At 73.3% G+C, this 55,925-nt stretch carries 54 protein-coding genes (2 of these 54 running past the window's edge); 24 read left to right on the forward strand and 30 right to left on the reverse strand.

All coding sequences use genetic code 11. The features are described 5' to 3' along the window. The 5 genes from CCO04_RS08870 to CCO04_RS08890 all read right to left on the reverse strand — a co-directional run. Positions 1–125 carry the beginning of an MBL fold metallo-hydrolase gene (locus CCO04_RS08870; RefSeq protein ID WP_308281163.1) on the reverse strand. Its footprint begins 700 nt before the window's first position, so 125 of the gene's 825 nt are visible here — the first part of the coding sequence; its start codon is at positions 123–125; the stop codon falls past the left edge of the window. Beyond that, the gene (locus CCO04_RS08875; RefSeq protein WP_252372853.1) at positions 122–985 is read right to left on the reverse strand and encodes an NUDIX domain-containing protein; all 864 of its coding nucleotides are present in this window, start codon (positions 983–985) and stop codon (positions 122–124) included. The genes CCO04_RS08870 and CCO04_RS08875 overlap by 4 nt, the downstream gene beginning before the upstream one ends. 116 nt (positions 986–1,101) lie before the next feature. Next, entirely contained in the window at positions 1,102–1,569 is a 468-nt protein-coding gene (locus tag CCO04_RS08880) for a RidA family protein (RefSeq protein WP_215813716.1), read from the reverse strand. A 1-nt stretch (position 1,570) separates the two neighbouring features. Then, entirely contained in the window at positions 1,571–1,726 is a 156-nt protein-coding gene (locus CCO04_RS08885) for a DUF4177 domain-containing protein (protein WP_215813717.1), read from the reverse strand. A 29-nt stretch (positions 1,727–1,755) separates the two neighbouring features. After that, positions 1,756–1,908: a hypothetical protein gene (locus CCO04_RS08890; RefSeq protein WP_215813718.1), complete on the reverse strand. Its 153-nt coding sequence runs from the start codon at positions 1,906–1,908 to the stop codon at positions 1,756–1,758. A gap of 111 nt (positions 1,909–2,019) precedes the next feature. Here CCO04_RS08890 and CCO04_RS28440 point away from each other — a divergent pair, with 111 nt between their 5' ends. From CCO04_RS28440 to CCO04_RS08925, 7 genes are all read left to right on the forward strand, one after another. Next, positions 2,020–3,180 carry a sensor histidine kinase gene (locus tag CCO04_RS28440; RefSeq protein ID WP_215813719.1) on the forward strand — a complete coding sequence of 387 codons (1,161 nt, stop codon included), beginning with the start codon at positions 2,020–2,022 and terminating at the stop codon, positions 3,178–3,180. Further along, entirely contained in the window at positions 3,177–3,866 is a 690-nt protein-coding gene (locus tag CCO04_RS08900) for a response regulator transcription factor (protein WP_215813720.1), read from the forward strand. Before CCO04_RS28440 ends, CCO04_RS08900 begins: the two co-directional genes overlap by 4 nt. Next, entirely contained in the window at positions 3,863–4,618 is a 756-nt protein-coding gene (locus CCO04_RS29710; protein ID WP_215813721.1) for an inositol monophosphatase family protein, read from the forward strand. The genes CCO04_RS08900 and CCO04_RS29710 overlap by 4 nt, the downstream gene beginning before the upstream one ends. A gap of 82 nt (positions 4,619–4,700) precedes the next feature. Continuing rightward, positions 4,701–5,396, forward strand: coding sequence for an ABC transporter ATP-binding protein (locus CCO04_RS08910; RefSeq protein WP_215813722.1), 696 nt, complete (start codon positions 4,701–4,703; stop codon positions 5,394–5,396). After that, positions 5,396–7,834 carry an ABC transporter permease gene (locus CCO04_RS08915; RefSeq protein ID WP_215813723.1) on the forward strand — a complete coding sequence of 813 codons (2,439 nt, stop codon included), beginning with the start codon at positions 5,396–5,398 and terminating at the stop codon, positions 7,832–7,834. Before CCO04_RS08910 ends, CCO04_RS08915 begins: the two co-directional genes overlap by 1 nt. A gap of 40 nt (positions 7,835–7,874) precedes the next feature. Beyond that, positions 7,875–8,873 carry an ArsA-related P-loop ATPase gene (locus CCO04_RS08920; RefSeq protein WP_308281164.1) on the forward strand — a complete coding sequence of 333 codons (999 nt, stop codon included), beginning with the start codon at positions 7,875–7,877 and terminating at the stop codon, positions 8,871–8,873. Between the two features lie 2 nt (positions 8,874–8,875). Next, positions 8,876–10,072 (forward strand): ArsA family ATPase, encoded by a 1,197-nt coding sequence (locus CCO04_RS08925; protein ID WP_215813724.1) that lies wholly within the window; start codon positions 8,876–8,878, stop codon positions 10,070–10,072. On the opposite strand, the gene CCO04_RS08930 is transcribed toward CCO04_RS08925, so the two are convergent. After that, positions 10,051–10,332, reverse strand: coding sequence for a WhiB family transcriptional regulator (locus CCO04_RS08930; RefSeq protein WP_038683329.1), 282 nt, complete (start codon positions 10,330–10,332; stop codon positions 10,051–10,053). The two genes, CCO04_RS08925 and CCO04_RS08930, sit on opposite strands and share 22 nt — an antisense overlap. Before the next feature lie 207 nt (positions 10,333–10,539). Here CCO04_RS08930 and CCO04_RS08935 point away from each other — a divergent pair, with 207 nt between their 5' ends. Genes CCO04_RS08935 through CCO04_RS08950 form a run of 4 tightly spaced genes read left to right on the forward strand, consistent with a single transcriptional unit; the run spans position 10,540 to position 14,103 of the window. Continuing rightward, the gene (locus tag CCO04_RS08935) at positions 10,540–12,864 is read left to right on the forward strand and encodes a transglycosylase domain-containing protein (protein ID WP_215813725.1); all 2,325 of its coding nucleotides are present in this window, start codon (positions 10,540–10,542) and stop codon (positions 12,862–12,864) included. A gap of 47 nt (positions 12,865–12,911) precedes the next feature. Then, entirely contained in the window at positions 12,912–13,283 is a 372-nt protein-coding gene (locus CCO04_RS08940) for a MerR family transcriptional regulator (RefSeq protein WP_215813726.1), read from the forward strand. After that, positions 13,280–13,618, forward strand: a complete 339-nt coding sequence (trxA, locus tag CCO04_RS08945; protein ID WP_305799866.1) for a thioredoxin — start codon at positions 13,280–13,282, stop codon at positions 13,616–13,618. The genes CCO04_RS08940 and trxA overlap by 4 nt, the downstream gene beginning before the upstream one ends. 38 nt (positions 13,619–13,656) lie before the next feature. Continuing rightward, complete coding sequence (locus tag CCO04_RS08950) at positions 13,657–14,103, forward strand: nitroreductase family deazaflavin-dependent oxidoreductase (protein WP_215813727.1); 447 nt, start codon at positions 13,657–13,659, stop codon at positions 14,101–14,103. 15 nt (positions 14,104–14,118) lie between these two features. Here the strand turns inward: CCO04_RS08950 and CCO04_RS08955 are convergent, their stop codons facing one another. From CCO04_RS08955 to CCO04_RS08995, 9 genes are all read right to left on the reverse strand, one after another. Continuing rightward, entirely contained in the window at positions 14,119–14,724 is a 606-nt protein-coding gene (locus tag CCO04_RS08955; protein WP_215813728.1) for an amino acid-binding protein, read from the reverse strand. Between the two features lie 76 nt (positions 14,725–14,800). Beyond that, positions 14,801–16,597: an exodeoxyribonuclease V subunit alpha gene (gene recD, locus CCO04_RS08960; RefSeq protein WP_215813729.1), complete on the reverse strand. Its 1,797-nt coding sequence runs from the start codon at positions 16,595–16,597 to the stop codon at positions 14,801–14,803. Beyond that, positions 16,594–19,974 (reverse strand): UvrD-helicase domain-containing protein, encoded by a 3,381-nt coding sequence (locus CCO04_RS08965; RefSeq protein WP_308281165.1) that lies wholly within the window; start codon positions 19,972–19,974, stop codon positions 16,594–16,596. The genes recD and CCO04_RS08965 overlap by 4 nt, the downstream gene beginning before the upstream one ends. Next, a complete protein-coding gene (gene recC / locus CCO04_RS08970; RefSeq protein WP_215813730.1) occupies positions 19,971–23,363 on the reverse strand; it encodes an exodeoxyribonuclease V subunit gamma in 3,393 nt (1,130 codons plus the stop codon). Before recC ends, CCO04_RS08965 begins: the two co-directional genes overlap by 4 nt. A gap of 10 nt (positions 23,364–23,373) precedes the next feature. Then, entirely contained in the window at positions 23,374–24,591 is a 1,218-nt protein-coding gene (locus CCO04_RS08975) for a TetR/AcrR family transcriptional regulator (protein WP_215813731.1), read from the reverse strand. Then, complete coding sequence (locus tag CCO04_RS08980) at positions 24,584–25,528, reverse strand: patatin-like phospholipase family protein (protein ID WP_308281166.1); 945 nt, start codon at positions 25,526–25,528, stop codon at positions 24,584–24,586. Before CCO04_RS08980 ends, CCO04_RS08975 begins: the two co-directional genes overlap by 8 nt. Beyond that, the gene (locus CCO04_RS08985) at positions 25,525–26,106 is read right to left on the reverse strand and encodes a sugar O-acetyltransferase (protein ID WP_215813732.1); all 582 of its coding nucleotides are present in this window, start codon (positions 26,104–26,106) and stop codon (positions 25,525–25,527) included. The genes CCO04_RS08980 and CCO04_RS08985 overlap by 4 nt, the downstream gene beginning before the upstream one ends. A gap of 3 nt (positions 26,107–26,109) precedes the next feature. After that, positions 26,110–26,601 (reverse strand): PGPGW domain-containing protein, encoded by a 492-nt coding sequence (locus tag CCO04_RS08990; RefSeq protein ID WP_215813733.1) that lies wholly within the window; start codon positions 26,599–26,601, stop codon positions 26,110–26,112. Continuing rightward, positions 26,598–27,095: a nuclear transport factor 2 family protein gene (locus CCO04_RS08995; protein WP_215813734.1), complete on the reverse strand. Its 498-nt coding sequence runs from the start codon at positions 27,093–27,095 to the stop codon at positions 26,598–26,600. Before CCO04_RS08995 ends, CCO04_RS08990 begins: the two co-directional genes overlap by 4 nt. 48 nt (positions 27,096–27,143) lie before the next feature. Between CCO04_RS08995 and CCO04_RS09000 the strand changes: the two genes are divergently transcribed. Further along, positions 27,144–28,727, forward strand: a complete 1,584-nt coding sequence (locus CCO04_RS09000) for an adenylate/guanylate cyclase domain-containing protein (RefSeq protein ID WP_215813735.1) — start codon at positions 27,144–27,146, stop codon at positions 28,725–28,727. On the opposite strand, the gene CCO04_RS09005 is transcribed toward CCO04_RS09000, so the two are convergent. Together CCO04_RS09005 and CCO04_RS09010 are read right to left on the reverse strand one after the other, a co-directional pair. After that, positions 28,703–29,290: a TetR/AcrR family transcriptional regulator gene (locus CCO04_RS09005; protein ID WP_215813736.1), complete on the reverse strand. Its 588-nt coding sequence runs from the start codon at positions 29,288–29,290 to the stop codon at positions 28,703–28,705. The genes CCO04_RS09000 and CCO04_RS09005 overlap by 25 nt on opposite strands. Before the next feature lie 2 nt (positions 29,291–29,292). Then, positions 29,293–32,289 (reverse strand): MMPL family transporter, encoded by a 2,997-nt coding sequence (locus CCO04_RS09010; RefSeq protein WP_215813737.1) that lies wholly within the window; start codon positions 32,287–32,289, stop codon positions 29,293–29,295. A gap of 98 nt (positions 32,290–32,387) precedes the next feature. On the opposite strand from CCO04_RS09010, the gene CCO04_RS09015 reads away from it, so the two are divergent. Then, the gene (locus CCO04_RS09015) at positions 32,388–34,109 is read left to right on the forward strand and encodes an FAD-binding dehydrogenase (protein WP_308281167.1); all 1,722 of its coding nucleotides are present in this window, start codon (positions 32,388–32,390) and stop codon (positions 34,107–34,109) included. Between the two features lie 129 nt (positions 34,110–34,238). Continuing rightward, positions 34,239–34,625 carry a hypothetical protein gene (locus CCO04_RS09020; protein ID WP_215813739.1) on the forward strand — a complete coding sequence of 129 codons (387 nt, stop codon included), beginning with the start codon at positions 34,239–34,241 and terminating at the stop codon, positions 34,623–34,625. Between the two features lie 16 nt (positions 34,626–34,641). Here CCO04_RS09020 and CCO04_RS09025 read toward each other — a convergent pair whose 3' ends face one another. After that, on the reverse strand, positions 34,642–35,787 hold the full coding sequence (locus tag CCO04_RS09025; RefSeq protein ID WP_215813740.1) for a zinc-binding dehydrogenase: 1,146 nt from the start codon (positions 35,785–35,787) through the stop codon (positions 34,642–34,644). 7 nt (positions 35,788–35,794) lie between these two features. Beyond that, positions 35,795–36,457, reverse strand: a complete 663-nt coding sequence (locus CCO04_RS09030; protein ID WP_215813741.1) for a 1-acyl-sn-glycerol-3-phosphate acyltransferase — start codon at positions 36,455–36,457, stop codon at positions 35,795–35,797. Positions 36,458–36,539: 82 nt separating this feature from the next. Here CCO04_RS09030 and CCO04_RS09035 point away from each other — a divergent pair, with 82 nt between their 5' ends. Beyond that, positions 36,540–37,079 (forward strand): TetR/AcrR family transcriptional regulator, encoded by a 540-nt coding sequence (locus CCO04_RS09035; protein WP_215813742.1) that lies wholly within the window; start codon positions 36,540–36,542, stop codon positions 37,077–37,079. A 37-nt stretch (positions 37,080–37,116) separates the two neighbouring features. Here the strand turns inward: CCO04_RS09035 and CCO04_RS09040 are convergent, their stop codons facing one another. Then, a complete protein-coding gene (locus CCO04_RS09040) occupies positions 37,117–38,937 on the reverse strand; it encodes a phosphoenolpyruvate carboxykinase (GTP) (RefSeq protein WP_215813743.1) in 1,821 nt (606 codons plus the stop codon). Positions 38,938–39,390: 453 nt separating this feature from the next. Between CCO04_RS09040 and CCO04_RS09045 the strand changes: the two genes are divergently transcribed. Continuing rightward, on the forward strand, positions 39,391–39,969 hold the full coding sequence (locus CCO04_RS09045; protein ID WP_215813744.1) for a TMEM165/GDT1 family protein: 579 nt from the start codon (positions 39,391–39,393) through the stop codon (positions 39,967–39,969). A gap of 10 nt (positions 39,970–39,979) precedes the next feature. Continuing rightward, on the forward strand, positions 39,980–40,729 hold the full coding sequence (locus CCO04_RS09050; protein ID WP_215813745.1) for a hypothetical protein: 750 nt from the start codon (positions 39,980–39,982) through the stop codon (positions 40,727–40,729). A gap of 160 nt (positions 40,730–40,889) precedes the next feature. On the opposite strand, the gene CCO04_RS09055 is transcribed toward CCO04_RS09050, so the two are convergent. Then, positions 40,890–41,393, reverse strand: coding sequence for an Lrp/AsnC family transcriptional regulator (locus CCO04_RS09055; protein ID WP_215813746.1), 504 nt, complete (start codon positions 41,391–41,393; stop codon positions 40,890–40,892). A gap of 118 nt (positions 41,394–41,511) precedes the next feature. Between CCO04_RS09055 and hppD the strand changes: the two genes are divergently transcribed. Together hppD and CCO04_RS09065 are read left to right on the forward strand one after the other, a co-directional pair. Then, entirely contained in the window at positions 41,512–42,717 is a 1,206-nt protein-coding gene (hppD, locus tag CCO04_RS09060) for a 4-hydroxyphenylpyruvate dioxygenase (protein WP_215813747.1), read from the forward strand. Next, entirely contained in the window at positions 42,717–43,964 is a 1,248-nt protein-coding gene (locus CCO04_RS09065) for a Glu/Leu/Phe/Val dehydrogenase dimerization domain-containing protein (RefSeq protein WP_215813748.1), read from the forward strand. The genes hppD and CCO04_RS09065 overlap by 1 nt, the downstream gene beginning before the upstream one ends. A gap of 6 nt (positions 43,965–43,970) precedes the next feature. Here CCO04_RS09065 and CCO04_RS09070 read toward each other — a convergent pair whose 3' ends face one another. Together CCO04_RS09070 and CCO04_RS09075 are read right to left on the reverse strand one after the other, a co-directional pair. Next, positions 43,971–45,368, reverse strand: coding sequence for an MFS transporter (locus CCO04_RS09070; protein ID WP_215813749.1), 1,398 nt, complete (start codon positions 45,366–45,368; stop codon positions 43,971–43,973). Next, on the reverse strand, positions 45,365–46,177 hold the full coding sequence (locus CCO04_RS09075; protein ID WP_215813750.1) for a MaoC/PaaZ C-terminal domain-containing protein: 813 nt from the start codon (positions 46,175–46,177) through the stop codon (positions 45,365–45,367). Before CCO04_RS09075 ends, CCO04_RS09070 begins: the two co-directional genes overlap by 4 nt. 54 nt (positions 46,178–46,231) lie before the next feature. Here CCO04_RS09075 and CCO04_RS09080 point away from each other — a divergent pair, with 54 nt between their 5' ends. Further along, positions 46,232–47,107 (forward strand): enoyl-CoA hydratase, encoded by an 876-nt coding sequence (locus CCO04_RS09080; RefSeq protein ID WP_215813751.1) that lies wholly within the window; start codon positions 46,232–46,234, stop codon positions 47,105–47,107. Between the two features lie 106 nt (positions 47,108–47,213). Here the strand turns inward: CCO04_RS09080 and CCO04_RS29715 are convergent, their stop codons facing one another. The 3 genes from CCO04_RS29715 to CCO04_RS09095 are packed head-to-tail and all read right to left on the reverse strand — an operon-like array spanning position 47,214 to position 49,151. Then, positions 47,214–47,774, reverse strand: a complete 561-nt coding sequence (locus CCO04_RS29715; RefSeq protein WP_215813752.1) for a hotdog domain-containing protein — start codon at positions 47,772–47,774, stop codon at positions 47,214–47,216. Beyond that, entirely contained in the window at positions 47,771–48,394 is a 624-nt protein-coding gene (locus CCO04_RS09090; RefSeq protein WP_215813753.1) for a gamma carbonic anhydrase family protein, read from the reverse strand. The genes CCO04_RS29715 and CCO04_RS09090 overlap by 4 nt, the downstream gene beginning before the upstream one ends. Positions 48,395–48,401: 7 nt before the next feature. Next, entirely contained in the window at positions 48,402–49,151 is a 750-nt protein-coding gene (locus tag CCO04_RS09095; protein ID WP_215813754.1) for an SDR family NAD(P)-dependent oxidoreductase, read from the reverse strand. Between the two features lie 54 nt (positions 49,152–49,205). On the opposite strand from CCO04_RS09095, the gene CCO04_RS09100 reads away from it, so the two are divergent. Continuing rightward, the gene (locus CCO04_RS09100; RefSeq protein WP_215813755.1) at positions 49,206–49,649 is read left to right on the forward strand and encodes a VOC family protein; all 444 of its coding nucleotides are present in this window, start codon (positions 49,206–49,208) and stop codon (positions 49,647–49,649) included. Here the strand turns inward: CCO04_RS09100 and CCO04_RS09105 are convergent. Together CCO04_RS09105 and CCO04_RS09110 are read right to left on the reverse strand one after the other, a co-directional pair. Continuing rightward, positions 49,640–50,530, reverse strand: coding sequence for an aldo/keto reductase (locus CCO04_RS09105; RefSeq protein ID WP_308281168.1), 891 nt, complete (start codon positions 50,528–50,530; stop codon positions 49,640–49,642). The two genes, CCO04_RS09100 and CCO04_RS09105, sit on opposite strands and share 10 nt — an antisense overlap. Then, positions 50,527–51,240 (reverse strand): SDR family NAD(P)-dependent oxidoreductase, encoded by a 714-nt coding sequence (locus CCO04_RS09110; RefSeq protein WP_215813756.1) that lies wholly within the window; start codon positions 51,238–51,240, stop codon positions 50,527–50,529. The genes CCO04_RS09105 and CCO04_RS09110 overlap by 4 nt, the downstream gene beginning before the upstream one ends. Positions 51,241–51,399: 159 nt before the next feature. On the opposite strand from CCO04_RS09110, the gene CCO04_RS09115 reads away from it, so the two are divergent. Then, entirely contained in the window at positions 51,400–52,221 is an 822-nt protein-coding gene (locus tag CCO04_RS09115) for a CoA-transferase (RefSeq protein WP_308281169.1), read from the forward strand. Continuing rightward, the gene (locus tag CCO04_RS09120) at positions 52,218–52,982 is read left to right on the forward strand and encodes a CoA-transferase subunit beta (RefSeq protein ID WP_215813757.1); all 765 of its coding nucleotides are present in this window, start codon (positions 52,218–52,220) and stop codon (positions 52,980–52,982) included. Before CCO04_RS09115 ends, CCO04_RS09120 begins: the two co-directional genes overlap by 4 nt. A gap of 26 nt (positions 52,983–53,008) precedes the next feature. Here CCO04_RS09120 and CCO04_RS09125 read toward each other — a convergent pair whose 3' ends face one another. Next, positions 53,009–53,644, reverse strand: a complete 636-nt coding sequence (locus CCO04_RS09125; RefSeq protein ID WP_215813758.1) for a TetR/AcrR family transcriptional regulator — start codon at positions 53,642–53,644, stop codon at positions 53,009–53,011. A 119-nt stretch (positions 53,645–53,763) separates the two neighbouring features. Between CCO04_RS09125 and CCO04_RS09130 the strand changes: the two genes are divergently transcribed. Further along, positions 53,764–55,344, forward strand: coding sequence for a FadD3 family acyl-CoA ligase (locus CCO04_RS09130; protein WP_215813759.1), 1,581 nt, complete (start codon positions 53,764–53,766; stop codon positions 55,342–55,344). 380 nt (positions 55,345–55,724) lie between these two features. Here the strand turns inward: CCO04_RS09130 and CCO04_RS09135 are convergent, their stop codons facing one another. Then, on the reverse strand, positions 55,725–55,925 hold the final stretch of the coding sequence (locus CCO04_RS09135) for an acetyl-CoA C-acetyltransferase (RefSeq protein WP_215813760.1). The gene runs 1,017 nt beyond the window's last position; the window shows 201 of its 1,218 coding nt (coding positions 1,018–1,218); its start codon lies beyond the right edge, outside the window; it ends in the stop codon at positions 55,725–55,727.

The raw sequence follows: 55,925 nt of genomic DNA on the forward strand, positions 1-55,925 counted from the left end.
CGGTCCGAGCCGGGCTCGCGCAGGATCCAGGTGTTGGTGCCGTCGAGCGTCATGATCCCGGGGTTGGGCGCGAGGACGCAGCGCCCGCGGTCGCCGTACGGGCCGCCGGACCAGGGCTCGCTCACGAGCCCGACCGCCGCTGGGCCACGAGCGGGCGCAGCCCGTCGGGCATCGAGAGGGTGAAGCCCTCGCCGAGCGGCTCGACGGACGGCGTGAACATCTCGACCGAGCGACCGGTGCTGGCCGCCAGGACCGCCTCGGGAGTGGCGTGGGTGCCGACCTCGAGACAGGTCAGGTACGTCGGCGGCAGCATCGCCAGCTCACCCCGGTCCGCCTGGTCGGCAGCGTCGGCGGCCGGGATCCAGACCACCTCGGAGGACTCGCTGGAGACGTCGCGCGTCACCTGCCCCTCGGGCAGCCGGGCCACGAAGAACCACGTCCGGTAGCGCTTCGGCTCGAAGACCGGCGTCAGCCAACCGCTCCAGATGCCCAGCAGGTCGGTCCGCAGCACGAGCCCGCGCTGGTCGAGGAAGTCGGTCATCGACAGCTCCCGCGACTCCAGCGCGACCCGGTCGGCCTCCCAGTCGTCGCCGGTCGTGTCGGCGACCACGCTGTCGGCCGAGGTGCCGGCGAGCAGCACGCCGGACTCCTCGAACGTCTCGCGCACCGCCGCACAGATCAGCGCCCGGGCGACGTCCTCACTGGTGCCGAGCCGCGCCGCCCACTCCGCCGGCGTGGGCCCGGCCCAGGCGACCGTGTGGTCGTAGTCGCGCGGGTCGACGCCGCCACCGGGGAACACGCACATGCCCCCGGCGAACGCCATCGTCGTGTGCCGGCGCAGCAGGTAGATCTCGGGCCGGCCGTCGGCCCCGGCCCGCTGCAGCACGACCGTCGCGGCATCACGCGGGACGGCCGGCTCGCGCCGGCCGTCGGCGTACTCCGCGGCGAGGTCGGCGAGGTGAGCGGGCAGCGGGACCGGCGGCAACGGGATCCGTCCCCTCGGTCCGCGCGCGTCTCCGGCGGCACCGCCGGATCCCCGCAGACCGCTGTCGGCTCGCGGTTCCCGACCGGCGGCACCGCCTCCCGCCGCGCTGCCGGACATCAGGCAGCGCCGACGATCTCGGCGATCACCTCGACCTCGACGGGCGCGTCGAGCGGCAGCACCGGTACGCCGACCGCGGAGCGCGCGTGCACACCCGCGTCGCCGAACACCTCGCCGAGCAGCTCCGAGGCGCCGTTGGCGACCCCCGGCTGACCGGTGAAGTCGGGCGTGGACGCGACGAACGCGACCACCTTGACGATGCGCACGGTGCTCAGGTCACCAGCGATCGAGCGGATCGCCGCGATCGCGTTGAGCGCGCACTGCCGCGCACAGGCGTAGGCGTCCTCGGCGCTCACCTCGGCACCGACCTTGCCGGTCGCCATCAGGGCACCGTCGCGCATCGGCAGCTGGCCGGCCGTGTAGACGTGGTCACCGCTGCGCACGGCCGGCACGTAGACCGCCACCGGCGGCACGACGTCGGGGACGCTCAGGCCGAGCGCGGCGAGGCGCTCCTCGGGGGTCGGCACCTCAGGCCTCGGCCGGACGCTTGAAGTAGGCGATGTCGTTGCCGCCCTGGCCGGGGATGAGCGTGACGAGCTCCCACCCGTCCTGGCCGAAGTTGTTGAGGATCTGCGCCGCGACATGGTTGAGGACGGGCGCCACCTGGTACTCCCACTTGGTCATGGGGCCGACACTACTCAGCCCCGCGGACCTCAGCCGTAGCGGTTCACGACCCAGAGCAGCTCGCGGTAGGTGTCGTCCTCCTCCGGAGGCGGCGGGTCGACGTCCTGGGCGGTGCGCAGGCTCGTCGGGTCGATCGGCGGGGGCAGGTGGCGATAGCGCTCGGGCCCGGTCTGCTCGGCCATGGCGACTCCTTCCGGTACGCCGATCGTAGGCCGCCCCGGGGGGACACGGAAGGACGCAGGATCCACCCGTGGTCTGACGTCCGTCCCGGCCCCGCCGTCTACGGTGGCCCGGTGACCCGAGCCGACCGACAGCCGTGGCGGCTGGGCCCGCGCGGCGAGCGGTGGTTCGACCTCGGGCTGGTCGTCTTCCTGCTGCTGCCGGCGGTGCCCTACGTCTTCTTCGTCGACGTGGTCGACGGCCTGCTGATGATCGTCCAGATCACGCCGCTGCTGTGGCGCCGCCGGCACTCGGTCGCGGTGTTCACCGCGGTCGCGCTCGGCTGCGCCGCGCAGGCGGTGCTCACGGACACCCCGTTGTGGAGCCAGTTCGCGTTCCCCGTGGCGACCTACTCCGTCGCCCGGTACGCCGGCCCCCGGTGGGCGCTCGCCGCGCTCGGCACCGGCGTGGTCGGGGCCGCGATCGCGGCCGTGGACTGGCTGCGCGGGTTCGGCAACGAGATGACCACGCCCGAGAACGTGACGGCCTACTTCATCACCATCGCGCTCTTCGTCGTCGTGGCCTGGACGCTGGGCACCCTCGGCCGCACCCGCCAGGCGTACGTCGACGCGCTTGTCGAGCGCGGCGAGCGGCTCCAGCGCGAGGCCGCCCAGCAGGCGGCACTGGCCGCGATCGAGGAGCGGCACCGGATCGCCCGCGAGATGCACGACGTGGTGGCGCACGGGCTGACCACCATCGTGGTCCAGGCCGACGGAGCACGCGCCGCGGCGGCGCACGACCCGTCGGTGACCGGTCCGGCGCTGGGCACGATCGCGGCGACCGGGCGCGAGGCGATCGCCGAGCTGCGCCGGATGCTCGGCATCCTGCGCGCCGAGGGGGCGCCGACGACGCCGCAGCCGCGGCTCACCGACCTGACCGATCTCGTCGCCGAGGCGCAGGCGGCGGGGACGTCGGTCAGCGCCCAGCTCCCCGGGGCGGACACCCCGGTCTCCGACGGCGTCGCGCTGACGGCGTACCGGATCGTGCATGAGGCGCTCAGCAACGTCCGCAAGCACGCCGGTCCCGGGGCCGCGGCGACGGTCGGCGTCCGGGTCGATCGCGGCGCGCTCGAGATCACCGTCACCGACGACGGCCGCGGCGCCGCGGCCACCAACGACGGCCGGGGGCTCGGCCTGACCGGCATGCGAGAGCGGGTCGCGGCCCACGACGGCACGCTCGAAGCGGGCCCCGCGCCCGACGGCGGGTTCGCCCTGTGCGCGAGGATCCCCTTGTGAGTCCAGGGACCCAGGGAGAGCCGATCCGCGTGTTCCTCGTCGACGACCAGGAGCTGGTGCGCGCCGGGTTCCGGATGCTCATCGACAGCCAGCCCGACCTGTCCGTCGTCGGCGAGGCCGGCGACGGCGGCGAGGCGCTCGAGCGCCTGGCGGTGACCCGCTGCGACGTCGTCCTGATGGACGTGCGGATGCCGCGCCTCGACGGCGTCGAGGCCACCCGCCGCCTCACCGAGCAGGCCGATCCCCCGCAGGTGATCGTGCTGACCACGTTCGACCTCGACGAGTACGCCTTCGCCGCCATCCGCGCAGGCGCGGCCGCCTTCCTGCTCAAGGACGCGACTCCCGAGAACCTGCTCGGCGCGATCCGCACGGTCCACGCCGGCGACTCCGTCGTCGCGCCCAGCACCACCCGCCGGCTGCTGGAGCACTTCGCCGCCGCGCTGCCGGCGACCGCGGGCTCCCCCGACGGCACGGACGCCGACCGCCTCGCCGCGCTGACCGAGCGCGAGCGCGAGACGCTCGTCCTGGTGGGCCGCGGCTTCTCCAACGCCGAGATCGCCGCGGACTTCGTCGTCTCCGAGGCGACCGTCAAGACCCACATCGGCCGGCTGCTGGCCAAGACCGGCTCGCGCGACCGGGTCCAGCTGGTGGTGCTCGCCTACGAGACCGGCCTGGTCCGGCCGTGAGCGACGACGCCTGGGTCGCCCGTGCGGCCGCGGAGGCGGGCGCCGCCGTCGTCCGCGCCCGGTACGGCGGCACGCTGGTCCGCCACACCAAGGACGGCCTCGACTTCGCCACCGACGCCGACCTCGCCGCCGAGCGGGCGATCCTCGACGTCCTCGCCCGCGAGCGTCCCGGCGACCTGGTGGTCGGCGAGGAGCTCGGCGCCACCGGCGACCGCGACGCGTCCCGGCGCTGGCTGGTCGATCCCCTTTGCGGGACGCTCAACTTCGCCGCCGCCACTCCCCTGGTCGCCGTCAACGTCGCGCTCCAGGTCGACGGCCGGACCACCGCCGCCGCGGTCGTCGACCCCATCGCCCGGCAGACCTGGTCGACCGACGACCCGCCCACCCCGTCGTCCGCCTCGGGGCTGGTCGACATCAACGCCGACGGCCCCCTCGACGGCCCGTTCGCCGGCGCCCAGGTCATCGCGGATCCCGCGTTCCGCCGGGCTTTCGGGCCCCGGGTGCTGTCGACGACGCTGGCGCTGGCGTGGGTGTCCGACGGCCGGCGCGCGGGCTACGTGACCGACGGGGCGCCGGGCGCGCTGCACGACAGCGTCCACTTCGCGGCGGGGATCGCCGTCTGCCGCGCGGCGGGCTGCGTCGTCACCGACCTGCACGGTGGCGCCGTCGAGACCGGGCGCGGCCTCCTCGCCGCCGCCGACGAGCCCACCCACACCGCGCTCCTCGCCCTGCTCCGTCCGCACCTGGGCTGACGCCGCCGTCCACCCCACGTCGGACACCGGATCAACCCGCGGCCTGACGCTTCGGGGCGCCCGCTCGACCAGGCTCGGTGCCATGACCGAACTCGCCGCCAGCACCCGCGGCCTCACCAAGTCCTACGGCCACGGCGACACCCTGGTCCACGCGCTCCGCGGCGTCGACCTCGACCTGCCGGCCGGCCGCTTCACCGCGATCATGGGGCCCTCCGGCTCCGGCAAGTCCACGCTGATGCACTGCCTGGCCGGGCTCGACCAGCCGACCTCGGGCAGCGTCACGGTGGCCGGCCGCGAGCTGGCCGGCCTGGACGACGACGGGCTCACCCGGTTCCGCCGCGACCACCTCGGCTTCGTCTTCCAGGCGTTCAACCTGCTGCCGATGCTGACCGCCGAGCAGAACATCTGGCTGCCCACCGAGCTCGCCGGCCGCGACCGTCGCGACCCCGAGCTGGCGGCGCGCTTCGCGCAGGTCGTCGACACGCTCGGCATCAGCGCGCGGCTCACCCACCGCCCTGCGGAGATGTCCGGCGGCCAGCAGCAGCGGGTCGCGATCGCCCGCGCGCTCGTGAACGCGCCCGCGATCGTGTTCGCCGACGAGCCCACCGGCAACCTCGACAGCACCACGTCGGCCGAGGTGCTGGCGTTCCTGCGCCGTTCGGTGCGCGAGCTGGGCCAGACCGTCGTCATGGTCACCCACGAGAACGAGGCCGCGCGCTACGCCGACGACGTCGTCGTGCTCACCGACGGCCAGATCGCCAGCCGGGTCGCGGCCTGATGCGTACCGTCCTGCTCGCCTCCCTCCGCACCCACACCCGCCGGTACGGCGCCGCGCTCCTCGCGATCGTCGTCGGCGTGGTGTTCATCGTGGTCACGGCGGCGCTCTCGTCATCGGTGCGCAGCGGCCTGAGCGCCGGCATCGGCGAGCCGTACGAGGGCGCCGACGCCGTCGTCGACGACCCCTCGCCCGAGGACGCGGCCCGGCTCATCGAGGCCGCCCCCACGACCGGCGCCGACGCCTGGCTGATCGGCTGGACCACCCAGCAGGTCGCCCGCGACGGCAAGGTCGTCGACAGCAGCGCCGACGTCGGCCAGGTGCCGGACCGTCCCGAGCTGCGCTGGCAGAAGCTCGTCGACGGCACCTTCCCCAGCGCGCCGGGCGAGGCCGTCGTCGACGCCAACGCCGCCAAGGTGGACAAGATCGCCGTCGGCGACCACCTGCGCGTCGGCACCGGCGCCGGCGCGCTCGACGTCACGGTCACCGGGCTCGTCGACTCGCCGTCGACGTACTCGGTGGCGTCGGTCTACCTGCTCTGGAGCGACCTCGCCCGCTGGACCGACCGGATGTACGTCACCAGCCTGGCCTGGAGCGGGTCCGGCGACCTCGCCGCCGCGACGAGCGCCATCGAGGACGTCGTACCGGACGCGGACACGGTGTCGGTCGGCGCCTACGTCCAGAAGCTCCAGAAGGACGTCAACAACGGCGTCGACGTGATCGCCATCGTGGTGCTGCTGTTCGCCGCGATCGCACTGCTGGTCGCGGTGCTCGTCATCAACAACACGTTCGCGATCCTGTTCGCCCAGCGGGCCCGGGACTTCGCGCTGCTGCGCTGCGTCGGCGCGACCCGGCGCCAGCTCGTCCGCTCGGTACGCCTGGAGTCGCTCGCGCTCGGCGTGCTCGCCGCGGTGGTCGGCGTCCTCGGCGGGCTCGGGCTCGGCCACGGGCTCGTCGCCTTCGTGCGCCACCAGTGGCCCAGCGCCCGGCTCGGCCCGGCCGACGTCGACCCGCGCTGGCTGGTCGCCGCGGCGGCCGTCGGTCTCGGCGTCACGCTGGTCGCGGCCTGGCTGCCGACCCGCCGTGTCGTGCGGGTCAGCCCGCTCGCCGCGCTGCGCCCCGACGACAGCACCCGCGTGACGACCCGGGCCGGGCGGGTGCGCGTCGCGCTGGGCCTGGCCGTCGTCCTGCTCGGCGCCGCCGGTCTCGCCGTGGCGATCGCCGCCTCCAGCCCGCCCGTGCTCGTCGTCGGCGGCGCCGCGACGTTCGTCGGCGTGCTGCTGCTCGGACCGGTCCTCGTCCCCGGCCTGATCCGCACCGCGGGCCGGCTCGGGCACGGGATCCTCGGTCCGGTCGGCCGGCTCGCCGCAGGCAACGCGGTCCGCAACCCCCGTCGTACGGCGGCGACCGCGGCCTCGCTGCTCATCGGCGTCACCCTCACCACCGCGGTCCTGACCGGCATGGCGAGCTCGCGCTCCGCGCTCACCGCCGAGATGGACGACCAGTACCCCGTCGACCTCGCCGTCACCGGCGCCACCGCCCTCCCGCCGGACGTCGTCACCCGGCTCGGCGAGATCGACGGCGTGGACGGCGCGGTGAGCGTGCCCGGCACTCCCGCCGAGATCGCCGGTCTGGGCAAGGTCCCCGTCGTCGCGGAGCCCGCCGGCGCGGGCACCGGCGTCCGCCCGGTGCTGCACGGCGACCTGCCGTCGGTCGGCACCCGCCAGGTCGTCGTCCCGTGGGACCTGCTCGGCGACGGCGTCGAGGAGGGCGACCGGGTCGCGGTCACCGTCGGCGAGCGCAGCGTGCGGCTGCGGGTGGTCGGCGGCGAGGGCTGGGGCGATGCCGCCCTGGTCAGCATCCCGACCCTGCACCGGCTCGCGCCCGACGCCGCCACCCAGGCGGTCTGGCTCCGCGCCGCGAACGGCGCCGACCCGCAGGACCTGGCCGGCTCGGTCGAGGCGATCGGCTCCCCGGTCGACGCGAGCCTGCAGAACGGTCTCGCCCGGCGCTCGTACGTCGACGTCCAGCTCGACGTCGTCACCGGCGGCGTCGTCGGCCTGCTCGGCATCGCCGTGGTGATCGCGCTCGTCGGCATCGCCAACACGCTGGGCCTCTCGGTCCTCGAGCGCGGCCGCGAGCACGCCCTGCTGCGGGCGCTGGGCCTGACCCGGCGCCAGGTACGCCGGATGCTCGCCGCCGAGGCGGTCCTGCTCGCCGTGGTCGCGACCCTCGTGGGCACCACGCTCGGCGTGCTCTTCGCCTGGGCCGGCGTACGGGCGCTCGTGGAGCCGGCGGTCGACGGAGCGCACGTCGTCCTGCCCTGGGGGCAGCTCGCCCTGGTCATCGCGACCTCGGCGCTGGCCGGTCTCCTCGCCGCGGTCGTCCCCTCGCGGCGGGCGGCCAAGGTCACCCCCGCGGCGGGTCTCGCTCTGGAGTAGCACCCCCGGTTCCCCCAGTTGCTCGCTAGGCTCTGCCCTCGTGAGCGACTGGGGGAAGGTCCGCCTGCACGTGGTCACCGGCAAGGGTGGCACCGGCAAGTCCACCGTCGCGTCCGCGCTCGCCCTCGCGCTGGCCACCCGCGGCAAGAACGTCCTGCTCTGCGAGGTCGAGGGCCGCCAGGGCATCGCCCGGATGTTCGACGTCGACCCGCTGCCGTACCAGGAGCGCCGGCTCACCACCGGACTCCCCGACGCCGACGGCGGCCGGGGCGTCGTCCACGCGCTGCACATCGACGCCGAGGCCGCGCTGCTCGAGTACCTCTCGATGTACTACCGGCTCGGCCGGGCCGGCAAGGCCCTCGACCGCTTCGGCGTCATCGAGTTCGCGACCACCATCGCGCCCGGCGTCCGCGACGTCCTGCTCACCGGCAAGGTCTACGAGGCGGTGCAGCGCAACAGCCGCAACAAGGGCGCCATCGAGTACGACGCCGTCGTGCTCGACGCCCCGCCCACCGGCCGGATCACCCAGTTCCTCAACGTCAGCAACGAGCTGGCCGGGCTGGCCAAGGTCGGCCCCATCAAGTCCCAGTCGGACACGATGATGACGCTCTTCCGCTCCCCCCGCACGGCCGTGCACCTGGTCACCGTGCTCGAGGAGATGCCGGTCCAGGAGACCGCCGACGGCATCGCCGAGCTGCGCGCCGCGCGGCTGCCCGTCGGCGGCGTCGTCGTCAACCAGGTGCGCCCGCGCGACCTCACCGACGAGCAGCTCGCCGCCGCGCGCACCGGCGCCCTCGACCGCGCCCGGATCGAGCAGGACCTCGTCGACGGCGGGGTCGAGGTCGGCCCCGGCCTGGTCGACGGGCTGCTCGGCGAGGCCGCCGACCATGCCGAGCGCCGGGCGCTCGAGGACTCCCAGCGCGACCTGGTCGCCGGGCTGGACGTGCCGTCGTACGAGCTGCCGCGGTTCGCGGGCGGCATCGACCTCGGTGGGCTCTACGAGCTCGCCGGACTCCTCCGAGAGCAGGGGATGGCGTAGCGATGGCGGCACGAAGCTCGACCCAGCACCCGTCCCGGGTCGGTCCCGCCACCGCGCCCGGGCAGCGGGCCGGCGCGCTCGACGTCGACGCCCTCCTCGACGACCCGACCACCGGCATCATCGTGTGCTGCGGCTCCGGCGGCGTGGGCAAGACCACGACCAGCGCCGCCCTCGCCCTGCGGGCCGCCGAGCGGGGCCGCAAGGTCGTCGTCCTCACCATCGACCCGGCCCGCCGGCTCGCCCAGTCGATGGGCATCGAGGAGCTCGACAACACCCCGCGTCCCGTCACCGGCGTCGAGGGCACCGGTCACCTCGACGCGATGATGCTCGACATGAAGCGCACCTTCGACGAGGTGGTGCTCTCGCAGGCCAGCCCCGAGAAGGCCCAGCAGATCCTGGCCAACCCGTTCTACATCGCGCTGTCGAGCTCGTTCGCGGGCACGCAGGAGTACATGGCGATGGAGAAGCTCGGCCAGATTCACCGGGACGCACAGGCCACCGGCACCTACGACCTCATCGTCGTCGACACCCCGCCCTCGCGCTCCGCGCTCGACTTCCTCGACGCGCCCGAACGGCTCTCGAGCTTCCTCGACGGCCGGTTCGTGCGGCTGCTGCTGATGCCCGCGAAGGGCCCGGCCAAGCTGATGACGGCCGGGCTCGGGCTGATCACCAACGCGCTCACCAAGGTGCTCGGCGCGCAGTTCCTCAAGGACCTGCAGACCTTCGTCACCGCGCTCGACACCGTCTTCGGCGGCTTCCGCCAGCGCGCGCAGCAGACCTACTCGCTGCTCAAGGCCGACGGCACGGCGTTCCTCGTCGTCGCCGCCCCCGAGCCGGACGCCCTGCGCGAGGCCGCCTACTTCGTCGAGCGGCTCAGCGAGGACGGCATGCCGCTGGCCGGGCTGGTCGTCAACCGGGCCAGCCCCGACCCCGGCGGCGAGCTGTCCGCCGACGAGGCGATGACCGCGGCCGAGCGGTTGCGTCGTACCGACCCGGGGTCGCTGACCGCCGGACTGCTCCGGCTCCACGCCGACCGGGTCCGCATGGTCCAGCGCGAGCGCGCGCTGCGCGACCGGTTCGCGACCGCGCACCCGCAGGTGGCGACGGCCGTCGTACCGGCACTGGCCGGCGACGTCCACGACCTCGACGGCCTGCGCACCGTCGGTGCGCTCCTCGGTCAGACGGTCGCGGGGTCCTGACGGTCCCGCGCGTCCTCGAGGACCTTGCGCCACGAGGCCTGAGGGCGGCGCCGCAGGAGCGCACGGCGCTCCCGCTCCGTCATCCCGCCCCAGACACCCCACTCGATCTGGTTGTCGAGCGCCTCCGCGAGGCACTCGGTGCGCACGGCACAGCCGGCGCAGACCTGCTTGGCCTTGTTCTGCTCCGCCCCACGGACGAAGAGCTGGTCGGGCTGCTGGTCCCGACAGGCAGCGCGAGGCGCCCAGTCATCTACCCACATAGTTGTCCCCTGAATGGTTCCCACATCCGAGGAGCCAGCACCCCCACAGCGCTTGGTTCTCCTCGACCGAATCAAAGTAAAGGAGGATCGCCAATACCGACACCGCTCATTGGGCCCAACCTGCCTAGTCACAACGGACTAGGCGCACGAGGGTGAGCGTGCTCCACGACTCGGAGCGATGAGGGCCCGTCCCGTACCCTGAGGCGCATGTCCCGCACCCGGTTCGACGGTCTGCCGCCCGGAAAGATCGCCTCTCACCTCGGCGTCATGTTCCTCGTCGCCGCCGTTCTCGGCGTCGTCGTGGCCGGTCTCGCGATCCCGTTCGCCGGCGTGGTCGGCTTCTCGGCCCGCAACGTGGCCGAGTCGGTCGACGACCTCCCCCAGGAGCTCGAGACCGAACAGCTCCCCCAGCGGACCGAGATCGAGGACGTCAACGGCAAGACCATCGCGACGCTCTACGACCAGAACCGGGTCAACGTCCCGCTCCGCCAGATCTCGCGCACGATGGTCGAGGCCATCGTCGCGATCGAGGACTTCCGCTTCTACCAGCACGGCGCGCTCGACCTCAAGGGCACGATGCGCGCCCTGCTCACCAACCAGGCCTCCGGCGGCGTCGCCCAGGGTGGCTCCTCGATCACCCAGCAGCTGGTCAAGCTGACCCTGCTCAACCAGGCCGACACCGACGAGGAGCGCAAGGCCGCCACCGACGACACCTACGGCCGCAAGCTGCGCGAGCTGCGCTACGCGATCGCCCTCGAGAAGCGCCACAGCAAGGACTGGATCCTCGAGCGCTACCTCAACACCGCCTACTTCGGCGACGGCGCCTACGGCGTCCAGGCCGCGGCCCAGCACTACTTCAGCGTCAACGCCAAGGACCTCAACCTGCGCCAGTCCGCCCTCCTCGGCGGCCTCGTGCAGAGCCCCGAGGCGTACAACCCGACCAAGAACCCGGCCCAGGCCACCGTCCGCCGCAATATCGTCCTCGACCGGATGGCCCAGCTCAACGTCATCACCGACCAGGCCGCCGACGCCGCCAAGGCCAAGAAGCTCGGCCTCAAGGTCAAGAACGAGCCCAACGGCTGCCTCAACTCCGGCGCCCAGTTCTTCTGCGACTACGTCGTGCGCTGGCTGATGACCGATGACGCCCTCGGCGCCACGCCCCAGGACCGCAAGCGGCTCATCTTCAACGGCGGCCTCACGATCCGCACGACCATCGACATGCGCTACCAGCGCGCCGCCCAGCAGGGCGTCTCCGGCCAGGTCTACAAGGGCGACCAGGCCGTCGGCGCCCTCGCCCTGATCGAGCCCGGCACCGGCAACGTCAAGGCGCTCGCCCAGTCCCGCCCGATGGGCACCAAGAAGAACAAGGGCGAGACGTTCCTCAACTACGTCGTCCCCAAGAAGTACGGCGACGCCAACGGCGTCCAGGCCGGCTCGACGTTCAAGGCGTTCGTCCTCGCCGCCGCGATCAGCCAGGGCATCCCGCTGACCAAGACCTTCCCGGCGCCCAACCCGGGCTACTTCCCGCTCAACAAGTTCGAGACCTGCGACGGCCCCTACCAGAGCAGCGAGATCTGGGACCCGAAGAACTCCACGAGCTCGTCGGCCAACCCCAACCTCTACGAGGGCACCCGCAACTCGGTCAACACGTTCTTCGTCAACCTCGAGCTCGCCACCGGCATCTGCGAGCCCTACAAGCTGGCCAAGCAGATGGGCATCCGCTCGCTCACCAAGGACGACATCAAGCCGGCCTTCACCCTGGGCATCGTCGACGTCAGCCCCCTCGACATGGCCGAGGCCTACTCGACCTTCGCCGCCCGTGGCCTGCACTGCGACGCCCGCCCGGTCACCCAGATCTCCGACGCCCAGGGCAACGTCCTCAAGAAGTACGACAAGCAGTGCACCCAGGTGCTCGCCAGCCCCGTCGCCGACGCGGTCAACGACGTCCTCCAGGGCGTCGTCGCCCCCGGCGGCTTCGGCTCCGCGCTCAACCCGGGCCAGCCCGCGGCCGGCAAGACCGGAACCACCAACGGCAACCTGTCGGTCTGGTTCGCCGGCTACACGCCCAACCTGGCCGGCGCCGCGATGGTCGCCGGCGTCAAGCCCAACGGCAACCAGGACACCCTCGACGGCAAGTCCATCGGCGGTTACGTCCGGGCCAGCACCGCCGGCTCGACCACGGCCGGCCCGATGTGGGGCGACGCCTTCAAGGCGATCGCGCAGTGGCTGCCCGACGAGAGCTTCGTCAAGCCCTCCTCGACCGACGTGGCCGGCCTGCTGATCACCGTTCCTCCGGTGGCCGGCAAGTCCTACGACGACGCCCGCGCCGAGCTCGAGGGCCTCGGCTTCACCGTGGTCCGCGGCCGCGACGTCGATTCGCGTCTCGCCCGCGGCCTGGTCTCGTACTCCTTCCCCGCCGCCGGCGGTCAGCTCGCCACCGGCGACACCGTCACGCTCTACCCCTCCGACGGCTCGCCGGCGAAGCCCAAGGGCAAGAAGGGCAAGGGCAAGAAGGGGCGCGGCAACGGCTGACGCCGCGGCTTGACCTTGCCCCACGGGGCAAGGTCTACCGTCGTCCCGTGCTCATCAAGGACCTCGCCGAGCGCGCCGGCGTCAGCGTCAAGGCGGTGCGGTACTACGAGTCCCGCGGGCTCCTGGCGCCCGCGCGGGCGGCCAACGGCTACCGGGAGTACGACGACGCCGACGTGCTCGTCGTACGGGAGATCCGGGCGTTGCTGTCGCTCGGGCTGACCGCCGACGAGACGGTGCCGTTCGTCGAGTGCCTGCGGGCGGGCAACGACCGGGCGGACGTGTGCCCGGCGTCGCTGGATGCCTACCGGCTGAGGATCGCCGAGATCGATGAGCGCATCACCGAGCTGAGCCGGTTGCGCGGGGAGCTGTCCGGGCTCCTCGCGGATGCGGAGAGCTATCGAACCGAGGAGGACGCATGACTGCGACGACGACCCTGGCCGAGATCACCGACGCCGACTTCGCGAGCGAGGTGCTCGGCTCGGACGTGCCCGTGCTGGTGGAGTTCTGGGCCCAGTGGTGCGGACCGTGCCACCAGGTCGCGCCGGCGCTGGTCCGGATCGCCGAGGAGCGGGAGGGGGCGCTGCGGGTGGTCAAGGTCAACAGCGACGAGAACCCGATCACCTCCGCGCAGTACCGGGTGATGGGGCTGCCCACGATGATCGTGTTCCGCGGCGGTCAGCCGGTGCACGAGCTGCGCGGGGCCCGGCCCAAGGCGGCGCTCGACCGCGAGCTCGACCAGGCGCTCGCCGGGTGATCCTGGAATAGCGGCCACGGCCGTGGTCTTGTGGAGACATGACTCTTCAAGGTGAGTACGAGCCCAGCTCGCAGAAGTGGGTCCGCGACCAGGTCGCGGCCTACGAGGCCTCCGGCGGCCGCGAGGCCAACACCCTCCAGGGCGGCAAGGACCCGATCGTGGTGATCACGTCGGTGGGCGCCAAGTCCGGCAAGCTCCGCAAGAACCCGGTCATGCGGGTCGAGAAGGACGGCGTCTACGCCGCCATCGCCTCCAAGGGCGGGGCTCCCGAGAACCCCAGCTGGTACGCCAACTTCGTCGCGCACCCGGTGGTCGACCTCCAGGACGGTCCGGAGCCGAGCTCCTACACGGTCCGCATCGCCGAGGGCGAGGAGCGTCAGCAGTGGTGGGACCACGCCGTCGCCACCTGGCCGACCTATGCGTCGTACCAGACGAAGACGGACCGGGAGATCCCCGTGTTCCTGCTGGAGCCCGCCGGGGACTGACCGACGCCGGAGCGGTCAGGCGGTCGCGATGGTGACCGCGAGACCGCAGAGGTGGCCGAGCCGGGCGATCTCGGACTCGGCGAACTCGGGCCCGCCGCGGCGGCCGACGATGACGATCTCGTTGCCGTCGAGGCGGGCCGCGGCGAAGAGGGTGACCTCGTCCTCGGGCGCCTCCAGGCGGAGCGGGGCCTCGATCTCGACGAAGTCGAGCTCGTCCGGGGCGGCGCTGGTGCCGTAGACGACGCCCTTGGCGCGGTGCACGCGCGCGGCCCAGTCGACCCGGAAGGTCGCGGGCAGCAGGTCGATGAGCTTGTCGAAGTCGCCCGAGGCGGTGGTGAGCTCCTCGACGGCCTCGAGGTCCATCATCAGGTTGCCGCCGGCCGGGTACCGGCTGACGAAGAGCACCTCGACGTCGTCGAGGGCGTTGCAGGCCGAGACGACGGAGTCGGGCATCATGCCCTGCTCCAGCTCGAGCAGCACGTCATCGACGGCCGTGCCGTCGGAGCGCTTCTCGACGATCTCGATCGCCTCGATGTCGCCGCCCGCCATACCGATGGCCGTCGCCACGCGACCCAGCGAACCGGGGACGTCGGGCAGCAGCACGCGCAGCAGGAACGGCATGAACTCGACACTAACCCGCCCGTGTTTCGCCGGTGTGGCGGGCCCACCGGTTGGGCACGGCGGGCGCGCCGCCCTCCTAGTCCGGTACGACGGGCCCGGCGAGGCGCTGGCGGAGCCCGGTCGCCCGCTGTGCGGTCGTCTCGACCGCGGCCCGTACGGCGGCCTCGGAGCCCACGACCAGCACGCTCTCCCGGGCCCGGGTGACCGCGGTGTAGAACAGCTCGCGGGTCAGCAGCCGGGAGCCCTCGTCGGGCAGCAGCACCGCGATCCGGGTGGCCTGGCTGCCCTGGCTCTTGTGGATCGTCATCGCGTGCATCGTCTCGATCGCGTCGAGCCGGGCGGGCGCGAAGGGGCGGGGCGCCCCCGCGCCGGCGATCCAGGCACGGGGCCGGCCGGAGGGATCGGTCACGACCACCCCGGTCTCGCCGTTGTAGATGTCGAGCGCGTAGTCGTTGCTGGTGACCAGGAGCGGGCGGCCGGCGTACCAGGCGGAGCCGAGCGGGGCGGCGAGCTCGTCGGCGAGCCACTGCTCGACATGGCGGTTCCAGACGTGGACGCCGTAGGGGCCGTCCCGGTGGGCGCAGAGCAGCCGGAACCGCTCGATCTCGGCTAGTGCGGCCTCCGGTCCCCGCTCGACGGCCGCCTCGCGGACCCGGACCGCCGCCGCGGTGCACTCGTCGCGCAGCGCGGAGACCGGGTCGTCGGTCTCGACGTAGGCGACCTCGCCCGTCCCCGCCCGCAGGACGGCGAGCACCCGGTCGGCCGCATCGGGTGAGTCGTCGCGCAGGGCAGCGGCGAGGTCCTTGATCTGCTCGGTCGAGCGGTGGTTCTCGGTGAGGGCGACGACCGGCGAGTCCGGGTGGCCGGCGAACCCGGCGACCAGGTCGGAGAGCACCGCGCCGGCGCCGACCGAGGTCAGCTGGCGCGGGTCACCGACGAGCACGAGCCGGGTCTCGGGGCGGACCGCCTCGAGCAGCCGGGCCATCATCGTCAGGTCGACCATCGACGCCTCGTCGACCACGACGAGGTCGTACTTGAGCCGGTTGTCGCGCCCGTGCCGGAACCGGGTGGCGTTGTCGGGACGCCAGCCGAGCAGGCGGTGCAAGGTCATCGCCTCGGGTACGGCGAGCTGGTGGGCCCCGTCACCGAGCGCGCCCAGCGCGCCGAGCTCGGCCCCGACCGCCTCGTGGAGCCGGGTCGCGGCCTTGCCGGTCGGCGCGGCGAGCGCGACCGACATCCGTCGCTCGTGGGTGAGCGCGAACTGGTCGTGGAGCGCGAGCACCAGACGGGCCACGGTGGTGGTCTTGCCGGTACCGGGTCCGCCGGTGAGGACCGTCGTCCGGTGCCGCGCCGCGTGCTCGACCGCGGCGGCCTGCTCGGGGCTGAGGTGCTCGCCGCTGACCCGGCGCAGGGTCTCGGCGAGGACGGCGTCGTCGACCGCGGGGGCGCCGAGCGCGATCCGCGCGCCCAGGTCGTCGGCGACCTGCCGCTCGAGCCGGTGGTAGCGGTCGAGGTAGACCAGGTCGTGCTCGACGTGCAGCACGCCGGCCGCGACGAGCGCGGAGTCGGCGATGGCGGCGGTCCACGCGGCGCGGTCGGGCCAGGTGAGGTCGGCGGTCTGGGCGAGCTCGCCGAGGTCGGGCAGCGCGGCGAGGTCGAGGCCGACCGAACCCGCCCGCACCGACCGTACGGCGAGCGCGGCCGCCAGCCGGACCCGGTCGTCGTCCTCGTGGGCGAGGGCCGCCACCCGCTCCGCGACCCGTACGTCGGCCGCGTCGACCACACCGGCCGCGTTGAACGCCCCGAGCAGCCCGTCGAGCCCGCGCGCCAGGCGCGGGTCGTGGGCCGAGGTGGGCTCGAAGATCTCGGTCATCGGCCGGCCTCCGGGGATGCGCCGTCGAGCAGGTCGGACAGTGCGGTGACGAGCGCGACCGGCGGCTGCCAGGTGAACACCCCGGTCGGGGCACCGTCGACGCGCGGGGTCTGCGGCCCGCACATGCCGCGCAGGTAGAGGTAGACGACGCCGCCGAAGTGGCGCTCGGGGTCGTAGCCCGGCTGGCGCCAGCGCAGGAAGCGGTGGAGCACGACGGCGTAGAGCAGCGCCTGGAGCGGGTAGTCGGAGTGCCCCATCGCCTCGTCGAGCGCCTCGGGCCGGTAGGCGCCGGCGGTCAGCGGCCCGGCGAGCTCGTCGGCCATCGGGCCCAGCCAGTTGGTCTTGTAGTCGACCACGACATAGCGAGCGTCGGCGGCAGCGGTGGCGCCGTCGCGCAGCCGCAGCACCACGTCGATCGACCCGGTGAGGTAGCCGCGCAGCACCTGACCGCCCAGCAGCGGGTTGTCGAGCGTGTCGGCGTAGGCCCGCACCGGGTCGCCCTCGGGCAGGTACCGGCGCAGCAGGGCCGCCATGTCGCCGAGCAGCACGGTCGCGCTCGTGGGCGCGGGATCGTCGCCCCCGGCCAGCGGCAGCTCGAAGTCGAGCTCGCAGAGCCGGTCGGCCGTACCGATCGCGCGCAGCGTGGTGTCGTCGAGCAGCGGTCCGAGCGGGGTGTCGAGCACCTGGACGAGGGCGTCGGCGAGCTCGTCGGGCGCGAGGTCGACCGGCCACCAGGTGAGCTGCTCGTCGATCTGGGTGAGCAGCTCGGCGCGGAGGTCGGCGGCGCCGGGGTCGGCGTGCTCGAGGACGCCGTGCACGAGGGAGCCGAAGGTCGCGCCGACGGGCAGGCCCGCCATCGGCGAGGGTACGGCGAGCGCCGGGTCGTCCTCGGCCGCGGAGGGCGCGGGCAGGTCGGGCAGCGCCTCGTCGTCCTTGACCCGCACCTCGGGCTCGCTGTCGACCGCCTCGGGCGCCCCGGGTCCGCCGAGGTCGACCCGGCTCAGCGCCGAGTACGACGTCCGGCGCCACTCGGTGTCGACCCCGCGGGTGAAGGTGCGGGCGGTGAGCGCGGCCGGCGGCTCCGCGGGGAGCGCCGCGCTGAGCGGCACCGGCTCGGCCACCTCGGGCTGGGGACCGCCGCGGTCGCGCCAGGTGGCGAACAGACGGGCGGCCGCGTCCTCGTCGGGCAGCGGCGGGAGCGGGGGCACCTGGGCGCGCAGGCCCGAGCCGTCGGCGGCGGGCTCGCGCAGCAGCAGCCGGTGGAGGGGCGAGGCCTCGGCGTTGCGGGTCGGCGCCCACCAGGCGACGACCTGGCTCTGGGCGCGGGTGAGCGCGACATAGAGCAGGCGCAGCCACTCGCCCGCCTCTTCGTCGGCCCAGCGCCGGCAGTGCTCAGCCCAGTGGGGGCCGGAGCCGCCGACATCGAGGGTGCGGCGTCCGTCGGCGTCGTGGAACAGCGGCCGGTCGGGCTTGCCGACCCAGCGGTCGGCGAGCGAGGGCAGGTAGACGACGGGGTACTGGAGGCCCTTGCTGGCGTGGATCGTGACGAGCTGGACCGCGTCGGCGTCGGAGTCGAGGCGGCGGGTCCGCTCGGTGCCGCGCCCCTCGCGGGCCTCGAGCACCTGGTCGCGCAGCCAGGCGAGCAGCGCCACCGCGCCGAGCTGGTCGCGCTGGGCGATCTCGTGGAGCACCTCGCCGATGTGGCGGACGTCGGTGAGGGTCCGCTCGCCACCGACCTGGCCGAGCAGCCGGGCCGGCAGGCCGCCGGACGTGGCGGCTTCGAGGACGGCGGCCACGCCGCGCCGGGCGAGCGCCTCGGACCACGACCGCAACCGGTCGCCCAGCTCGTCGGAGAGGTCGTCGCCGCCCGCGTCGAGGGTGGTGGCGTCGTACCCGAGGAAGCAGGTGAGGGCCGCGGCCCGGACCCGCGGCGTGCGGTGCGGCTGCTCCAGCGCCTCGAGCAGGGAGAGCCACTCGGTGGCGGCCGGGGTGGCGAAGACGCTGCCGCCGCCGGCGATGACGGCCGGCACGCCGACGTCGAGCAGCGCCCTGCGCGCGGCGGCCAGATCGGCGTGGCGGTAGCAGATCACCGCGATGTCGTCGGGCCGCAACCGGCGCCCGTCGAAGGTCGGCTCGGCCGCGAGCAGCTCGCGTACGTCGTGGGCCAGGTCGCGCGCGATGTGGGGACGCACCTTGGCGACGGGCAGCGCGGTCGTCCCGCGCTTGCCGAAGGTCTCGCGGCGCACGACGCGCATGCGGAAGGGCGCCGGGCGGGGCGCTCCGACCAGGCGCGACTCCTGGTGGTGGGCCGTCACGTCGTGGACGACGATGCGCGGGTCACCGAGCTCGGCGCCACCCAGGAGCCGGCCGAAGGCGTCGATCAGGCCGGCGTCGCTGCGCCGGTTGACGCCGAGCGTCTGCTTGACCTCGGCGGTCTCGGCGGCGGTGAGGTAGGTCGTCACGTCACCGCCCCGGAAGGCGTAGATCGCCTGCTTGGGGTCACCGATGAGCACCATCGTCGCGTGGCCCGAGAACGCCCGGTCGAAGACCTGCCACTGCACCGGGTCGGTGTCCTGGAACTCGTCGACGAGGACGATCTTCCAGCGGGTGCGCATCCGCGCCCGGGCCGGGGAGTCGACCGGCTCGAGCGCCTCGGCGAGCTGGGAGAGCAGGTCGTCATAGGAGAGCACGCCGAGGCGGCGCTTGCGCCGGTCGAGCTCGGCCCGCACGGCCGTGGCGAAGGCGACCTTGCGGCCGGCGACCTGGTCGCGCGGGACGTCGGTGGGCTCGAGCCGCGCCTGCGGGTCGGCGACGACGGTGCGGGCGATCGCGAGCGCGTCGGCGTGGGAGAAGGCCGGCGCCTCGCTGGTCTGGGCGAAGGCCCGCAGGTAGAGGTCGTCGACGACCTCGACCAACATGTCGTCGAGGTTGTCGACCAGCCGGGCCCGGGCGTCGGTGTCACCGGCGACGCCGAGCGAGTCGAGCACCAGCGAGCAGAACTGGTGGATCGTGGCGATGGTCGCGGCGTCGAAGTCGGCCAGCGCCTGGGTCACCCGGCGGTGGCGCCGCGCGCGCTCGTCGGGGGCGCAGTCGAGCAGGTGCTCGATGACGTCGGTGGGCACGTCGTCCGGCGTACCGGCCAGGGCGCGCTCGGCCTCGACGAGCTGGTGCCGGACCTGCTCGCGCAGCTCTTGGCTGGCCGCCCGCCCGAAGGTGACGACGAGGAGCTGCTCCAACGGCACGCCCTCCTCGGCGACGTAGCGGGTGACGAGCGCGCCGATCGTCCAGGTCTTGCCGGTGCCGGCGCTGGCCTCGAGCAGGGTGGTGCCCGTGGGCAGCGGGCCGCGGATGTCGAACGGCGTCATCGGGGTGGTCACAGATGGCCCACCTTCTCGGCGCCGGCGAGCAACGGCTCCCACACCGTCCACGCGTACGACGCCAGCCCGGCGTCGACGAGCGCGGTCACGGGCGCGGAGTGGCCGTAGACGCGGCGGTGGGCGGGGTCGTCGTCCTCACCCTTGATCCCCCACTGGTTGAACGGGTCGGTGACCCAGGCGCGGGCGGCGGCCTCGACCGGGTCGGCGTCCATGCCGCGCAGCTCCTTGGCGTGGGCGTCGGCCCAGGCGTAGGCGGTGTCGAGGGGCATCGGCAGCGGCCGGGTCAGCCCCTCGTCGTAGAGCGCGACCAGGGCGTGGAGCCACTCGGTCGCCCGGTGGTCGATCGGGCCGACGAGCGCGCGCTGGGGGCCGGCCTTGGCGCGGGCGACGGCGTGGCCGGTCCAGTTCTCGTCGGGGTGGGTGGCGGTCAGCGCCAGCACGTCGAGCCAGGAGGCCAGGCGCTGCTTGGGCTTGAGCCGCGAGTAGGACAGCGAGACGACCTGGTTGCCGTGGACGCGGGGGACGGTGCCGGTGAGCCGGCGTCCGCCGCCCAGGTCGACGTCAACGTCGACCGTGCGCGGCGTGCCGGCCCGCAGGGCGGCGCTGCGGGCGAACAGCTCCTGGCACTCCTTGACCACGTCGGTCAGCGCCGCCCGGCCGAGGTCGAAGGGCGGCAGCGAGCCGCGCAGCTGCTCGGCGGTCATCACGGCGGTCGCGGTGGCGGCCGGGTCGTCGGCGGCGAGGACCTCGCGCAGCAGCCGGTCGCCGATCTGCCAGACCTCGAGCCCGTTGAGCGCGACCGGGATCGCGTCGGCGACCTGGTCGGGCTCGAACGGCGTGGCCACGTCGAGGCGCCGGCGCAGGAAGGTCCGGGCCGGGCGGTGCACGAAGCCGACCAGGTCGGCGAGCGTCACGTCCCCGGCCGAGGCGGGGGCCGGCGGCAGCGGGTCGGCCAGGAACGGCGGCGGCGCGGTGCGCTCGCGGACCGCCGCCCGCGCCCCGGCCAGCGAGGCCCGGTCGAAGCTGAACGCCCCGGCACCGACCAGGGCGCCGGCGGTGTGGTTGCGCGGGTCGAAGGCCTGGAGCGGGTGCCGCACGACGACGACCGGCCGGGCCGGGGTGGCCGCGGTGCGGTCGAGGGCGTCGACCAGCTCGCCCAGCGGTACGGCGGGCGGCCGCTCCTGGCCGGTGTGCTCGGCAGCGCCGGTGTAGGTGATGATCAGCCGCTCCCCCGCCGCGAGCACGGCGTCGAGCAGGAGCTGGCGGTCCTCGCCGCGCAGGTCGCGCTCGCCCACGAGCGGACGCCGGGCGAGCACGTCGTCGCCGTCGACGCCGCTGGTCCGCGGGAAGACGCCGTCGTCGAGACCGACCAGGCACACCACCCGGTGGGGCACCGAGCGCATCGGGACGAGGGTGCTGACGGTGAGCATCCCGGTCCGGAAGTTGGCGCGCGTGGGGCGACCGGCGAGGCGGGCCTGGAGCAGCGCGCGGACGTCGGCCAGCCGGAGCGGTACGCCGGGGTCGCTCTCGTCGGCGCTGGCGCGGGCCCGGGCGAGCTCGCGCTCGAACTGCGGCAGCTGCCAGGCGTCGTCGGCGTCGACCTCGCACAGGTCGCGCACGCCGTCGGCGATCGCGGCGAACCACGCGTCGGCCGCCTCGGCCCGGCCGAGCGCGTCGAGGCAGCCGGCCAGCCGGGCGACGGCCTCGCTGAGCCGGCCGACGAGCTCGATCTCGCCGCTGGCGATGTCGTCGACGGGCAGCCCGCGCCCGACGTGGCGGTGGTCGTCGTCGCTCATCGCGACACCGAGCAGGAGCCGGTCGAGGCCGGCTCGCCAGGTGTTGTGCTCGAAACCCTCCATCGCGTAGGACGCGCGGTGTCCGGCGTCGACGCCCCAGCGGATCCCGGCCTCGGCGACCCAGCGGGTCATCCGGGCCAGGTCGTCGTCGCCGAACCCGAACCGCCGCCGGCACACCGGCCGGGACAGCAGGTCGAGCACCTGGGACGCGGTCGCCCGGCCACCGGCCAGCTCGACGAGCGCGACCGCCACGCCCAGCAGCGGGTTGGTGCTGCTCGCGGCACGGTCGGCGAGCCGGACCCGCAGCCGGTGCGCGGGATGGAGCGCGTCGTCGGTGCGCTCGTCACCGATCAGGTCACCGAGGCCGAAGCCGGCCGAGAAGAGCGGTGCGTAGGTCTCGATGTCGGGGCACATCACGACGATGTCGCGCGGCTCGAGCGTCGGGTCGTCCTCGAGCAGACCGACGAGCAGCTCGCGCAGCACCTCGATCTGGCGGGCCGGACCGTGGCAGGCGTGGACCTGGACCGACCGGTCATCGGCGGCGAGCACCCGCCCGGCGCGGGTGGCCTCGTCGGGCGCCTGGTTGGCGCGCAGGTCGGACTGGAGCCAGCCGAGCAGGTCCGCGGGCGGCACCGGGTCGGGCGCCGTACCGGCGTCGTCGGCCTCACCGGCCCGCACCCGCGCCCCGAGGACGGTGGCCAGCTCGCGGGAGTCGCGCCCCAGCGAGGCGAGCAGCGGGTGCTCGGCCAGCTCGGCGGAGCCGCAGGTGTCGCGCGGGCCGACCGGGACGCCGGCCGCGGTCACCGCGTCCCAGAGCGCCGCGGACGGCTGGGACAGCCAGAGGTGGACGTCGCGGTGGGCCGCGAGCGCGACCAGCAGGTCGACCTCGGTCGCCGGCAGCCGGGTGTGCCCGAACAGCGAGAGCCGCCCCGGCAGGTCGAGGCCGTCGGCCCCACCCGCGCGCAGCGTCGCGCACACCCGCTCGTGGCGCTGGTCGGGCGCCTCGGTGTGCCCGGCCGCGGCCATCCGCGCGAGCAGCCGGCGCCACAGCTCGGCCTCCCAACGCAGGTCGTCGGCCAGCTGCTCGCCGGTGCCGTCGGTGTCGCGCCCCTCGCGCCAGTCGCGCACGAGCGCCGGGCGCTGGACGGCGTACGACGTGAGGCGCTCGGCCAGCCGCCGCGCGACCGACCACCGGCGACTGCGCCGCAGCTCGCCCTCCTCACCGTCGAGCCCGTGCCCGAGGTGGGTCGCCAGCGTCGCGCACCACGGCTCACCGAGCACGTCGTCGATCGTCGCCAGCAGCGGCCAGACCAGCCGGTCCGGGTGCCACGGGTCGTCCCGCTCACGCCCCAGCAGCAGCCCGACCAGCGAGGCCGGCTGGAGGAAGCGCACCCCCGCGCACACTCCGTCGCCCCCACGCGCGCCCGTGCCGAGCCGGTGCGAGAGCCGCTGGGTGAGCCACCGCTCGACCCCCCGCGCCGGCACCACGACGACCTCGCTGGCGAACGGGTCGTCCAGCGGCGTCGCGAGCAGCCCGCCGAGCTCGTCGGCGAGCAGGTCGGTCCGCGCGGCGCGGTGGAGGTGCAGGGTCATCGAGGCGAGGCTAGGACATGGGCCCGACGGAATCGTCGGGCAGCCCGAGCACCGCGCGACCGACCCGGCACAGCAGGACCCACTGATCGGCCGGTCCGACCGGCAGGTAGCGCCGCAGGGTGTTGACCGCGATCTGCGCCGAACGCACCAGTGCCTGCGCGTCGGCCGCGGTGAGGTCGTCACGAACGGCGGTGAGCAGCACCGCCCACTCGTTGACGTAGTCCTGCTGGGCCCGCCGGATCGGCGCCCGCTCCTCGGGCCGCACGTTGCCGATCTCGGTGAACAGCGGGGACAGCGCGTCGCCCTGGGCGAGGTTGATCCGGACGAACGACGCCAGCGTCCGGTCGAGCGCCGTGGCGGCGTCGTCGGTCCCGGCCAGCACCGCGGCGAGGTCGAAGTAGAGCGCGTCGAGGCAGCGCGTGATGACCTCGACGAGGATCGCCGACTTGCCCGGGAAGTGGTGGTAGAGCGTCGGCCCGGAGATCCCCGCGGCGGCGCCGATGTCGTCCATGCCGACGACCTCGTAGCCCCGCTCGGCGAACAGCCGTACGGCGGCCGCGAGCGCGGCCTCGCGCCGGGACGCCGGCTGGAGCCCGCCCGAGGCGCCGGGAGGCGGTGCCGGCAGCGCCGGCGGCGGGACCACCGGATCGGCCTGCGGCAGCCAGGGCACCTCGGCCACCGCAGCAGCCGCGGCCACCATGAGCTGACCCGCGCGCGGCTCCTCGACGGTCGCCCGTTCGTAGGCCCGCCCGCTGTCGAGGACGGCGTGCACCGCGACCGACAGCGCGACGACGTCCGCCCGGCCCAGGTCGGGCCGAGCCGTGGCGAGCGCGCTGCGCAGCGGCTTGAGCGACGTGCCGTAGCGGGCGGCGAGCTCGTCACGCCGGGCCGGGTCGAGGAAGCGGGCGTTGCGATCCCACAGCGCGTGCGGGCGGCCGGGGCGCAGCAGGTGGTGGGCCGCGTGGTCGAGCAGCGCGGAGAGCTCCGGCGGGGCGTCGTACGCCTCGGCGAGCTGGGCGATCTCGAGCTCGATGGCGGCGACGAGCAGCGCGGCCTTGCCCCCGAAGTGGCGGTAGAGCGCCGAGGCGGTGATGCCGACCTCGGCCGCGATGTCGGCGACGAAGGCGTCGGGATAGCCCCGGCGGGCGAACTGCCGGGCCGCCGCAGCGACGATGAGCTCCTTGCGGTTGCGGGGCCGGCGCTGCGCGCCCGGACCGGGCTCAGCCATCGAGGAAGGCCTGCATCACCGCGCGTCCGTGGTCGATGGCGGCGTCGATGCTCTTGAGGTCGCCGCTGAGCCGCGTCACATCGGGCGATCCGAGCGCGGGCCGCACCTCGACGAGCGTCGGTACGTCGGCCCGGGTCCCCGCCGCGAGCCGCCGGTCGTCGTCGGCATAGGTCCGGTGGCGCCCGACGTGCGCCGCACCCGCGGCCCGCCCGTGCCGCAGGAAGTAGGGCGCGAGCAGCGCCCGCTCGACGCGGGAGGGCGGTACGGCGCACTGGTCGGCGCGCCGGGTCCGCAGGACCAGCACGTGGCTGGCGCCCTGGGCGAGCGCCGTGCGGAAGGGCACGCCCTCGGAGAGACCGCCGTCGACGTAGCGCCGGTCGCCGACCCGGACCGGAGGGCCGGCCAGGAGGGGGATGCACGAGCTCGCCCGCAGCGCAGTCTGGGCGCTGAGCCGGTCGGTGACGTAGGGCGCGAGGTCGGCCGCCACGCCGGTCGCCGCGTCGGTCGCGATCGGGTGGAAGCCGATGGGGTTGGCGATGATCGCGTCGAAGTCCATCGGGGTGATCGACTCGTAGACGTGGTGCACCAGGCGGGCGAGGTCGACAACCGGCCGGCCGCGCAGCATCCGCCGCGGGTCGGTCACCTTGGCCGCCGCGACCTCGGGCCAGGCCCAGCTGCGCAGCCACTTGCGGCCCTCACCGGTGAGCAGCCAGGCACCGTTGAGCGCCCCGCCGGACGTGCCGTAGACGTGGTCGAAGGCGTCGGTCAGGCCGGCCTCGTCGATGGCCAGCGCCATCCCCGCCGAGTACGCCGCCCGGCTGCCGCCGCCCTCGATCGCCAGCGCCACGCGGTGCCCGTCGTCGCGCTGCCCCGGCCGGCTGCCGGTGCGCAGCCGCTCGCGCAGCACCGTGGCCAGCGGCACGATCAGGGTGCTCACGCCGGAAGCTCCCGCACCACACGCGCCGGGTTGCCCACCGCCAGCACGCCCGCAGGCAGGTCGCGGGTGACGACGGAGCCGGCACCGACCACGGTGTTCGGACCGATGGTGACGCCGGGGCAGACGATCACGCCGCCGCCGAGCCAGACGTTGTCGCCGATCTCGATGGGCCGGGCCGACTCCCACTTGTCGCGCCGGGGACCGGCCTCGAGCGGGTGCAGCGGCGTCAGGAGCTGGACGTTCGGGCCGATCTGGACGTCGTCCCCGATCACGATGGGGGCGACGTCGAGCGCCACCAGGCCGAAGTTCACGAACGAGCGCGCCCCGATCGTCACCTGGCTGCCGTAGTCGACGTGGAGCGGCGGCCGGATGCCGGTGTCCTCGCCCACGGCACCGAGCAGCTCGCCGAGGAGCTCGTGGCGCCGGTCGCGCTCGCGGGCCGTCGTCGCGTTGTAGGCCGTCGTGAGGTCCTGGGCCCGGAGGTAGGCCTCGACGAGGTCGGGGTCGTCGGCCAGGTAGAGGTCGCCGGCGAGCATCCGCTCGCGCATGCTGCGGCTGTCGTCGTCCGGGCCGGTCATCGCTCAGTCGTCCTCGTGGTGACGGCGCTCGTCGGCCTCGTCGATCTCACCCTCCAGCGCGGCCCGCGCCTCGGGCTTGCCGTGGAAGCGGCGGAACGAGTAGACGATCAGCGCCAGCGCGATGACGCAGGACAACAGCAGGGTGATGCCCGTCCAGACGCCGCCCGGGAGCCACCAGCGCTCGGCGATCGGCCACCAGTCCGGCGTGTCCGGGTCGAGCAGCCACGCGACACCGAAGGCGCCGATGCCCAGCGCGAAGATCGTCGACATGATCACCCGCGGCCAGGTCTCGACCCCCTCGGCCGCGGCCCGCAGGGCGCGCAGCAGGACGGGGTCGAGCAGCCGCTCGGCCCAGGTGTACTGCTGGGACAGCACGCCCAGACCGGCCGCCATCAGCAGCAGCCCCGGTCCCGGCAGGACGAGCGCCGCGACGCCCGCGACGAGCAGGAGCCAGCCGAGGACCTCGAGGAGCAGGCGCTTGGCCGCCCCCGTCACCGTCCACCACCGAACTTGTCGAGCCAGCTGAGGACGTCCTCGTCGGCGTTGTCGTGGGCGGCGGCGATCCGAGCCCACTTCTGCGCCATCGCGTGGAAGCGCAGGGGGTTGTAGACGTCCTCCTCGCCGGAGAACAGGCCGTCGCCGGCGTAGGTCATGATCGTGATGTTGGGCTCGGTCAGCATCGTGCCGTCGCCCGGGTCGGGCATCGGGTTGAGCACCTCGCAGACGAGGCGGCCGGCGTCGGCGTCGACGACCTGCCAGGAGATCGGGAACTCCGGCATCAACCGCCCGGGGTACGACGTCATGGTGCGCACCGACCACTCGCGGATCTCGTCGCGCCCGGTGAAGGTGCCCATCGCGTGCTCGACGTAGACCGCGTCGGGGGTGAACAGGTCGGCGTAGCCGGTCCAGTCGCCGGACGCGGCGAAGCCCGCGACCTTCTCGTGGAAGGCGGCGTAGGCCTCGGTGATCTCGGCGGCAGACGTCGTCATGACCCCGATCCAACCAGAGGCGCGCAACGGCGCACTACGCTTCGCCTCATGCCGCGTCGGTCCTCCTCTCCCCGGCGCAGCCCCTTCGGCTCGCGGATCCTCGGTCCGCGCGACCAGCAGCCGCGCCGCCTGCGGATCCGCATCCAGGTGCTGCTGACCGTGCTGCTCGTCGGGACCAACCTGATCGGCGCCCTCGTGGTGTTCGTCATCAACACCTGGGCGATCCCCTCACCGGCCCCGAACCGGGAGATGGTCATCGCGCTCGCGATCGCCATCCCGACGTACGTCTTCGTCGCGGCGGCGATCGGCGCGGTCTGGGGGACGACGACCTCGCTGCGCGCGCTGCGGTGGGCCACCCAGCCCGGCGTCGACCCCGACCGGACCCAGCGGGCCCGGGCGCTGCGGGTGCCGCTGACGCTGACCGTCATGCAGCTGACGATGTGGCTGGTCGGCACGGTGCTGTTCACGGTGCTCACGATCATCCTGCAGCCCTCGCGCATCCTCGGCACGGCGCTGACGGTGAGCATCGGCGCGATGGTGGTGGCCGGGATCTCCTACCTGTTCACCGAGTTCTCGCTGCGCCCGATCGCGGCCCGCGCGCTGAGCGACGTGCGGGTGACCCAGCGGATCCGCGGCGTCGGGGTCGGCCCGCGGATGGCGATCTTCTGGACCCTCGGCACCGGCGCCCCGATCGTCGGCCTGCTCATCGCCGCGATCCTGGCGCTCACCCCGAGCGGGAACGACGCCACGCTCGACCAGCTCGCCGTCGTGACCATCATCGTGTGCGTCATCGTGCTGCTGTTCGGCTTCCTGCTCACCGACCTCAACGCGCGGTCCGTCGTCGCTCCCCTGCTGTCGGTGCGCGACGCCATGCGCGCCGTCGAGGCGGGCCACCTCGACACCGACGTCGTCGTGTACGACGGCACCGAGCTCGGCCAGCTCCAGAGCGGCTTCAACGACATGGTCACCGGCCTCCAGGAGCGCGAGCAGATCCGCGACCTGTTCGGCCGCCACGTCGGCCAGGAGGTCGCCGCCGCGGCGGCGGCCCTCGGCGCGGGCGAGATCGAGCTGGGGGGCGAGACCCGCACCTGCTCGGTGCTCTTCGTCGACCTGGTCGGCTCCACGACGTACGCCACCGAGCACGGTCCGACCGAGGTCGTGGCGGTGCTCAACCGGTTCTTCGGCGTGGTGGTCGACGAGGTCGACCGGCACCACGGCCTGGTCAACAAGTTCATCGGCGACGCGGTGCTGGCGGTCTTCGGAGCACCCGTCGAGCACCCCGATCATGCCGCGGCGGCGCTGTCGGCCGCCCGCGCCATGGCGGTCCGGCTGGCGGCCGAGGTGCCCGAGGTGGGCGCCGGCATCGGGATCGCGACCGGCCAGGTCGTCGCCGGCAATGTCGGTCACGAGCAGCGCTTCGAGTACACCGTGATCGGCGACGCCGTGAACTCCGCGGCCCGGCTCACCGACCTCGCCAAGGACGTCCCCGGCGGCGTGCTCGCCGCGTGGGCCTCGGTCGAGGCCGCGGGTCCCGACGAGGCGGCGTACTGGCGCGAGCACGGCGAGGTGACGCTGCGCGGGCGGGCGACGCCCACCCGGCTGGCGGTTCAGGCCAGCGCGTCGAGCGCCTGACCGATCACGACGAGCAGCTTGGCCGGATCCAGGTCCACCTCGGTCGGTACGGCGGTCAGCTGGGCGTCGCGCTGGAGCACGGCCAGCCCGTGCACGGTCGCCCAGCCGATGGTGACGAGCTCCTCCGTCGGCACCGACGCGGCCCAGCCGGTGCCCTGCGCGGCGCCGACGAGGTCGAGCAGCAGCGCCCGGTGGGTCAGCCGGACCGCGCACAGCCCGGCGTCGTCGGCGTGCAGCAGCTCGGGGCGGAACATCACGTCGAACATCGTCGGCTGCCGGTCGGCGAACTCGACGTAGGCGACTCCGGCGGCCGTCACCTGGCGCCCACCGTCGGCCGGGACGCCCGCGACCGCCGTCCGGGTGCGGTCGAGGAGCAGCTCGAAGCCCTCGACCGCCAGCGCCGTGAACAGCCCCGCCCGGTCGTCGAAGTGGTGCGCCGTGGCCTGGTGGGACACCCCGACCCGCCGCGCGATGGCCCGCAGGCTCGCCTTGGCCGGGCCGCAGGCCGCGATCTCCTGCTCCGCCGCGCGGATCAGCCGCTCCCGCAGGTCGGCCTGTCTCATGATCATCCCTCTGCTGCCCGAGTCCGTTGCGGCCACCACAGCCGCTTTCCCAGCAACGTAGCGATCGCGGGCACGAGGAGCGAGCGCACGACGAACGTGTCGAGCAGCAGGCCGACCGCGATGGTGAACCCGACCTGGCCGATCGTGGTCACCCGCCCGGCCATGAGCGCCATCATGCTGACCGCGAAGATCACGCCCGCGGTGGTGATCACGCCGCCCGTGGCGGCCGTCGCCCGCGCGATGCCCGCCGCGGATCCGTCGGGCGCCTCCTCGTGCATGCGCTTGGTCAGCAGCAGGTTGTAGTCGGCGCCGACGGCGACGAGGACGACGAACGCGACCGCGGCGACGGTCCAGTCGAGCTGGATCCCCAGCCCGTACTGCCAGACGAGGACGGAGAGCCCGATCGCGGCGACGTACGACAGGACGACCGTGGCCATGAGCGTGAACGCCGCGACGAGGCTGCGCAGCAGCAGGAGCAGGACGAGGAAGACCGCGATCAGCGCGAAGGTCGCGATGGTGCGCAGGTCCGACATCGAGTAGCGCCGCAGGTCGGCGTTGGTGCTCGGCATGCCGGTCGTCGCGACGTCCGCGCCGGCGAGCCGGGTGCCGTTGAACGACGTGGCGACGATCGTGCGGATCTCGGCCGAGCGGTCCGCGGCCTCGGGGCCGAAGGCGTCGGTCGTGCCGAGCACGGCGATCCGCGCGGTCCGGCCGTCCGGGGAGACGAAGAGCCGGCTGGCCGCCGCGAAGTCCTGCCGCTCCAGGGCGGTCGGCGGCAGGTAGAAGCCGCCACTGGCCGGGTCGTCGGCCTGGCTGCTGGTGGTGCGCAGGTGGCGCGCCGCGGCGGCGAGGCCCTCCTCGAGCTCGGGCAGGGAGGCGGCGACCTGCTGGGTGCCGCCGCGCAGCCGGCCGGTCCCCTCGGCGAGCTGGTCGGCTCCCGTGGACAGCTCGCCCAGGCGGTCGGCGAACGTGCGCTGGCCGGCGGCGAGCTGCGTCGTACCGGTCCGGGCCTGGGCGAGCCCGGAGCGCAGCTGGCGCAGTCCGGCGCGCAGGTCGCCGGTCCCCGAGGCGAGCGTGCGCGCACCGCGGGCGGCCTCGCGCAGCCCCGGCAGGAGCTGGTCGCGCTGGGCCTCCCAGATCTGCTTGATGCCCGTGCGGGCCTTGCGGCAGGCGGGATCGAGGTTGCACGTGAGGCTCTTGGTCGCGAGCGCGTCGTGGACGAGGGCGAGCCCGTCGACCGCGAGCTGCACCTGGTCGGCGGCCGTGGTGAGGCCGTCGGCGAGAGTGGTCGCGCCGGTGCGGAGGTCCCCGGTGCCGGCGACGGCCGCGTCGGCGCCGTCGAGCAGCCTGTCCATGCCGCGCGAGAGGCGCGCGGTCGAGGTCGCGATCCGGTCGGCGCCCGTCACCGCCTGGTCCGCACCCCGGGCGAGCTCGCCCGCGCCGTCGTCGAGGCGTCCGGCGCCGTCGGCCAGCTCGTCCGCTCCGGCCGCGCCCTCGGCGACCTTGGTCGTCGCCTGGTCGAGCCGGTCGCCCACGAGCCCGGACTGGTAGGCGACCGACGCCTCGGTGATCGGCTCGCCCAGCGGGCGGGTGATGCCGCGGACCAGCGCCACGCCGTCGTGCTGGGCGACGGCCGCGGACGCGCGCTCGATGAGCGCGAGGTCGCGGGAGTTGCGCAGGTCGTGGTCGGCCTGGATCACGACGTAGTCCGGGAGCACCTCGTTGACCGGGAAGTGCCGCGCCAGCAGGGCGTAGCCGCGATTGCTCTCGGCGCCGTCGGGCAGCGGGTCGCGGACGTCGTACGAGAGGTCGGTGAGGGGGAAGAGCGCCGCCAGGAGCGCCAGGGGGACCAGCGAGGCGGCGAGCATCCGGCCCGGGCGGGCCGCGACGAGGCCGGCCACGCGCTGCCAGACACCGGCGGCCTTGGACTCACGGGGCTCGGCCCAGCCGCGGCGCCCGGCCAGCGCGAGCAGCGCCGGGGTGAGCGTGAGGCTGACGAACAGGTTGACCGCGATGCTGACCGCGATCGCCGGACCGGTCGTGTTGAAGAAGCCCAGGTCCGCGATCGCCATCGTCATCGCGGCGAGCACGACGGTGATCGCGGAGCCCGCGATCACCGAGCCCACGCGGCTCGCGGCGATCGCGGCGGCCCGGGTCGGCTCGACGCCGAGGCGGCGCTGCTCGTGGTAGCGCGCGACCAGGAACACCGCGTAGTCGGTGCCCGCCCCCAGCACGATCGCGGTCAGGAACGAGCCGCTGAACGTCGAGACCGCGAAGAAGTCCTCCATCCCGCACCACGCCACCACCGCGCGGCCGAGGCCGAGCCCGATCCCGACCACGCCGAGGATGAGCACCGGGATCGCGAACGAGCGGTAGATCAGGAACAGGATGAGCGCGATCAGGCCGATCGTGACGACGGTGATCCGCAGGACGCTGTGCTCGGTCTCGGTGGCCAGGTCGACGACCGTCGCGGTCGGGCCGGTCACCTCGACGGTCAGTCCGTCCGGTGCGTGCTCGCGCGCGATCTCGCGGACCGCGCCGACCTGGCGCAGCGACGCCGGAGCGCCGGTGGCGCCGGTGATCCCGACGAGGAGGTAGCGGGCCTGGCGGTCGGTGCTGGTCAGGGCCTCGCGCAGCTCGGGGCGGCGTACGTCCTGGACGAAGGCGACGTCGTCGGTGTCCTTCTCCAGCTCGGTGACCAGGTCCTCGGCGTACCGGGTGTCGGCCTTGGTCAGCCCCGACGTGCGCTCCATCGCGACGACGATGAAGCTCTCGCTGCGCCCGCTGCCGAAGGCCTCGTCCATCGCGGCGACCGCCTGCATCGACGGCGCGTCCTTGGGCACCATCGGCGAGGAGTCGCGCCCGGCGACCTCCTCGAGCTGGGGGACGGCGGTGTTCATCACGACCGTGACCACCAGCCAGGCGAGCACGACCCACCCGGCTCGTCGTACGGCGAAGCGGGCGTAGCGAGCGACGCGGTCGCCCTCGGGGGGAGCCATGCCCGGAAACTAGAACCGGTTCCTTGCCACTGGCAAGGAACTGTGGCGCGGACCACGCCCTGCGGCTTTCCGGCGGCCGGATGTGGCAGGCTCCCCGCGTGAGCCAGGGAGCGGTGGACCAGGGATTCGAGCCGGACGCGATCGTCGTGGGGTCCGGCCTCGCCGGACTCGTCGCGACGTACGAGGCGACCCGCGCGGGCAAGCGCGTGCTCGTGCTCGACCAGGAGAACCGCGCCAACCTCGGCGGGCAGGCGTTCTGGTCGCTGGGCGGGCTCTTCCTCGTCGACTCCCCCGAGCAGCGGCGGATGGGGATCACGGACTCCTTCGAGCTCGCCTGGCAGGACTGGCAGGGCTCGGCCGGCTTCGACCGGGTCGCCCCCGACGGCGACGGGACGCCGGGCCAGGACCACTGGGCACGCCAGTGGGCCGAGGCGTACGTCCGCTTCGCGGCCACCGAGAAGCGCGACTACCTGCGCGCGCTGGGCCTCAAGGTGCTGCCCTTCGTCGGCTGGGCCGAGCGCGGCCGCGGCGACGCCTCGGGGCACGGCAACTCCGTCCCGCGCTTCCACCTGACCTGGGGCACCGGCCCCGAGGTGGTCCGGGTCTTCCTGGAGCCGGTGCTCGCCGCCGAGGAGGCCGGGCTGGTGCGCTTCGGCTTCCGGCACCGGGTCGACGAGCTGGTCGTCGCCGACGGCGCCGTGGTCGGCGTCCGCGGCGCGGTCCTGGAGCCGTCGACGGCCGAGCGCGGCGTCGCCTCGACCCGCGTCGAGACCGGCACCTTCGAGCTGCGCGCACCGGCGGTCGTCGTCACGACCGGCGGCATCGGCCACAACCACCAGCTGATCCGCGACAACTGGCCCGCCGACCGGCTCGGACCGGCCCCACAGCACATGATCAGCGGCGTGCCGGCGTACGTCGACGGGCGCGGGCTGGGCATCGCCGAGGCCGGCGGCGCGCGGCTGGTCAACTCCGACCGGATGTGGCACTACACCGAGGGCATCCACAACTGGGACCCGATCTGGCCCGACCACGCCATCCGGATCATCCCCGGCCCGTCGGCGCTGTGGTTCGACGCGACCGGCCAGCGGCTGCCCGCCCCCAACTACCCGGGCTTCGACAGCCTCGGCACGCTCGCCACGATCGGCGCCACCGGCTACGACTACACGTGGTTCGTGCTCACCCAGTCGATCATCGAGAAGGAGTTCGCGCTGTCGGGCTCCGAGCAGAACCCCGACATCACCGGCAAGGACATCAAGGTGATGCTCAAGGCCCGGCTCGCCAAGGGCGCCCCGGCCCCGGTCGAGAAGTTCAAGACCGACGGCAAGGACTTCGTCGTCGCCGACACCCTCGAGTCACTCGTCGCGGGGATGAACGCCGTCGTCGCCGCCGATGCGCCGGCCCGCGGCCCCGAGCTGGACGTCGACGTCCTGCGTCGCCAGATCGAGGCGCGCGACGCCGAGCTGGACAACGGCTTCAGCAAGGACTTCCAGCTGATGGCGGTCAACAACGCCCGCCGCTCGCGCACCGACAAGCTGATCCGGGTCGCCAAGCCGCACAAGGTCCTCGACCCCGAGCACGGGCCGCTGATCGCCGTACGGCTCAACATCCTGACCCGCAAGACCCTCGGCGGCATCGCCACCGACCTCTCCTCCCGCGCCATCTCGGCCTCCGGCGCGGTGGTCCCCGGCCTCTACGCCGCCGGCGAGGTCGCCGGCTTCGGCGGCGGCGGCGTCCACGGCTACAACGCCCTCGAGGGCACCTTCCTCGGCGGCTGCATCTTCTCCGGCCGCGCCGCCGGCCGGGCCATCGCCGCCGGCTGACCACCACCGACCGTCCACAACCCCGCCCCACCGGGCCCGTCCTCCACAGCACGCGAATCGTCGATGGCTCCCGGCCTCACACCCTGGCAACCTTCGCCTCACCCGTCGCACACTGAAGAGGTGGATTGGATGAGCGAACCCCAGGTCTGGACCGTGCTCGGCCTGTTCAGCGCGATGATGCTGGGCGGGCTCGGGCTGCTCGCGCGCTCCCTCACCGCCGAGATCCGTGCGCTCGACGCCAAGCACGAGGGGCGCAGCGACCGCCTCGAGGCACAGATCGCTGGCCTCGGCGCCCGGCTGGACACCCGGATCGACGGCCTCGAGCAGCGTCTCGACGCGCGGATCGACAGCCTTGAGCACCGCCTCGACGCCAAGATCGATCACGTTGCCGAGGTCCTGACCCTCCGCATCGATGGTGTCGAGCACCGCCTCGGCGCCGTCGAGCACCGGCTCTGCTCCGTCGAGGACGACCTCAAGATCGTCAAGGGCCACCTGCTGCGGTCCACCGCGGCCTGAGGCGGGGGCAGGCGCCTCAGCGGCGCGGGTCCACCAGGATCTTGGCGTGGCGCTCCGGGTCGCCCAGGTCCTCGAACGCCCCGGCCACGCCGTCGAGCCCGACGACGCCCGTGACGAGCGGCCGTACGTCGACCTTCCCCGAGGCGATCCACTGCAGCGTCTGGTGGAACTCGCTCGGGTCGTAGGCGAAGGCGAAGCGCAGGTCGATCTCCTTGTTGATCGCCATCGAGGGCCGGAAGGAGTCCTCGCCCATGCACACCCCGACGACGACCACGCGCGAGAGCAGCGGCGCCGACGAGACGATGTGCTCGATCATCCCGGGCACGCCGACGCACTCGAAGACGACCGGGCCGCGCGGGGTGGCGCCGACCTTCTCGGCGGCGCGCATGAGGTGCGCCCAGGGCAGGAGGGGGACGGCGCGCAGCTTGTCCATGGCGTCGAGGCCGAGCTCGGCGAGGGCGATCGCCTCGGTGAGGTAGCGCGAGTCGTCGAACGAGGACCACGGTGAGGCGGCCGCCGGGTCGACGACATCGTCGGCGCCCATCTGCTCGGCCAGGGCCCGGCGGCCGGGCGAGAAGTCGCTGGCGATGACGTGCTTGACGCCGGTCGCCTTGAGCATCGCGATGACGGCGAGGCCGATCGGTCCGCAGCCGATGACCACGGCGGTGTCCCGGGCCCCCACCTGCCCCCGGCGTACGGCGTGCAGGGCGACCGCCATCGGCTCGGTCAGTGCCGCCGCGTCGGCGTCGAGCCCGTCGGGCACGCGCATCGTCATCGAGGCGTTGACAAGCACCTGCTCGGCGTAGCCGCCCGAGGCCTGCTCCGAGAGCCCAGTCAGGTGAACGTCGGCGCCGCTGCGCAGCACCGGCAGCGCGACCACGCGCGCGCCGACCGGGAACGGCCGGCGCGTGCGCGGGCCGTAGTCGACGACGGTGCCGACGAACTCGTGGCCCATCACGACGCGGTCGGTCGAGCGCATGAACGCGTCGTACCCGAGGGCCGCGGCGTCGGCGGCGGTCTCGTCGCAGTGGGTCCGGGCGTGGAGGTCGGAGCCGCAGATCCCGCAGCGCTCGACGTCGAGCAGGATCTGGCCCTCGACGGGCGTGAGGTCCGGGAGCTCCTCGACGCTCAGCTGGGCCTGGTGACAGATGACGGCGCGCACGGGGCCATCATGCCGCCTGGCGCCGCGGCGGGTAGTGCGCCAGCGGCCGCTGGCCGGACAGCGCCCCGATCTGCGCCATCAGCAGGTCCGTCGCGGCCCGGACGTCGCCGACCGCGGCCGAGACGTCGACCGGCGCCCCCACGCTCACCGTCACCCGCCCGCGCCGCCACCCCCTCCGGTACGGCGGATCGACCGCCGCCGCGCCGACCAGACCCACCGGCAGCACCACCGCGCCGGGCACCGCCCGCGCGACCCGGACGACGCCCGTGTGCCCGCGGTAGAGCCGCCCGTCGGGCGAGCGAGTGCCCTCCGGGTAGATCGCCCAGACCCCGCCCTCGCGCAGCAGCCGCTCGGCGGCGGCCAACGACGCCGACGCCGCGGTGCCGCCGTCCCGGTCGACGGGGATCTGGTGGGTCACCGTGCACAGCCAGCGATCGAACCGCCCGCGCAGACCGGGCCGACCGCCGGCGTAGTACTCCGCCTTGGCCAGGAACCGCGGCGGGCGCGGCAGCACCAGCGCGAGCACGAGCGAGTCGATCTCGGCCTGGTGGTTGGCCGCGACGATCACCGGCCCCGTGACCGGCACGTGGTGCCGGCCGTGCACCCGGGGCCGGGCGTACCAGCGCACGACCGGACCGAGCAGGACCCACTTGAGCAACCAGAACCACACACGCACCCTCCTGGGGCCGAGATCGACGACGAGTAGACACTGTCTACTAGCAGTCTGCCCCGCCGCCGTAGACACTGTCTAGGTGACCTCCGCCCGCGACCGCCTGATCACCGTCGGCACCGAGCTCCTGGAGGCGCACGGCCACCAGGGCGTCTCGCTGCGCTCGATCGCCGCCGCGGCCGGCGTCTCGCACGGAGCGCCGCGGCGCTACTTCCCGACGTACCAGGCGCTGCTCGCGGCGATCGCCCGCGGCGGCCTGGAGGATCTCGACACCACGATCGCGCCCGCGCTGGCCGACGACGACCTGCGCCGGGCGGCGCGGGCCTACCTCGCCTTCGCCCGGAGCCGACCGGAGATGTTCGACCTGATCACCCGCCACGACCTGCTCGAGGGCGCCGGCGGGCACCTGCGCGAGATCACCGGGCGCTGGTTCGCCGACCTCGGCGCCACCCTCGCCCGCACCACCGGCCGTACGCCCGAGCCCGCCGAGTGCCTCGCCCTCTGGTCGGCGATCCACGGCCTGGCCGCACTCACCAGCCGGCGCGCCACCGAGCCCACCGGCATCGACCCGGAGCGGGCGCTCGACGTCCTGCTCGAAAAGCACAGCACCCCGGTTCTGTAGAACCGGGGTGCTGCGAACAGCCTGTAGAGACCGAGGATCAGGCCTCCAGCGCCTTGGCGACGCGGCGGTGCGCCTCCCAGATCTCCTCGGGGAGACCGTCGAACTGCGCGAGGTGCTTCTCGCGGAAGCCCATCTCCTGCTGCCAGCGCGGGACGTCGATCGTGAGCAGCGTGTCCAGGTCGGCCAGGCTCTGCTCGTCGAGACCCTCGAGGTTGAGCTCCTCGCGCTTCGGCAGGACGCCGACGGCGGTCTGCACGCCCTCGACCTCGCCGTTGAGGAACTCCATCAGCCAGTTGAGCGGCCGCAGGTTCTCGCGGTAGCCCGGCCACAGGAAGCGGCCGTCCTCGCCGCGCTGGAACCAGTTGACGTGGGCGAAGATCGGCTTCGTCGTCGCGCGGCCGATGACCTCGAGCCAGTGCGCAGCGTAGTCGGCCTCGGAGTACGACATGAACGGACGCATCGACATCGGGTCGTAGCGGAGCACGCCCTCGAGGCCGTCGGCCGCCGCGGTGGCCTCGGCACCCAGGGTGAGGCCGTCGTAGACGCCCTCGGCGATGTCGGTGATCGCGCGGATCAGCGGCTCGCGGTCACGGGTACGGCCACCGAAGATGATGCCGTGGATCTCGACACCGGCCGGGTCCTCGAAGTCCTTGGCGACGTTCGGGACGTTGGCCAGGGTCGTGGTGAACCGGCTGTTCGGGTGCGCCCACGGAGCGTCGGCGTCCTCGGGGGCCCGGTCGGCGATGATGTCGCCCTTCCAGTCCTCCCAGCCGTCGAGGTCGGTCGGCTTGTCGCCCTTGCCCTCCCACCAGACCTCCTGGGTCTTGGGGTTGTAGGCGACGTTGGTGAAGATGGCCCCGGTGTTGGGGACGATCGAGTCGATCGCCGTCGGGTTCGTCTTCTCGTTGGTGTCCTTGGCGACACCGAAGACACCGTTCTCCGGGTTCATGCCGTAGAGCTTGCCGTCGTCGCCGACCCAGATCCACGCGATGTCGTCGCCGTAGAACTCGACGTAGTAGCGGTCACCGAGGGCGTCGGGAGCCAGCGTCATCGCGAGGTTCGTCTTGCCCGAGGCCGACGGGAAGCCACCGCAGATGTTGTACTTCTTGCCGGTCTCCTTGTCGGTGATGCCGAGCAGCATGAACTGCTCCACCAGGAAGCCGTTCTTCCAGCCGTCGAAGGAGCCCTGGCGCAGACCGTGGGCGATCTTGCCGAGCAGCGCGTTGCCGCCGTAGGACGAACCGAAGTGCAGGATCGTGCGCTCGTCGGCGACGGTCACGAAGTAGCGCTTGTCGTCGGGCGTGCCCTGGCCGAGGTTCTCCAGGTCGCCGGTCACGTGCACGGCCTTGACGAACGAGTCGCCGAGGTCGTTGATGTACTCCACGCCGACCCGCGCCATGCGGATCATCTGGAGGACGACGTTGCGGTTGTCGGTCAGCTCCACACCGGCGGCGAACTTCTCGACCGGCGAGCCCTTCGGCGACATGAGGTAGGGGATGACGTACATCGTCTTGCCCGCCGAGGCGCCGGTCATCAGCTCGACGAGCTTCGGCTTCATCTCGGCGGCGGGCTTCCAGTTGTTGTAGATGCCCTTGTCGGCCTCGTTGGAGGTCGCGACGATGGTGCGCTCCTCAGCGCGCGCGGTGTCCTTGAAGTAGGAACGCGAGTAGTAGAGACCCTCGCCGGCCGGCAGGAGCTCGCCCGCCTCCAGGGACTCCTGGACCAGCCGCGCGTCGTCGGCCGCGGACACGACCTCGATGCGCTCTGCTCCGGTGATGTTGGCCCAGTGTGCGACGTACTCACGAACGTGGGGGTTGGTAAGACCCGCCTCGTCGAGCGTCCGCTCCACATCAACCATTTGCTTCGCCAGCCTTTCGGTCCTTGACAAGGTGTGGGCACGCTACCCCACAGCCCACCCGGGTTTTTCCGGGGTTCGAATCGTGCGATCCGTGGACACCGTCGTCCGCGTGACAGTCACCATGACACCCGTTTTGCGCTGACGCACATCGGCGGGAACCCCGTTTTCCACAGCGCGCAGACGGCGCTGATCCTTGGATCGTGCCAATCCCCGGCCCTGCTGGGGATTGGCGTGCGCGACCTCCGACCACGTAGAGTCGGCCCCGAAGGGGAGTAGTCCTCAACAGACGTGTCGACACACTGGCCTCCGGGCCCGGCACGTCAGGCCACCTCGGTGGCGGACGAGACCTTCGACCAGTTGCACGACCGACGAAACCGTCTGACGTGCCGGTCGAAGGCACGTCCACTCGCAGCGCGGACACCCTCCGGTCGGCACCGGAGAGGATCCCCACCGATGTACGCCTTCCTGCTCAGTACCGCCGTCATCTTCATCGCCGAGCTCGGCGACAAGAGCCAGCTGATGGCGATGACCTTCGCGACCCGCTACCGCGCCCGCGACGTCCTGATCGGCCTGACCGCCGCCACCGCCGTCGTGCACCTGGCCTCGGTCGGCATCGGCTACCTGATCGGCGACGCCTTCGCCGACTACCAGGGCGCGATCGAGGTCGGCGCCGGTATCGCCTTCCTCGGCTTCGCCGCCTGGACGCTGCGCGGCGACGAGCTCACCGAGGAGGACACCGCCAAGGCCAAGGCCGCCACCGGCCGCGCGATCCTCGTGGTCGCCGTCTTCTTCTTCCTCGCCGAGCTCGGCGACAAGACGATGCTCGCCACCATCACGCTCGCCACCCAGGAGGGCTGGTTCGGCACCTGGCTCGGCTCCACCGTCGGCATGGTCGCCGCGGACGCCCTCGCCATCGCCCTCGGCGCGATCGTCGGACGCCAGCTGCCCGAGAAGGTCATCAAGTACGGCGCCTCCGCGCTCTTCGCGATCTTCGGCCTGGTGCTCATCGCCGGCGGGGCCGGGATGTTCTGATGGAGGCCTGATGAGCCACCCCTCACCGCTCCCACCACCCGGCCCACCGCCGTCCCGCCGTCGTGCCGGGACGGCGGTCGGACTGACCCTGCTGGCGGTGACGGTGGTCGTCGGGATCGGGGTCGGCGCCTTCGTCGTCGCGGACCGCGCACTCGACGACGAGCCGGCCGCGCGCCCCACCACCGGCCGGACGAGCACCCCGCCGACCAGCCCGACCACCCCCAGCACGCCGAGCACCCCGACGGCCCCGAGCACGGGCCTCACCGCGCCGTACTCCCCCACGGACGACACCGGCGACGACGTGCACGGCGACGTCGAGGTCGCCGACTTCCCCGGCGACTGGGACTTCCGGCTCGGCGACGTCGAGCACCACGCCCGCCTGGTGCGCTCCGTCGACCACCGCACGTGCGGTCCCGTCGAGAAGGACGTCGTCCTGACCCGGCAGCGCTGCGAGCACGTGGCCCAGTGGGTCTACACCGGGCTGGGCGGCAAGGTCCGGCTGACCCAGCTCTTCCTCGTCTTCGACACCGAGCGCCACGCCAAGGCCGCGCAGGCCGCGCTCGAGGAGTCCGACCTCGCGCTTCCGGCCGGGAGCACCTTCGCGCCGGCCGTGCAGGGACGGTGGCGCTCCAGCGTCTACGGCAACATCATCAGCGTCACCGTCGGGACCTCCCGGGTGCAGGTCGACGAGCAGCGGCTGAGCTCGACGGTCAACTACATGAACACCGACTTCCGGACGGCGCTGCTCTTCTCCTTCTGATCCCTGTGATCGGCGCGCCGGGCGCGCGCGGTACCCCGACCCAAAGTCGTTGAAACTTTTACGCCAGATCTGGTGACAACGCCGCGACGGTCTGGCATGCTTCTCAGTGCCGCCGCAGGTGACCCGAGACGCCTGCGGCGGCTTCCATTTTTCTGGCGCCCTACCCCTTCCGGTACGCCGGCGCCCGTCGACTCGGCACCGGCTCACCGCTGCCGAGCAGCGGCAGCACCCGCGGTGGCACCAGCACCGAGAGCACCATCACGCTCGTCGAGCGGACCACCGAGGACGACTGGTCGATCCGCACGAGCGTCGCCTGGAGCTCGGGGTGCGAGCGGGTCGCGACCCGGCACAGGACGTCGTACGAGCCGGTGGTCACGTAGGCCTCCAGCACCTGCGGGATCGCCGCGAGATCGCGCGAGACCTCATCGAGCGCGCCCTGGGAGATCTCCAGGGTCACGTAGGCCTGCACCTCGAAGCCGGCCGCGGCGACGTCGAGCGTGGGGTCCCAGTCGGCGATGACGCCGGCCTCGCTCATCCGGCGCAGCCGGCTCTGCACGGTGGCGCGGGCGACGTTGGTCTGCCGGGAGAGCTCGAGGTCGCCGGCGCGCGGGTGCTCGGTGAGCGCGGTGAGCAGGGCCAGGTCGATCGCGTCCAGGATGAGCATGGCCCCAAACTAGCCAGATCGGCTACCTCAGGCCAGGCAGGGTCAGCAGAACTGGCCGTCTTGCCTATCTCCACATAGGCAGGTTGTGAGGCCCGGGCCGACCTGTTGTGCTGCTCACATGTCCCTCCACGACACCCTGACCAGTGAGGAGCAGCTCGCCGAGCTGGACCTCGACACGTTGAAGCAGCTCGTCGGCCTCGTCGAGTACGACGACCGCGAGGACCCGTTCCCGGTGACCGGCTGGGACGCCGCCGTCTGGGCGGTCGGCAACGCCACCCAGACCGCGCACTTCTTCACCTCCGCGTTCGGCATGGAGCTGGTCGCCTACGCCGGCCCCGAGACCGGCAACCGCGACCACGTCGCGTACGTCCTCAAGAGCGGCGCGGTCCGCTTCGTGATCAAGGGTGGCGTCGACCCGAACAGCACCCTGCTCGACCACCACCGCAAGCACGGCGACGGCATCGTCGACATCGCGCTCGAGGTGCCCGACGTCGACAAGTGCATCGCCCATGCCCGCTCCGTCGGCGCCACCGTCCTGGAGGAGCCGCACGACCTCAGCGACGAGCACGGCACCGTCCGGATCGGCGCGATCGCGACCTACGGCGACACCCGGCACACGCTCGTCGACCGCAGCCGGTACGACGGCCCGTACCTGCCCGGCTACGTCGCGCGGACGTCGTCCTTCCAGAAGCGTGAGGGCGCGCCGAAGCGGCTGTTCCAGGCGCTCGACCACATCGTCGGCAACGTCGAGCTCGGCCGGATGGACGACTGGGTCGAGTTCTACCGCAAGGTCATGGGCTTCACGAACATGGCCGAGTTCATCGGCGACGACATCGCCACCGACTACTCCGCGCTCATGTCCAAGGTCGTCGCCAACGGCAACCACCGGGTGAAGTTCCCCCTCAACGAGCCCGCGGTCGCGAAGAAGAAGTCGCAGATCGACGAGTACCTGGAGTTCTACGACGGCCCCGGCGCCCAGCACCTCGCGCTCGCCACCAACGACATCCTCAGCACCGTCGACGCCCTGCGCGCCGAGGGCATCGAGTTCCTCAACACGCCGGACTCCTACTACGAGGACCCCGAGCTGCGCGCCCGGATCGGCGAGGTCCGGGTGCCGGTCGAGGAGCTGCAGAAGCGCGGCATCCTCGTCGACCGCGACGAGGACGGCTACCTGCTCCAGATCTTCACCAAGCCGCTGGGCGACCGGCCGACGGTCTTCTTCGAGCTCATCGAGCGGCACGGCTCGCTGGGCTTCGGCAAGGGCAACTTCAAGGCGCTGTTCGAGGCGATCGAGCGCGAGCAGGAACGACGGGGGAACTTCTGATGACGACCGACCCGACCACGATGCACGCGCTCCTGGGCCGCTTCGAGGCCAAGGCGCCCGAGATCGTCTTCGAGTGGCACGACGCCGAGACCGAGGCCCGGGGCTGGGTGGTCATCAACTCCCTGCGCGGCGGCGCGGCCGGCGGCGGCACCCGGATGCGCGCCGGCCTCGACCGGGCCGAGGTCGAGGCGCTGGCCAAGACGATGGAGGTCAAGTTCACCGTCTCGGGCCCAGCCATCGGCGGCGCCAAGTCGGGCATCGACTTCGACCCGGCCGACCCGCGCCGCGAGGGCGTGCTGGCCCGCTGGTTCAAGGCGGTCTCCCCCCTGCTCAAGACGTACTACGGCACCGGCGGCGACCTCAACGTCGACGAGCTCCACGACGTCATTCCGCTGACCGAGCGCTACGGCCTGTGGCACCCGCAGCAGGGCATCGTCAGCGGCCACTTCGCCGCCGACGAGCGCGAGCTCGTCCAGCGCGTCGGCATGCTGCGCCTCGGCGTCTCCAAGGTCGTCGAGGACCCGCGCTACACGCCCGAGCGCGAGCGCAAGTACACGATCGCGGACCTGGTCACCGGCTGGGGCGTGGCCGAGTCGGTCGTGCACTACTACGGGACCTACGGCGGCGCGGTCGCCGGCAAGCGCGTGATCGTCCAGGGCTGGGGCAATGTCGGGTCCGCGGCGGCGTACTACCTGGCCCAGGCGGGTGCCTCGGTCGTCGGCATCATCGACCGCGACGGCGGCCTGATGGACCCCGACGGGTTCACCCCCGACGAGGTCCACGCGCTGTTCGTCGGCAAGCAGGGCAACGCGCTGCGCGCCGACGGCCTGATCCCCCACGACCAGCTCGACGACGCGATCTGGGACATGGGCGCCGAGATCTTCCTGCCCTGCGCGGCCTCGCGACTGGTCACCGTCGAGCACGTGAAGCGGCTCGTGTCGGGCGGCCTGGAGGTCATCTCGGCCGGCGCCAACGTGCCGTTCGCCGACCCGGAGATCTTCTACGGGCCGACCTACGAGTTCGCCGACCAGCACGTCGCGGTGATCCCCGACTTCATCGCCAACTGCGGCATGGCGCGCACGTTCACGCTCCTCATGGAGGGCATCGACGAGGTCTCCGACGAGGTCATCCTCGGCGACGTCTCGCGCACCATCCGCACCGCGATCGAGAAGTGCCACGCGCGCTCGCCGCACCCGACCTCGGTGGCGGCGACGGCGTTCGAGATCGCGCTCGACGAGCTGGTCTGAGTCCGGTTACAGGTCCCGCGGCAGGCGTACGGCGAGCAGCGCCCCGCCTGCCGCGGCGGCCGCACCCCAGCCGTAGGCGAGCCCGTAGCCCAGGGCGCTCGCCGCGTGCGCCGCGAGCAGTGCACCGATCACGGCACTGCAGACCGAGGCGCCGATCATCCGCATGAGGGTGTTGAGCCCGTTGGCGGCGCCGACCGCGTCGGGCGCGGTGAGCCGGACGACGAGGAACGGCAGGGTCGCGAACGACATCCCGATGCCGAGGCCGACGAGCAGCGAGACCGCCACGACCGCGACCGGCCAGCGGACCGTGAGCGCCGAGACGGTGTAGCCGGTCGCGCTGCAGGCCAGGCCGAGCGCCAGCGCCCAGCGCGCGCCGCGGCGGGCGACGATCCAGGAGCCCAGCGGGGCGGCGAGCATCATCGCCAGGCCGCCCGGGACCAGGCACAGCCCGGCGACGAGCACCGAGTGGCCGGGTCCGTCGACCGGCCGCTGCAGCAGCACCGGCATCACGAGCACGTTGGTGAACATGGCGACGCCGGCGAGCACCGAGGCGAGCTGGACGAGCGCCATCCGCGGCTCGATCGCGGACGCCAGGTCGACGAGCGGGTCGGTGGTGCGCCGCTCCCACCACCACCAGACGGTGAGGGTGAGCAGGCCTCCGGCGGCGCTGCCGAGGGTCCCCGGATGGGTCCAGCCCCAGCGACCGCCGTTGGTGACGGCGAGGAGCACCGCGACCAGGCCGACCGAGAGCAGCACGCAGCCGATCCCGTCGAACGACGCGCGCGGCGCGGCCGGCCCGGCACCGGAGCCCGGTGCGGGCACGGGCGCGGGCGCGGGCCGGGGCACGACGAGGACCACCCCGGCGGTGGCGAGCGCCGCGAGCACGGCGGCGCCCCAGAAGACGACCTGCCAGTCGGTCACGGCCGCGACGAGTCCGGACACGGCGACCCCGGCCGCCGTACCGATGCCCATGGTGGCGCTGATCAGCGCGGCCCCGCGCTGGAGCGCGACGCCGGCGGCGACCTCGGCCAGCGCGCTGATCCCGAGCGGGATGACGGCGCTGGAGGTGCCCTGGAGCGCACGGCCCGCGAGCAGCAGCGGGTAGGAGGCACCGACCGCGCAGAGCACGCTGCCGAACGCGGTCGCGACCAGGCACCACACGAGCACGCGCTTGCGGCCGAGCAGGTCGGCGAGCCGGCCGCTGACCGGCGTCGCCACGGCGGCGGCGACCAGGCAGACGGTCATCGCCCAGGAGGCCGCCTCACCGCTGATGTCGAGCCGCTCGGGCAGCTCGCCCAGCAGCGGGATGAGCAGCGCCTGCGACAGGATGCCGACCAGGCCGGCCGCGGCGAGCACCGCGACGACCGGTCGGGTCCGCACCGCGGGCACTGCCGTGGTGGTCACGCGAAGAGGGCCCGCGCGCCGTCGATCGCCGTACCGCGCTCGGTGTCGACGCGGAACGAGCCGTCGGCCCACACCGGCACCCGGACCGTCTCGCCGGGGAAGACCGGCGCGCTGAACCGTCCCTCCAGCAGGGTCAGGTCGGCGGGCGAGGCGCCCTGGGCCGAGGCGGCGGCGAGCACGGCGCCCGACAGCGTCGCGAGGCCGTGCAGGATCGGGCGCGGCTGGCCGATGCGCTCCGCGGCGACCGGGTCGATGTGGATGTGGTGGTGGTCGCCGGTCAGCCGGTAGAGCGCGGCGGCGTTGGCCGCGATCGCCCAGTCGGCGGTGCTCGCCGGGTCGCCCTCGGGACCGGGCGTCCGGCCCGGCCCGCGCTCGCCGCCGAAGCCGCCGCGGCCCGGCGCGAAGATCGACCAGGTGGCCCGGACGTAGTCGCACTCGACGACGACCTCGAAGACGGCGGCGCCGCCCTTGTCCCACACCTCGCCCACGCGGGCGGTCATCAGCGTCGAGCCCGCGGCCGGCATCGGCGCCAGCACCTCGAGCCGCTGCGAGCCGTGCAGCGCCGTACCGACGTCCCAACCGCCGGCCGAGCCGACGACATCGGGCGCCCACTGCGCCAGCGTCAGCGCGAACGTCGGCAGCACCCGCAGGTCGCGCTCGAAGACCAGGTCGAGCCGGTCGGCGGGAGCGCCGACGGCGAGCGCGAAGAGGATCGCGTCGCGCGCCTCCCAGCTCACCTCGCGCTCCCCCAGGGGCCGCCCGGCCCAGTCCGCGGTGGAGAGTCCTTCGAGTTCGGGTCGGGTCGTCATCCTGCTACGATACCAAGCAAACGCTAGGTTTGTACGAGCACCCCGGGAGCACCGATGAGCAACGACAACCCGACCACCGAGCCCGTGGTGACCTACGAGGTCCGCGACGCGGTGGCGTACGTGACGCTCAACCGCCCGGAATACGCGAACGCGCAGAACTCCAAGGTCACCTACGCCCTCGACCAGGCGTTCACCGACGCGGTGAACGACGACGCGGTCAAGGTGATCGTGCTCGGCGGCAACGGCAAGAACTTCTGCGGCGGCCACGACATCGGTACGCCGGAGCGCGACCTCCACGAGTCGTTCGAGCGCAAGGCCGTCATCTGGTGGGACCACGTCGGCGCCGCGGGCGTCGACGCCCGCTTCGCGCGCGAGTCCGAGGTCTACCTCGGGATGTGCCGGCGCTGGCGCGAGATCCCGAAGCCGATCATCGCCAAGGTGCAGGGCGCCTGCATCGCCGGCGGCCTCATGCTCGCCTGGGTCTGCGACTTCATCATCGCCTCGGAGGACGCCTTCTTCCAGGATCCCGTCGTCAAGATGGGCATCCCCGGCGTCGAGTACTTCGCGCACCCGTGGGTCATGAACCCGCGTGCCGCCAAGGAGTTCCTCTACACCGGCGGCCGCTTCGACGCACGCCGGGCGCTCGACCTCGGCATGGTCAACCACGTCGTCCCGCGCGCCCAGCTCGACGCGTCGGTCGACGAGATGGCCCACCGGATCGCCGCCATGCCGCGCCTCGGCCTCGCGCTGACCAAGAAGGCGATCAACCAGGCCGAGGACCTCATGGGCCAGCGCGCCGGGATGGACTCGGTCTTCGGCCTGCACCACGCCGCGCACTCCCACAACGCCGAGGTCAGCACCGACTCGCTCGCCGGGCTGGACGCCGCCGCGATGGCCGCTTCCAACAAGCGCGACGCCGGCCTGCTCTGACCCCCCGCGCCGAAGGGGCACGTTCCGGCGGGCGAAGGAGCGCGTTCCGGCGGTCGAGGGTGCGCCCTCGACCGCCGGTTCGTGGCACTTGGCCCGCCGGAACGTGCTACTTCGCGAGGGCGACGAACAGGCCGCGCGCCTCGACGGTCATCACGTCGCCGTGCCAGAGCGCCCCGACGGTCTCGACTTTGCGGCCGCTGTGCGCGACGATCTCGCCGGTGATCCGCAGCGGTACGTCGAGCGGGGTCGGCGCGCGGTAGTCGAGGTCCAGCGAGGCGGTGACCGCCGGGACGCCGTGGTGCTGGACCAGGCTCGAGAGCAGGACGTCGAGGAGCAGCGCGCCGACGCCGCCGTGGAGCTTGCCGGGCGGGCCGGCGTACGCCGCGCCGAGGCCGTCGGCGACCTCGGCGGTGGCGCGGCCGTCCTCGAAGACCATGGTCAGGCCCGGCAGGGCGGGGTTGTCGAGGTGCCAGCCGTAGTCGCGCGCCCCCACCGCCTCGTCGTACGGCGTGCGGGGGACGTCGTCGAGCCGGCGCTCGCGCAGCATCGCCGTGAGGGCGCGCACAGCGGCGTCGGCCCGCTCCATGTCGGCATCGGAGACGTCGGTGACGGCCATGACCGAGGCGAGCTCGCGCACCGCGACGGCCAGGCTGCGCCGGGCGTTCACGCGCCGCCGCCCCGTTCGGCGCGCAGCTCGTGCAGCGGCCGGCTGACCGAGGCGTCGGTGCTGACCCGGGCCCGGTCCGCCTGCTCGACGGCGAGCGGCGCGACCTCGCGCATCGTGGCGAGCGAGCGCCGGGCGAGGTCGCGGTAGACGCCGGGACCGCCGGACTTCCAGGCGAGCTGGTCCTCGTCGAGCTCGCGCAGGACGCGGGCCGGGCTGCCGATCACCAGCGACCGCTCGGGCGCGACGAAGCCTGCGCTCACCACGCTGCCGGCGCCGATGAGCGAGTCCGCGCCGATCCGGGCGCCGTCCATGACGACGGCGTTCATCCCGACGAGCACCCGCGGCTCCAGCACGCAGCCGTGCAGGATCGCGCCGTGGCCGACATGGCTGCCCTCTCCCAGCACGACGTCCGCGCCCGGGTAGACGTGGACCGTGCACGAGTCCTGGACGTTCGAGCCGGCCTCGATGCGGATCCGGCCGAAGTCGCCGCGCAGGCTGGCCGAGGGTCCGATGTAGCAGCCCGGGCCGATGATCACGTCGCCGATCACGTCGGCCGACGGGTGCACGTAGGACGTCGGGTCGCAGACCGGGACGACGCCGTCGATCTCGTAGAACGCCATGGTCGCCTCAGGCCTTCATGCCGCCGTCGACGACGAAGTCCTGGCCGGTGCAGTAGCTGGCGGCATCGCTGAGCAGGAACGCGACCATCGCGCTGACCTCGTGCGGCTGCGCGGCGCGCGGGACCGGCAGCGACCCGACGACACCGCCGCCCTGGCGCGAGGCCTCGGAGAGCATGGCGGTGTCGGCGGCGCCGGGCAGCACGCAGTTGACCCGGATCCCGCGCTCGCCACCGAGGTCGATCGCGGCCGCGCGGCTCACGCCCCGCAGCGCGAACTTCGAGGCGCCGTAGGCGCTGGAGCCCGGCCAGGCCGCAAGGCCCGCCACGGAGGCGATGTTGACGATCGCGCTGCCCGCCGGCATGTGCGGCGCGAGCGCCTGCATGCCGTGCACGGCGCCCATCACGTTGACCTGGAAGTGCCCCTCGAACATCTCCGGGGGCGTGTCGAGGAAGTGGGCGTACTCGCAGCGCCCGGCGTTGTTGACCAGGCCGTCCACGCGGCCGTACCGCTCGACGACGAAGGCCGCGAGCTCGGCCCAGGCCGGCGCCGACGTCACGTCGAGCGCGGCGGCGGCGTGCTGCTCGCCCAGCTCGGCGGCGACCTCGGTGACGCCGTCGGCCGCCAGGTCGGTCAGGACGACGGTCGCGCCGGCGCTCGCGAGCGTCCGGGCGTGCGCGGCGCCGAGGCCGCGGCTCGCGCCGGTCACCACGATCACCTTGTCGGTCAGGTCGACCAGCGGCCGAGGGGCGGTGTCCATCGTGTTCATCTCCTCAGGGTTTCACATAAACCAAGCGCTTGCTAGGTTCGGGGCATGACGTCGATCCATCACGTGGGCATCACGGTCAGCGACATGGCGCGCTCGCTCGCCTTCTACGAGGACCTCCTCGGCGGCGAGCGGCTGGGCCCGTACGAGCGCATCGGGCCGCGCATCGACGCGGTCACCGGCTACCCGGGCATCGTCGTGCGCCAGGCGTTCGTGCGCGCCCAGGAGGGGACGACCGTCGTCGAGCTGCTCCAGTACGACGGCGGCTCGGACGTCGTCATCGACCCGGACAACGGCCACGTCGGTGCCGCGCACGTCGCGATCACCGTGACCGACCTCGACGCGACGCTCGCCCGGCTGCGCGCCCGGGGCACCACAGCGCTCTCGGACCCGATCGTGGCGAGCGAGCCGATGGCCGGGCACCGGGTCGTCTACGTCCTCGACCCCGACCGGGTGCGGGTCGAGCTGGTCGAGCCGCCCGCTCACGACTGACCCGCCGCTCCGGCGCCCAGCCGGGCGAGCTCGTCGTCGGTGAGCACGAGCGTCGCGGCCTGCACCGAGTCGAGCACCGACTCGGGCCGGCTGGCACCGGGGATCGGCACGATCCAGGGCGAGCGGGCGAGCTGCCAGGCGAGCGCCACCTGCTGCGGGCTGACCCCGCGCTCCGCGGCGACCTCGGCGAACGGCGCGAAGGTCGAGCCGAGGCCCTTCGCCTCGCGCATGCCGCCGAACGGTCCCCACGACAGGAAGGTCAGCCCGAGCTCGGCGCACAGGTCGATCTCGGGCTCGCTCCCCCGCGCCAGCGGGGAGTACTCGTTCTGCACCGACACCAGCGCCGGGCCGAGCACGTCGGCGGCGAGCCGGATCTGCGCGAGGCTCACGTTGGAGATGCCCACCCTCGCCACGATGCCGTCGTCGACGAGCGAGCGCAGGGCCGCCATCGACTCCGCATAGGGACGCCGCGGGTCGGGCCGGTGGTGCTGGTAGAGCGGCAGCACGTCGAGGCCGAGCCGCTCCCGCGAGGCCTCGGCGGCCGCCCGCAGGTGCTCCCGGCTGCCGTCGATCCACCAGGTCAGGCCGTCGCGGGTGTGCCCGCCCTTGGTCGCGACCACGATGTCGTCGAGCGGACCGCCCCACGAGCGCAGCGCCGTCGCCAGCGCGCGCTCGTTGATGCCGTAGCCACCGGGGGTGTCGAACGCCGTCGGGCCGTAGACGTCGGCGGTGTCGAACAGCGTGACACCGGCGTCGAGCGCGGCGTGGACGGCGCGCGTGCCGCGCTCGACGTCGCTGTCGGGCGTCTGGGTCAGCGTCATCGCGCCGAACCCGATCGCGGAGATCTCCAGGTCGCCGAGGCGGCGCTTCGGGAGGCTCACTTGCCGACCGCCGTCCAGCCGCCGTCGACCGGCACGCAGACGCCCGTCGTGTACGTCGCGTCGAGCAGCAGGTGCACGATCTCGCGGGCCATCTCGGCCGGGGTGCACAGGCGCCCGAGAGGGGTGCGCGCCTCGACCGGCGCGATGTCGTACCCGTGGTCGATCATGTCCTGCACCATCGGCGTGAGCGTGTGGCCGGGCGCCACGGCGTTGACCCGGATGCCGAGCCCGGCCCACTCGATCGCGAGGTTCTCGGTCAGCTGGCGCACGGCGGCCTTGGCGACGCCGTAGTCGGACTGGTTGGCCCAGCCGCGGTAGGCCGTCGTCGACGCCAGGGTGACGATCGAGCCACCCTCACCGAGGTCGCGCAGCCGGCGCGCGACCGCGGTCGCGGCGAGCAGCGTGCCGACGACGTGCACATCGAGCACCCGTCGTACGGCGTCGGGCTCGAGGTCCAGCGCCGGCACGAAGGCGCCGCGGATGCCGTGGCTCGCGACCAGGTGCCGCACCGGACCGGACGCCGCCTCGGCCTCGGCGAGGGCGCTCGCGACCGCGTTCGCGTCGGTGACGTCGAGCGCCGCATGCCCGACGTCGTCGCGCTCGGGCGCCTGCAGGTCCCAGACCGTCACGGCCAGGTCGCGCTCCCGGAGCAGGTCGACGACCGCCGCCCCGATCCCGCTCGCGCCACCCGTCACCACCACGTGTCCCATCGGTCCTCCTCGTCGACTTGCACCAAGCATCTGCTTGGTTGGATGCAAGCACCGATGGACCCCGGTCACAAGGCTCCTGCCGCCCAGTGGCACCACCAGGAGCCGCGGGGTAGAGTCGCCGACGAAGCACCAAGCAAGCGCTAGGTTTCGGAGGATGACGTGACGACCGACAAGACGATGGACCTGGCCGACCTGGCCGGCCACGTCCGCTCAGGCATGACGATCGGCATCGGCGGGTGGGGCTCGCGACGCAAGCCCATGGCCCTGGTGCGCGAGCTGCTGCGGACCGACGCGACCGACCTGACGGTGGTCACCCTCGGCGGCCCCGACGTGGGCCTGCTGTGCGCGGCGGGCAAGGTGAAGCGGCTCGTCTACGGCTTCGTCTCGCTCGACAGCATCCCCCTCGACCCGCACTTCCGCGCGGCCCGCGAGGCCGGCGCCATCGCCACCACGGAGTACGACGAGGGCATGTTCGTCGCCGCCCTGCGCGCCGGCGCCAGCCGGCTGAGCTTCCTGCCCACGCGGGCGGGCCTGGCCTCCGACGTGCTGACGATGAACCCCGAGCTCAAGACCGTCGCCTCCCCCTACGACGACGAGGTCTACGTCGCCGTCCCCGGCGTCCGGATGGACCTCGCGCTCATCCACCTCAACCGCGCCGACGCGGCCGGCAACGGGCAGTACCTCGGACCGGACCCCTACTTCGACGACCTGTTCGCGATGGCCGCCGACCGCTGCGTGATGAGCGTCGAGAAGGTCGTCCCGACCGCCGACCTCACCGCCGACGCCGCGCCGCAGAGCCTGCTCGTGAGCCGGATGTTCGTCTCCGGCGTGGTCGAGGCCCCCGGCGGCGCCGGGTTCACCAGCTGCGAGCCGGACTACAGCCGCGACGAGGCCGCCCAGCGCGCGTACGCCGACGCGGCCCGCGACCCGGAGGCCTGGGCCGCGTTCGAGCAGACCTACCTCGAGGAGAGCGCCCGATGAGCACCCTGGAAGCGACCCGTGCCGAGGTCTGCGTCGTCGCCTGCGCCGACGCCTGGCGCGGCTCCGGCGAGGTGCTGGCGCACGCGGTCGGCATCGTCCCGAGCATCAGCGCCCGGCTGGCCAAGCTGACCTTCGAGCCCGACCTGGTGCTCACCGACGGCGAGTGCTTCCTGATGAGCGAGCCGCCGCCGCTGGGCGGCAACGCCGCCACCGGCGGCACCATCGAGTCCTGGGCGCCGTTCCGGAGGATCTTCGACATCCTCGCCACCGGCCGCCGGCACAGCATGATGGGCGCCAGCCAGGTCGACCGCTACGGCAACCAGAACATCTCCTCCATCGGCGACTGGCGCAAGCCGAAGCGCCAGCTGATCGGCGTGCGCGGCGCGCCGGGCAACACCGTCAACCACCGCACCGACTACTGGGTGAGCAACCACAGCGCCCGGGTCTTCGTCGAGGCCGTGGACGTCGTCTCCGGCGTCGGCAACGACCGCGCCCGGGCCCACGAGGGCACCGCGCTGCGCTTCCACGACCTCGGCGTCGTGGTCACCGACCTCGCGGTCCTCGACTACGACGCGGACGGCCTGCTCAAGGTCCGCTCGCTGCATCCCGGCGTCACGGCCGAGGAGGTCGCCGAGCAGACCGGCTTCGCGATCGACACCAGTGGCGCCGGCACCACCCGGCTGCCCACGGCCGAGGAGCTCGAGCTGATCCGCACGGTCATCGACCCGCGCGGCCTGCGGGACAAGGAGGTCCGGCGCTGAGCGCGCCGGACCGGCGTCCGGCGGGCTCAGCCGGCGAGCAGCCCGCCGTGCAGCATCTCGAGGTACTGCTCGGCCAGCGCCTTGTGCTGGAGCCGTCCGCGCGGGTTGTACCAGCGCACGGTGGACCAGATGGCGTCCCGGATGAAGCGGTACGTCGTACCCGGGTCGAGGTCGGCCCGGAAGTCGCCGGCCTTGGCCCCCGCCTTGAGCACGCCCAGCCAGACCTTCTCGACGTCCAGGCTGGCCTTGGTGACGAAGGCGAACTCGCTCGTGGTCGTCAGCAGCGCCGACTCGTTCTGGTAGAGCGCGACCGCGAACGGCACCCGGTGGATGGTCTCGAACGAGTTCATGATGAGCCCGTCGAGCGCGGCCCGCGGGCTGTCCTCGGCGTCGGCGATCTCGCGGATCTGCTGGAGGAGGTTGCCCATGAACTCCTGGAGGATCTCGGTGAGCATCGCCTCCTTGGAGTCGAAGTGGTGGTAGAGGCTGCCCGAGAGGATGCCCGCCTCGTCGGCGATGTCGCGCACCGTCGTCTGCGAGTAGCCGCGCGTCGCGAACATCTCCGCAGCGATCGCCAGCAGCTGCGCACGCCGTGCGGAGCTGGCGCCGTTCGCCCGCCGTCGGCCGCCGCGACCCGTAGCCTCGTTGTTGCTGCTCACCATGACCTGATCCTTTCCCACCGGCGGCGCCCAGTCGCCACCGCCCACCGAACGCGCGCTCGCGCCGGCACGGACAGGGCTACAGTACCTAACAAGCACTTGCTCATGAGGAGTTCCGCCTGATGGCACCCCGGACCGTTCCCGCCCTCCTGGCCCACGGGGCCCAGATCCATGGCGACCACCCCGCCATCGTCGACGGCGGCACCACCATCACCTATGCCGGCCTGCGCGACCTCGCCGTCGCCACCGCCCGCTCCTACCGGGCCCTCGGCGTCGAGCCGGGCGACCGGGTCGGCGTGTGGGCACCCAACCGCGCGGAGTACCTGGTGGCGCTGCTGGGCGCGCAGTACATCGGCGCGTCCGTCGTACCGCTCAACACGCGCTACCGGGGCCACGAGGCCCAGGTCATCCTGAGCCGCTCGCGGGCGGTCGCCGTCGTCCTGTGCGACGGCTTCCTGGGCACCGACTACTCGACGCTGCTGTCCGAGGCCGGCGGCGACGAGGCCGGGCCCGTCGTACCGGGGCTGCCGCACCTGCGCACCATGGTCGACATGAACTCCGCGGGCCGCCCGGGCACGCTGCCCTGGACAGAGTTCCTCGCCCTCGGCGAGCGCACCCCGCTCGAGGAGGTCGAGCGCCTCGCCGCCGAGGTCACCCCCGAGACCGTCTGCGACATCCTCTTCACCTCGGGCACCACCGGCGTCCCCAAGGGCGTGATGAGCACCCACGCCCAGACCATCGGCGTCGCCGACGTCTGGGCCGCCGGCGCCGAGCTCACCCCGGCCGACCGCTACGCGATCGTCAACCCGTTCTTCCACTCCTTCGGCTACAAGGCCGGCGTCATCGCCGCCCTCGTCGCCGGCACGACGATCTACCCGGTCCCCACCTTCGACCCCGAGGCCCTCATGCAGCTCGTCCAGGACGAGCGCATCACCGTCCTCCCGGGCGCGCCGACCATCTTCATCACGCTCATCAACCACCCCCGCCGTACCAACTTCGACCTGTCGTCGCTGCGCTTCTCCATCGCCGGCGCCGCCTCGGTCCCCGAGACACTCTTCGAGCAGATGCGCGAGGTGCTCGGCTTCGACCAGGTCGCCCAGGCCTACGGCCTGACCGAGTGCGTCGTCGCCACCGTCTCCCGCCGCAACGAGGACCCCCGCCACATCGCCCAGACCACCGGCCCCGGCGTCCCCGGCATCGAGGTCCGCGTCGTGGGGAGTGACGGCACGGACGCGCCGATGGGCAGCGACGGCGAGATCTGGCTGCGCGGCGACAACGTCATGCTCGGCTACTTCGAGGACCCCGACGCCACCGCCGCCGCCATCGACCCCGACGGCTGGTTCCACACCGGCGACGTCGGCCGCCTCGACGAGCACGGCTGCCTCAAGATCACCGACCGGATCAAGGACATGTTCATCGTCGGCGGCTTCAACGTCTACCCCGCCGAGGTCGAGAACACCCTCGCCGAGCACCCGGCCGTCATGGAGAGCGCCGTGATCGGCGTACCGGACGAGCGGATGGGGGCGGTGGGCCAGGCGCACGTCGTCCTGCGCCCGGGGGCGGTGGCGACGTCCGAGGACCTGATCGCCTGGGTGCGCGAGCGGCTGGCGAACTTCAAGGTGCCGCGGTCCGTCGTACTGGTGGAGGGGTTGCCACGCAACGCCAGCGGCAAGGTCCTCAAGACCGACCTGCGCCAGCCCTAGACCCCAGCAGCACCACGAACGGCGACGGCCGCCACCCGAAGAGGTGGCGGCCGTTGCCGTCGAGGTGGCAGAGGTGGCAGAGGTGGCGGCCGCACAGCGGCGGCGCGGGCGGAGCCCGTGCCGTTGTCGCGCCGCCCAGCCGGCCGTCAGGGCCCCGCAGTCAAGGACGGGCGAAGCCCGCCGCGAAGCGGACCGAGCGCAGCGAGGGTCCTTGACGGCGGGGAACGGCCGGCTAAGCGCGGCCGCCACCGCAACCCAGCTCACCAGCCAGCAACCTCGCCCCAGGAAACCTGCACCCTCAGGGGGCCAACCCTGCTACTTCGCCCGCCGGAACGTGCCACTTCGCGGGGGCAACCGCGCGACTTCGGCGGCGGGAACAGTCAGGCGAGCCGCTCGAGGACGAGCGACATCCCCTGCCCACCAGCCGCGCACATGGTCTCCATGCCGATCTCCAGGTCCTGCTCCTGCAGCGCGTGGATCAGGGTCGTCGCCATCCGCGCGCCCGTGGACCCGAAGGGGTGGCCGAGGGCGATGGCGCCGCCGTTGACGTTCACCTTGTCGAGGGCCAGGCCGAGGCGGTC

This window comes from Pimelobacter sp. 30-1 (assembly GCF_018831735.1).
Lineage (GTDB): Bacteria > Actinomycetota > Actinomycetes > Propionibacteriales > Nocardioidaceae > Nocardioides.

Bases quoted from the DNA above. Each gene is read 5' to 3' on its own strand.
- CCO04_RS08885 (WP_215813717.1), bottom strand. From the start codon at position 1,726: ATGACCAAGTGGGAGTACCAGGTGGCGCCCGTCCTCAACCATGTCGCG.
- CCO04_RS08890 (WP_215813718.1), bottom strand. From the start codon at position 1,908: ATGGCCGAGCAGACCGGGCCCGAGCGCTATCGCCACCTGCCCCCGCCG.
- CCO04_RS08910 (WP_215813722.1), top strand. From the start codon at position 4,701: ATGACCGAACTCGCCGCCAGCACCCGCGGCCTCACCAAGTCCTACGGC.
- CCO04_RS08915 (WP_215813723.1), top strand. From the start codon at position 5,396: ATGCGTACCGTCCTGCTCGCCTCCCTCCGCACCCACACCCGCCGGTAC.
- CCO04_RS08925 (WP_215813724.1), top strand. From the start codon at position 8,876: ATGGCGGCACGAAGCTCGACCCAGCACCCGTCCCGGGTCGGTCCCGCC.
- CCO04_RS08930 (WP_038683329.1), bottom strand. From the start codon at position 10,332: ATGTGGGTAGATGACTGGGCGCCTCGCGCTGCCTGTCGGGACCAGCAG.
- CCO04_RS08935 (WP_215813725.1), top strand. From the start codon at position 10,540: ATGTCCCGCACCCGGTTCGACGGTCTGCCGCCCGGAAAGATCGCCTCT.
- trxA (WP_305799866.1), top strand. From the start codon at position 13,280: ATGACTGCGACGACGACCCTGGCCGAGATCACCGACGCCGACTTCGCG.
- CCO04_RS08950 (WP_215813727.1), top strand. From the start codon at position 13,657: ATGACTCTTCAAGGTGAGTACGAGCCCAGCTCGCAGAAGTGGGTCCGC.
- CCO04_RS08955 (WP_215813728.1), bottom strand. From the start codon at position 14,724: ATGCCGTTCCTGCTGCGCGTGCTGCTGCCCGACGTCCCCGGTTCGCTG.
- recD (WP_215813729.1), bottom strand. From the start codon at position 16,597: ATGACCGAGATCTTCGAGCCCACCTCGGCCCACGACCCGCGCCTGGCG.
- recC (WP_215813730.1), bottom strand. From the start codon at position 23,363: ATGACCCTGCACCTCCACCGCGCCGCGCGGACCGACCTGCTCGCCGAC.
- CCO04_RS08975 (WP_215813731.1), bottom strand. From the start codon at position 24,591: ATGGCTGAGCCCGGTCCGGGCGCGCAGCGCCGGCCCCGCAACCGCAAG.
- CCO04_RS08985 (WP_215813732.1), bottom strand. From the start codon at position 26,106: ATGACCGGCCCGGACGACGACAGCCGCAGCATGCGCGAGCGGATGCTC.
- CCO04_RS08995 (WP_215813734.1), bottom strand. From the start codon at position 27,095: ATGACGACGTCTGCCGCCGAGATCACCGAGGCCTACGCCGCCTTCCAC.
- CCO04_RS09000 (WP_215813735.1), top strand. From the start codon at position 27,144: ATGCCGCGTCGGTCCTCCTCTCCCCGGCGCAGCCCCTTCGGCTCGCGG.
- CCO04_RS09005 (WP_215813736.1), bottom strand. From the start codon at position 29,290: ATGAGACAGGCCGACCTGCGGGAGCGGCTGATCCGCGCGGCGGAGCAG.
- CCO04_RS09010 (WP_215813737.1), bottom strand. From the start codon at position 32,289: ATGGCTCCCCCCGAGGGCGACCGCGTCGCTCGCTACGCCCGCTTCGCC.
- CCO04_RS09020 (WP_215813739.1), top strand. From the start codon at position 34,239: ATGAGCGAACCCCAGGTCTGGACCGTGCTCGGCCTGTTCAGCGCGATG.
- CCO04_RS09040 (WP_215813743.1), bottom strand. From the start codon at position 38,937: ATGGTTGATGTGGAGCGGACGCTCGACGAGGCGGGTCTTACCAACCCC.
- CCO04_RS09045 (WP_215813744.1), top strand. From the start codon at position 39,391: ATGTACGCCTTCCTGCTCAGTACCGCCGTCATCTTCATCGCCGAGCTC.
- CCO04_RS09050 (WP_215813745.1), top strand. From the start codon at position 39,980: ATGAGCCACCCCTCACCGCTCCCACCACCCGGCCCACCGCCGTCCCGC.
- CCO04_RS09055 (WP_215813746.1), bottom strand. From the start codon at position 41,393: ATGCTCATCCTGGACGCGATCGACCTGGCCCTGCTCACCGCGCTCACC.
- hppD (WP_215813747.1), top strand. From the start codon at position 41,512: ATGTCCCTCCACGACACCCTGACCAGTGAGGAGCAGCTCGCCGAGCTG.
- CCO04_RS09065 (WP_215813748.1), top strand. From the start codon at position 42,717: ATGACGACCGACCCGACCACGATGCACGCGCTCCTGGGCCGCTTCGAG.
- CCO04_RS09075 (WP_215813750.1), bottom strand. From the start codon at position 46,177: ATGACGACCCGACCCGAACTCGAAGGACTCTCCACCGCGGACTGGGCC.
- CCO04_RS09080 (WP_215813751.1), top strand. From the start codon at position 46,232: ATGAGCAACGACAACCCGACCACCGAGCCCGTGGTGACCTACGAGGTC.
- CCO04_RS09090 (WP_215813753.1), bottom strand. From the start codon at position 48,394: ATGGCGTTCTACGAGATCGACGGCGTCGTCCCGGTCTGCGACCCGACG.
- CCO04_RS09095 (WP_215813754.1), bottom strand. From the start codon at position 49,151: ATGGACACCGCCCCTCGGCCGCTGGTCGACCTGACCGACAAGGTGATC.
- CCO04_RS09100 (WP_215813755.1), top strand. From the start codon at position 49,206: ATGACGTCGATCCATCACGTGGGCATCACGGTCAGCGACATGGCGCGC.
- CCO04_RS09110 (WP_215813756.1), bottom strand. From the start codon at position 51,240: ATGGGACACGTGGTGGTGACGGGTGGCGCGAGCGGGATCGGGGCGGCG.
- CCO04_RS09120 (WP_215813757.1), top strand. From the start codon at position 52,218: ATGAGCACCCTGGAAGCGACCCGTGCCGAGGTCTGCGTCGTCGCCTGC.
- CCO04_RS09125 (WP_215813758.1), bottom strand. From the start codon at position 53,644: ATGGTGAGCAGCAACAACGAGGCTACGGGTCGCGGCGGCCGACGGCGG.
- CCO04_RS09130 (WP_215813759.1), top strand. From the start codon at position 53,764: ATGGCACCCCGGACCGTTCCCGCCCTCCTGGCCCACGGGGCCCAGATC.